The following is a 56043-nucleotide window of genomic DNA, read 5'->3' as shown; positions in this document are numbered from 1 at the left end:
AACTTGTTCTGGTTGAGCGTTATATAAAGTAGCACTACCATTAGCAAGGGTTTCAATTATTTCTAAATAATCTGCGTAACGCATTTCAATAGTTGCATTTGCGCGGAAATCTTCATGCAAATCTGCAATTGCTGACTTAATAGCTTTATATAAAGTTGCGCCTTTAACTGACTTAATGCCAACTTTATAGAATGACATAGATTCTTCTCCAGTTTTAGGCGTTGTAGCAAATGCTACTTTCTTCTCTTTTGCTGCTAAACCACTTTCTAACGCTTGATCTACAGTTTGTACTAAGTTTGTATCAGTTGCTGCTAAAACAGTTTCTGAAATAGGTACAAACACCTTAAATTTATTACGTCCGAAGGTTACAACATCACCTTCTGCTTTCAATTCTTTTGCTGTTTCTGTATCAGCAATAAAATCATCATCATCTAATGTAAAAGTAACCTTAGGAATTTCAAGGTTAGTCACACTTGTAAATGTAGATACGTCTCTTAATGGGTTTTTAACAAATGGCTCATGTAATAATTCATTCGTCATTGTGGTTGGAAGAATCTTTTCTCCACCTGTTGAATTTTTATCCCCAAGAGCTGCTCTTGCTTCTTGTGATAAGGTACCTCCACGAATTGTAGCTCGAACTAATTCTGCTTTCGCTGCAACTACCTTTTGTTTTGGATCTTCAATAGATTGCAAACCAGTTTGATTTTGAAATTGTGCCTTTTGTTCAGCTTCCATCGTGTCATGTTGTTCTTTAATTACATTGAAACGCATTTGAAGGTCTTTCTTGGATTGCTGTAACACTTGAAGACTTTCCATTGTTGCGGATGGATCAATCGCCTTCTGAGAAAGCTCACTCTCTACTTTTTGTAGTTGTTGACCAATAGTAGATAAATTTTGTTTTAGTTCAAACAATGTATTTTTTGAGAAGTATTGAAAGTTACCAATAGATACTCGAAATTTGTTTTTCATTAATGAATTCCCCCTAAAATTGTGTTTATATAGTCCGCGTTAGCTTTCGCTTCTTCGGCAATTTTTTGTCGTTCTAACATTTCGTTTGGTGATATATTTGCTTGTGCATTTACTAATTGTTGTGGAATATTTTTGTATTCCTTCATCCACTTTTCATCTAGACATGCTGCGGCATTATTTGCTGAGATAATTTCATCGCAAAGTCCATACTCCATCGCTTCATCAGCCGATAACCATGTCTCTGCATCTAGTAATTGTTTTAATATATCTTCATCTAATTTATCACCAGCACGAGTTAAATAGTGTTGCACCATCGATTGGTTAATACGTTCAATATCATCCGCTGCTTTACGTAGCTGATCAGCATTTCCTGATGCATATGTCCACGCATTGTGTACCATCAACATTGAATTAGCATACATAATGATTTTGTCTGAAATCATAGGTAATACTGATGCGCAAGAAGCACCTATGCCATCAATATAGGAAATAACCTTCGCTGGATGTCTCTGTAACATTGCAATAATAGCCATTGTTTCAAAAACAGATCCACCTGGACTATTGATGTAAAGGTTAATCGTTTCAATGCCATCACCTAATTCATCCAGTTCATTTTTAAAAGTAATAGACGATACCTCGCCATACTCTTCCCATGCATACTTTGTAATTTCTCCATAAATAAAAACATCAGCCGTTTTACCATTGGCAGATGCTTTCATTTGAAAAAACTTATTCTGTTTGTTCTTTGCCACTACTTTTCACCCCCTTTCGTTGAGTTGGGTCCATATCGATTGGATAAAGGTCGCCAGAAATCCATAATTGAGAAGCTGAACCTCCCTTTGGTGGTTTATCTTCTAATTCACGCACTTCATCAGGTGTTAGCCCACCACTTCGAAGCATCATTTGATAAAACTGTGTTCTCGCTGCTGTATCGCCTCGTAGTAAGCCACTCATATTAAATTTAAAGTAATATCCAGCTTGCCTTTCAGCCTTATTTAACAATTTTCGATTCATTTCCTGTTCGTACTGTCGGGCAATAGGCGTTAAAGTCATTTGGACAAATTGAATCATTAATTGTTCATTGCTACTATAACTCTGTCCTTCCGTATCATTTAAAAAAGAAACAGGAACATTAAAAACGTTAGCAACTCGGGAACGTGTAATTCGTTCTGATGCTAACGTGTCTGAAGCGAAGTATTTCCGCTCCATTTCATCTATAGTTACACCTGGTTCTCTAAATAAAATGCCACCATTTTCTTTGTAAAAACGCCGAAAATCATCAATGATCCGTTGTCTCTTCTCGCTATCTACGTTTGCTCCATACTCCAAAATGAAACTGTCTTTCTTCTGCATTTCTGACAAACTAAATTCTTGTACTGCCTTATCATATTCAAGAGTATTTCGTAAAACATCAATTGGACAAATACCATTCCATCTTGAAATACCTGTGATGTGTTTGACATGAAACATATTCATATTGTGGATATAATACGTACCTTCAATCCCACGTACCTCATACCACAAATTATTATCATCCGTATTTAAAAACGGTGTTACATAAGCGGATTCAATAGGGATTAAAGATTCTACTTGAAATCGAATATCACGAATGATAGCTGCATATCCATTTCCAGTTTCATTTCTTGAAACTTCAATTTTATTTATCCATTCAAATCCGGTCATGTTTGGATTAGGTTCATTCATCACAACATCGGACACTTGATTAACAACAGTGTCATAATCCTTATAGAGCTTTAGTGGTAAAGAAGCTACCGTATTCGACAATCTACTAATTACACTGAAAATCGTCTCGTTTGTAGCTAATTTTGCATTATCAATACCCCAAAATTTTCTTCCAAACCATGAAGAGAAGTCAAATCCCGCGCCTTTCCACCCGGCGGCCGCACCTTTTAGTGCTCCCTTCACACGATCTAACATTTTCAATTTCTCACCGCCTTTCTATTTAAAAAGATCGCTAACTGATACAAATTCAATATTTCCATCACCTTGTAATTGAGTTAACATCGGGATTACTTCTGTATGAGCATTTAGAAATGCTGCAAAACCATCAATCTTCCGGTATTTACTCTGTTTAGACGGTAAAAAGTTTCCATTACGATCTTCCACAAGTTTTACATTGTTCATGTACCAACGGAAAAGACGGTTTTTATTACTGATTATTTTTCCATCCAATAATAATTCTTTTACATCCTTTAATGCTGGACTTAAAGTTAAATGTCCTTGTCGAACTGATTCTGTATTAAATCCATATGCTTTCAAATCTTCATTTAAACGATAAGCATTTGCTGGATCATAAGTAATTTTCTTTATGAAATACTTTTCAGATTGTTCAACAAACCAATCATAAACATACTCATATTTCACATATTCACCAGGAATAATAGTTAACCAACCTTTATCTTTAAACTCTTTATATTCGATGTCCTCATTATCACGATCAACTTTAGCTTGCGGAACCCAACTATGAGATAGTACAAAAACCTTCCCATCTTCTAAAGGAAATTCTAGACAAGCGCTTGTAAAATCTTCTGATGAAGACAAATCATAACCTGCAACACATTCTTTACCATCTAATCCCTTTATATCAATAACTTCTTCATTTCTTTTTAATATCTCAATACCAACAAAGGACATTTCATCATTATCAACAAAGATGTTAAATTGTTTTGTAATCCAGTCGTATTTTTCAGCATCTGTATGTTTGTCTGTATTCCAATCATCAATAAGCGATGGAAGGTCTAGTGAAACCCCCATATTAGGGTTTGCTTTAATCCATAATTCAGGATTCTCAATTTCATCCACACTATCCATTTCAGCCATGAAATAAAACTTTCTATCTTGGTCGATAACCCTTTCCAACACATCAGTTGCAATTTCATAGTATTGAACAAGTGGTCCTTCAAGTTGATATCCTGCCGTAGTGATGTAAACAATCATTGGCTGTTTACGTGCCCCACGTGATTTTTTAATAACATTGATTAACTTAAAGTTTTTAAATTCATGTATTTCATCAAAAATACCAAGGTGTGTGTTTAATCCGTCTAGTTTTTTACTATCCGATGCACGAGGTTCAATTTTAGAATGCGTTTTATCGTGGAAAATCCCTTTCTGATTTTCGCGTAAATGCTTCCGAAGAAGGGGGGATTTTTGGACCATTGCACGACTTTCATCAAATAATTCTCCCGCTTGTTGTTTTGTATTTGCCAAAACATAAACACGAGCACCTGGCTCATTATCTTTAGCAACAGCATAATTAGATAAACCGGAAATCATTGTAGTTTTTCCGTTTTTACGTCCAATAAAAATAAGGCCCTCACGAAAGCGCCTATAACCTGTATCTTTATGAACCCATCCATACAAAGAACCTATAACAAAGTGCTGCCACGGTTGAAGAACTAATCTTTTATAGTCACCTTTTGATGGGCGACAAAACTTTTCGATATATCTTATCGGTCTATGAGCTTTTTCTTCCTCAAAAACCCAAGGGAACTCCTCAGTCCCCTGTCTCTTCAAATCATTTAGATGACGTTGACAAGACAAGATGTTTTTCTTACTAGCTATTATGTTTCCTTTCACGACTTGTTCTGCATACCAAGTTGTTCTTAGTTCAGGAGATGGATCTACCAAAATATTAAAATGCTGTATCTGTTCATTTCGCCAATTTTTATACCACTTAGCTATTTCAGATGGCTTAGAAGTTGTCGTAATCATCATCAGAATCTCCAGTTAACTCTTCTTGAAGCTTTTTACGGCTTGCCCCAGTCAACCCTAGCTCCCCTAAATATTGACGAATCTGCTGTAAATACTTAGGTATCTCTGGTATCAAAGTATGCTTAGTCAGATTTGTAGCACCTGCTTTATTTGTATACTCCATTGTCAGCCCTTCTTTTTTAACATTGGCCGCCATCTCCCTAAACATTTGATAACTGAAAGCAATCGCTTCAACTACAATGGGGTCATTTTTATCTGCCTTACCTTCCCCTTCTAGAACAGACCAAATACGAATCCAAGTGTCTTTTCCTACTTTTTTTAAATGAGTAGGTGGTTTTCTCTCATTCAATCCTTTATCCACGATATCACCTCACTTACATTTTATGGATAAAAAGTATTGGTTCAAAAATAAAAAGCCCCTGTTTTCAGGGTTTACCCCCCTTTAGAAAAACCACTTGCGCTACGCACGAAGGTGGCATCCGGTCTGGGCGGAAACCGCTCTGAACAATAAAAGGAGGGGGGCTATATCAATTCTGTATTTGCTTTTGCTTTTACAACTGATATCTTTCTTTTTTTCTTCTTTTTCCCTCCACCCTTTTCAGGATGCTCTTTATTATGACATGCATTACATAAACTAATTAAGTTATCTAATGTTAATGCAAGTTCAGGATATTCACTTCTTTCTTTGATATGATGGACCATATCAGCAGGTACTGGTATCAATGGTTCATACTTCATACACTCTTGGCAACGGTAGTTGTCTCGTATCAGTGCCAGCTCTCTACATCTTCGCCAAGCTGTGCTGTCATAGAACTTCTTCGCTTCTTTATCACGATTGTATTTATCATAGTACTTTCGTTGTTGTTTGATTTTGTTTTCAGTCATTACTTTGAACTATCGTTTTAGCTATGACTTCTCCATCACAATAAAATTCAACAGTCTCAGCTTCTCCTGTATATTTGTTCATAAGCTTTTCTAACTTCTCGAATGCACTCACACATTCATTGATAGCTAATGTAAGTTCTTCAATATTCGCTTTTGCTTCTGTCGTATCAATATCAATGTGGGCTGAAACAGTATTTTGTTTTTCCATTATTCAACACTCCTTAATAAATTCAATGTTTAAATGTTGCTAATTTGACGGCACTGTCTTGCTAAAGGGATAAAGCTTTTCAAGAGATTCACAGCATTTTTATTTTGCCACCATCTATCCAACAAGATTATTCGTGCATTCATTGGATTAAGTCCATCAAGAGAGAATGAACTATTAGATATAAAACGAGGTATTACATGAGTTGTTCCAAAATGATTCTTTATTCTTTTCCAAGTTTCTTCCGAGTACTTTAAATTGTTACCAACAATCCATAACTCTTGTTTTTTATCTTCTTTTAAATCCTTTAGTATTCCATCTAAACATAATAGATCGTAATTATCTTGAACCATATCTTCACCCCTAACAAGTAGTCCTAGCTCTAATAAGCATCGGCTTACGATTCAATACCTGCGATTTCATAGCTTTGTATTTGAAGATGAGTTTATATGAGAGTTTAAAGCACTCTTCGTATTTAGGAATATATTCTATGCACATTGGCGTTTCTTCATATGAATTTACCGGTTCTATTTGATAATCCTCAATAAACCAACACGAAGATAATATGTGTCCACATATAACGATGATGTCTACTGCCATTCTCTTCACCCCTTATCTTTCCTTAACAACAAACAAGGCGCTACCCCGATCACGGCAGCGCCTACGATAATTGCTATTGGTTTAATCATTCTTCTCAAGTAACCCTAACTTATGTTCAATATTTAAAAATGAATATCCATGTGCAAATCCTACAATTCTGATACCTGCAGCATATCTATGTTCTAATTCCTCATTATAAGTTTTCTTATAATACGCTGATTTAGAAGTAATATTATCGTTGTCATTAATAATTACTTCATCACTTGGAAATCCATCCATTTCAATTTTGACCGCTACATACTCTGCGCCTTCACTTGCAGCTTCATTAAAACACTGTTCTAATCCATCTAATGTTAATTCCATCATTCATCCTCCTCCAAAATAAAAAGCACCAGAATGGATGCTTTTCTCTCAATTATTCATTTATGTTTTAATTATGGTACGTGAAGTTTTATTCTTTTTCCAATCACCTAATGTTGTTACATTCATCTGCGCCAACATTATTAAGTAACTGGAAGAAGAGCAAAAGCCCCTCCTCGTTTACACAACAGATTTCGACTTCGGAATTGAAAACAAGAAACAACATTTCATTCAATCCTCAACCATCACCCATAGCCTAACGATCCATTTGAGTTATAAAGGAATGTGAAAAATGTTTTCCGCCACTTCTCACAATACAAATATATCATGTTAAAAACCAAAACGTGTCCGTAAATAGTTCGCAAATAGTTCACGAATAGTTCGCGTTTTTCATTCTCTCTTTAGTTAACAATCTTGGGTTTCTTACTATGACTGACCAATCTTTACCAGAACTCCAATCAATACCTCCTATTAATTGAATGTCATCTCCTGCCCCATTAATAATTGGAGTGAAATATTCTCGTCTTGCTTCAGCATTAGTCCACAATGTTTCTCGTAAATTCTGCTCCACTTCATCATAAATGACTACACCGCAATTTAGCCCATCATTACTTCGTGTACTTTTTCCCATCGTTTTTCAGCCTCTTTTCGCATAGTTTTGATTAAATATGATCTTTAATCCTTAGAAATGAATTAGCTATAAACTAGATTGTGTTAAATTCACCTATTCGGTTTAACCTTAGATATAGCAATATCTTTCGCATTTTATAAAAATGAATTTGACACTTTCAGTTTAAAGCTAATTCAATAAGTGATAAAAAAATAAAGGAATTAGATTCTAAACTTCCTTTGGTAATCATTTAATGTATCTTGCTCCATTCCGATATATCTCAATGTTTCTTTCTGATCAGTATGATTTAACATCTTTTGCAAAGCGACTACATCTTTAAATTGTTTGTAATGATGATACCCATATGTTTTTCTAAGTGAATGAGTACCTATGCGTTCTAATCCAAACTCTTCTGCAGCTTGATTTAATATTACATAAGCCATTGCACGAGTAATTGGTTTATTCTTTCCATTCCTACTCTTGATCAGATATTCAGTCTTCGATTTTCCTTCTGTATAATTCCTGATAGCTCTCTTCAGCTCTGAAGGCATCTTTACATCTTTGATCTTCCTTGTCTTCTTTTCACGTATTACAATATTCCATCCCTCAACATCCCTAACGCGTAAACGCAATATATCTGATATTCTGAATCCTGTATTAATACCAAGAAGAAACAGAATGTAGTTCCTCTCATTCTGCTTCTTATAGAATTCTTTTATTTCTTGTATGATTTCTTTATCTCGAATCGGCTGTACAATGTTCATACACTTTGCCCCTCTTTTTGTCTACGTGTTTTTTGAAATACCTCTTTCTTTAGATTGAAAGCTAAACGCAATATCGCACGACCTTTTAACTTGTAATACTTTGTTTTACCTATGCCTAAGTCCATCCAGATATCTGGGTCATATCCAATGTCATCTTCCATATAAAACTTCACGATTACCTCACGTTCATCATCTCTTAGGCGATTCACAGCATCATACAACCAACTCATAAATTTATTTCTTTCTTGTTCATACTCAATTCTTTCAATTGCAATATTTTCAGTTGAGCTATTAAATGCGTTTGTAGTTGATGGAGGAACAATAGAATATGATGGTGTCACTTTTGGCAGCATATCACATGGCATTGTCGCTAAGTATGTACGATACTCAATAAATACTTTTTCAATTTCTTGTTTTGTTCTTTTTCCATCCACGATTGGCATTTTAAATGATAGTTGTTTATTCATATTAAATTCCTCCATTATTATTATTATTATTTTTGTCTTAATGCTCCACGTCTGCGTTCATAACGTGGTCCATGAACTCCCATTAACTCTTCAATTTCACGAGTGCTAAATTTTTCTTTTCGATTTTTCTTACCTTTCTTCTTTGCTTGTTTTGATTGCTTTTTCCACTCACGTAGCTGATCCTTTAACACCTTCATTTCCCCATCTCCCTTTTCAAAATAAAAAGGACACCTATTCCTAAAACAGCTTTGATTGCCGCTTTAATGAATTGGTGTCCTCTAGTTTTCTAGCCGGACTGTATTTGGTTTTCATTTATTTAATAATACCTGCTTGTACAAAGAGATTTCTCCAAGCTTTATTAACTTGGTGTTTCTCAACGGCTTTCGCACGACGAGCAATAGCTTTTCTTGTTTTCCGTTTCTTTAAATTAGCCATTCTCCTAACCTCACTTTCTATTATTCGTTACCTTTTCTATCCCTACGACAAATCCATCTACAAGTGCTTGTCCTAATTCTCTACCTTCTTTTGCTGTCATTGGATAAATCGGTGTCCCATCATCAAGAAACATGATTGGCTTTCTAGATTTGCTATATTTACGCTCTTTATGATTTCTTCCAACAGTAAGACGGAATATATCTTTTACTTCTGGCATACTCCTAACCTCGCTTTCTAAAAATTATTTATTCAATAATTCATTTACACCTTTCTCCAAAAGCCATTTTTCACTTTCTTCAGGTAAAACAATGTCATCAATACGAGGGATTTTGTCTTCCTTAATAACACTCGTTAGAAAATCTATTACGAAGTTTTCTTTGTCCGAATCATCTACTGCTGCCATGCACATAATTTCATATTTCTTCTCGCGAATTAATTCAGCGGCATTTCTAAGTTCAATGAATAATTCCTTCTTTTTATTTTTAATAATCATTTCTTCAATTACACTTAAATTTTTTACATCCATTTTTTCTACCTCTTTCTAAAAGGATTATTTTGTTAAGTCTTTATTTGACTGTTCTACGAATGCATTCCAATCTTTTATACCTGTTTCCATTTCAGTACAAGCTATCGCTAATACATCATCAAAATCGTACCAATGTTGCAATGCTATATATTGTTCCTTATCGACATCGTCTGTAAAATCGCACTCTTCGCATTGAACCCAAGAAGTCGATGAGTATTCACAATCACTATGTTCTATTATTAAAGATTGTTGTTTGCATTCGGGACAAACACGTGCCTTCTCAGCTTCATCATTTAGTTTTAAAAAGTGATCACATCTTACTTTGGCTTGTGCTGATGTAATTCCGCATTCTTTCGCGTATTTTGTTACGTCTGAATAAATCGTCATTTCCCTCTTCCTCCCCTAAATAAAACTCAATATTCCGTCAATACTATAGACACATGGTTATCTTTCTCCGTTTTCCTTACATGAGCAGTTAGCTTTTGCTAGCTGCTTTTATTTATTGTTTGGTTTAAACCATCCTTTTTCATGTGATTCTCTTATTAATGATTCAGTAGTTATATCTGTTTTCCCTAATAAATTTTCCAGAGTTTTATTAACTGTCCATATCTGTGATTCACTTAATCCGCGTAATGGCGCATCAATCATAGACATTGATAAACCCAAAATGTTCTTTTTAAGTTGTTCGAATTGTTCTTTTTCTTCCATATCCATTCCCCTTTTCTACAAAATGAAATTTTTGTTTAGTTTTCTTTTTCCTCATAATCTACAAATTCATTTTTAAAGAAATACTCTAGTGGTATATCAGGATGACGACCATTATCTTTATACTTTGGCGAATAAGTAAGCACACAATTTTCAATTGTAAAAGCAAGTGACGTTGGGGCGCCTTTACGTTGTATCCAGTGTGTTTTCATTCGTTCAATAGCTTCAAATCCTGTAAAATTCTTCATTTCCTACTCACCTTTCTACCAAATAGCGTTTTGGTTTAATTTTTAATTAGTTCTGGATTCTCATAGATATTACCAATGACCGTTGCTAATTTTTTGAATGAACCATCTAATCTATATTTTGGGACGTATATTTCCCCTTCTTTCAATTTAAAGGCTCCTAATTCGTAAATTACATACCCCACAAAACCAGCAGCGAATCCAACCTCTTCCCAGTCATTATCTATCTTAATGATGTCACCTACATAAATTTCTTTACCGCTCTTATCCTTTATGCCTGTGTATTGCAGTAAAGAAGAATAATAATTATCTTCTTTACCGCAATTTTTCAAAGTGTCTTTTAAGCTATCAAAATTCAATATTTCTTCCCAGCTATACATAATTCGATTTTCTTTACCATATATCCGATACTTAACTTCATTCATATATCTTCCGCCCTTTCTCTCAAATAACGATTTTGTATTATTTGTCTGCTAAAAAACTTTTCGCATCATTAAACAATTGACCCTTTGGAACAAAGTTAAATCCGTACTGATTAAAGAACTCATCATTTGACATTTGAAACCATTCTTTTGCTAAATCCCATTTATTATGTCCTTTGAATGTTCCGTACCACTTACGTTGATGCGTTTCATTAATAGTGTTACTTGATTGAACTGTACTACTCATTTGTATAGGAGATTGCATTCCCATCATTAAACCTGTAGCAAATCTTCTCCCAGCTTCATCTACATTTCGAGGTAATTCTCTTTCTATTCCTTTCAAACTTTCAAGCACTTGATCTAGTACCTTTGTATCGCCTATAATTCCACGGTTATTTTCGATATGCCACACAATGTTTCCAAGCTGTTTCTTCAGTCTCATACTTACTACTCCTTCCTCTCAAATAAGGATTTTGTTTTAAGCTTGCACATACACTCAAAACATACATAAAATATATTGCTGTCACACTTTTACATCTCACTATGATATGAGTCTTGGTCAAAGAGCGCTTTCCCGGGCGCTCTTTTTCCGTTCAAATAAGGATTAATCATATTTAGTTAAAGCAATCATATACTCTAATAGGTGTTGTTATTAGCGTCATGGAGTGCTCTGGTCACGCACTCCTATTTTCCGTTTACAAATTAACTATTTTGTTTAGTTTTCTAACAAACTTATACGCTGCAAATACTTAACTGAGAAGTAACCACTAAATCCTTCTAAAAACACCACTTGTGAACCACTACTTGCTTTAAATTGATCTGTTCTACAAGTCCAAACTTTTCCCTCATAACGCTTCGCTTCTAAGCAAGTGTGCATCACTACCTTGTCACCTACTTTTAATTCATCCATAGCACCGAATACTGTTTGATAAGCTTCTTTATATTTACGTTTTATAAAATCCACTTGCTTCAACGTTCTAACGTTTGCAAAGCGACCTTTCATGTAGTCCAAGCAAACATGATCTATATCTTCTGGAGGGCCAGGGAAGTAAGTTGAAGATTGCTTACCTCCACTCGTTGTATAAGTCATTTCAACCCCACCGTATTCATTCTTTATCATTTCAAATGCAGGTTTCATTTCTCATTCCCCTTTTCGATTAAAATAACGCTTTTGTTCGAAAATCTTTAATATTTAATTTCTGACCAGTCACCGTATAACTTCCGCTCACACCATTTATTGTGTCGTTCTAGAAGCGCTTTCCTCTTTTCTTCATCAGACAAACCATCTAGCTCTTCATCAGGAATTTCAATTACTTCTGTATCAACTTTCGCCCAAAACTCAAATTTAGCCATTATCTACACTCCTTCGGTCACCTTTTTAACTTCTTCGTGGTAGGATTTCAAACGCTCAATCGCTTCATTATCCCAACTAAACTTTTCTTGCAAACCATTCAAACTTGCATCGTCCCATCCACAAATAATTCCATATATCCAAGCTAACCTATGATGACTCGACCAATCGTGAGGACTAAATGAAATTGCTCTGTCGAGAGAATTCATAATTTCTTTCAACTTTTCTTCTTCCATAAAAGCACCTACTTTTCTACAAAATTCAAATTTGGTCTTACTTTACATCTACACGTGCTTGACTTGCTTCTCTACTAAAACCATCCGGATATCTTTTAGCTAATTTTGCAATATTCATTTGAGCGATATCTTCTAAGGTATATCCCATTTCGTGAGACATAATCGAAATGTAGTACAAGATGTCTCCCAGCTCTAAAGCGATTTTATGCGTATTCCCTTCTTCTTCTCCTGGACAATGAGCCGGATCAAATCCATGACCGTGGAAAATAGCTTTTTTTACAATATCAGCGACCTCACCAGCTTCTCCCGAAAGTCCTAATGCTGCATTTAAAACACGTCCACCAAAATCCTGATTTGTATTCCATGTACGTAATGCCGCTTCTTGATATTGATCTAATTCGCAAATTTGATTGTCGTTCATTACAGCTTGTCCTTCCTTTGATTTACTAATTAATTTAGTCCCTTCCAAAACATTGTTTTTCATTGATTTCATTTTGATTTCCCCTTCCTATTTAGCAAATACCTAATCCTATCGGACGATTTTCTATTAAATACTTATCAGCCTGATCTATTACAAGAAGCACAACTTCCGCTTGGTGTCTCCTTAACGCTTTTGCCATCTTTGGCAAGCTCATACCTTGACTCCACATTTCACGAAAACGTACTACATCTCTTTCATCCCAAATGAAGTTAGCTTCTTCTAAAGCGATGTATATTTTTAAACGTGATTCCTTCATCGCTTCATGATTTCTTGCTACACTCATAAGCGAACCTACTTTCTAAAAATGATTATTTTATCTTTTCAGTAAACTTAGTATCCACACGATCAACTTTACCGTTTACCCAAACCGCAACTTGCTCACCAAATCCGCTCATTGGTGGATTTACTGCTGTTACATTTCCGTCCTTTACTATTAAAAGCTTGTTGCTGCTAACATCAATTTCTATTTTTTTCATATGTCCCTCTCCCTTTTACTACCGCATGTACTCGACAACATCAGGTTTAAAGCCACTTCCCAAATAAATTCTTACTGGGATAATTTCTTTCTTATCCCTTGCTGCCTTACATAACTCTTCCGCTGTATCCCAATTAAAAAACCTATCTACAGCTCGTTGAAATCTCCAAATTGCCATTACATATTGTTCAAAGATGTCATAGCGATCATCTTGTTTAGTTGTACGCGGTAATTCATCGGTACCCTTTGCATTTCTTGGGACTTGGACACGTACATCTGTATATGTAACGCGTCCATTTCCTTTTTTTACATTAGCTTTCATTACATCAAACTCACAAATTGCTGGCTCTACATCGAAAATGTTTAGTTGCTTAGGCATGTACCTTCACACTCTTTTCAAGTGCATCAAGTAACTCATTTGCTCCCGTCTTACTCAAAAACATTCGACCGCCCAATAATTCCATGTTTGATTCGGAAACTTCACCTGTTACAAAGCATGACTTTTCTTGTTTTCTTAAAACAATGTTTTCACCCTCAACATGAAATCCCAGTGCCGTTCCTTCAGCAATCCCCAAAGTTCTGCGTAACTCAACTGGAATTACCACACGTCCTAGCTCGTCCACTTTTCTTGCTATACCTGTAGTTTTCATACCTTACTCCCCTTTAGTATTTTTATATTTGTTTAAAATATCATCGAAACGCTTTTGGTTATCCTCAGTACCCTCACTTTGAGATTGCTGTGGTTGTTGCACTGACTCAGGTTCTTCTTGTTGATGTAACCATTCTGGTACAGCTTCAGTTCGATTAGCATAACCTTTTCCAGTACGCTTTTTGTTTTGTTGTTGTCTTCGAAAACCCGCTTGTGCTGCTTCTACATCATGAATTGTTTTAAAACCCTGTTGATGCCAATCTTTTAGAATTCCTTTTGTATAAGACCAATTACGTGTATTGTTTTGAAGTGTAATTTTCATAGCTTCTACTACTAAATCTTGATTGAGATCATCTACCCATTGATTTATTTCTTCTCCCATGAAAGGAGATATAAAACCAAAATTTTTCATATAGAAATCAATTGCGCGATTTTCTACTACTGGAGGTGTTTCTTCTTGTTGCAGTTTTTCTTTTTCTTTTTCTTTTTCTTTTTCTTTTTCTTTTTCTTTTTCTTTTTGTCCCCGTATCGTGGACGTATCGTGATACGTATCGTCAAATCCAGCCATACTGCTTATTTTTTCAACTAAAGAATCATTTGTAGTTCTATCCAATACAAGTTTCACTAAAGATAAATCTTTAATTGTTTTTATTTCCTTTTGAATACAATCTTCGATAGGTTTTCCGCCTTTTATCAGGTTATATTTGCCCCAATTTAGTATGCAAAGCTCTCTAGTTTCTTCGTTATAAATTATTAATTCATGGTGTTTCGTAAAGCGGTCTAGTAAAGCTTTAGCGCTTTCTATGGAGTAACCTAATTCAAAGGCCATTTGTTTCCTTGTGATTGTATATACACCAATTTGTGTTGTATGTTCATTTGTCATTAGATACAAATAGAAATATCTATCCTCCGGTGTCATTTCTTCTGTAACCTTTGGATCTGACCAAAAAGTAGTTCTGACATGTCTGTATTTAGCCATTATTTCTCCTCCTCGTACAAACCACCACATGTGCTTGTCTACTTTTGATAATTCGTTGAATCGCATAATAAGGATAACCAACACTGAAGTATTGCTTAATCATCCGTTGTAATTCTTCTTTGCTTTTTGCTAAGTCCCAGAACTTATTAGGTAATAGCACTTGATATTCAATTAAATCCATGTACTATTTCCCTACTTCCCGTGGTATACTTATAGAAACTTGTTTTTTCTAACGGACCCACTGTCATGGGTCTTTTTATTTTGTTCTACACCACTCCAAGCCCATTTTCTTATCGGCTCATAAGTAATATAAAGCAGCCATAAACCACCTGTGGTTGAAAATCCGAATATAGCTAATGCTGTTAAATCTTCCATTATGCTGACACTCCCCTTTCTAACCAATTAAAGAATGCATCTCTTGGAACTACTTTTTTTCTCCCTAATTTCACTAAAGGGAAACCTTTTTGATCCATAATATCGTAAGCTGTTCTTTTCGCTACTCCTAATATTTCTTCTAAGTGTGTCACGTTTAACATAATCGGATAATCCTTTGTGCTATCATTAGTGACTGGAATGCTATCTAGCTTTTCTACTGTTGTTTGCCTTTCATCTTCTTTATTAAAGCGAAGTAACTCAATAGCTTCCCAAAACTCTTCATCCCTCCAACCTTTTTGAGCTGAAAACTTTGTAATTGCCAACGCTATTTGAACTGTTGAATTTTTCATTTTTTATATCTCCCTTTCTTTTTATAAAATTTTAATTTTATCTATTAAGAAACATAATCATCTAACGAACTAGGTCTTTCTGGCGGATACCATCCTGCAATAAATCGCATAGCATTTTGATAAAATTTTCTTGGGATTTTATCGTATTTAGCTACACCAAAATGTCTTTTTAGTGCACCATAAATGCCTTGATACGATGCATTATCATAGCCTTCGTTTTTAAGTTCAAAAACACGTTGTTTGACTTTACGCTGTACTGCTCCTTTGTTTTGTTCGGTAAGCCATAGCTCGTTATCTACTAGAAGTTTCATTTTGTTCATTTCTTCTTCCGTATGATCTTGGCGTGATTTGATTTGTTTTAGTTCATTCATGCTGTAAATAATCGAATCTTCGACTGATAGTTGCTGCTGTTTTTGAATGTATCCTTTCATTCGTTTGAATTCATTTAAAAACTTAATTTTCATCTTCATCGCTTCAGGCGTTATGTAGCTCATTGCGACAATTGCAAAAGCATCTTCTGTTAAGTTATATTTTTCATACCATTGTTTGTTTTGTGGGTGTTGATACTGGGTCTCCCCAAAGTTGGTGATACCCCACTGTTGTTCTCCTGCTTCTATTAGCTTTTCGATTTGAATTTCAATGTCTCTCATCACATGATCGTGACGTTTATCGAACATTTGAGAAATCGTTATACTATCCGTAACCACTTTACGCCCTTCCATAAAAACAAACTCACTTACTGGATGTTGCGCAACTTGCAATCGATTCATTTTCGTTTACCTCTCTTCCTCTTTTTACTCTCGAAACGCGAGTTGGATTATAAAAAAAATTATCTACTGATACACCAAAGAACTCCGCAATTCGCATAGCTATATTCCATCTAGGATTCTTCTTTCCATTTTCAATTTCACAATAATAGTTAGAAGAAATATCTAGTTTCTTAGCTACTTCAAATTGCTTCAGACCTTTATTTTCACGCAATTTGATTAACCATTCTCTTTTCATGTTTACCTCCGATGTCATATGTTTGACTTTAGTATACTCGCGATTCGCGAATATGTAAATATCTTTTCTGAAATTTTTTCGAAATAAAATAAATTCGCGTAGCGCGAAAAAAATATTGATTTTGTTCTGCGAAATGTTATCTTTATTTATAGGGAGGTTTTAAACATGAACATAGGGGAACGCTTAAAATATTTAAGGAATAAACAAAAATGGACTATGAAAGAAATTTCTTCCAAGTTAGGGATAGGCGACTCAACTTATAGTGGGTATGAAACTAATTATAGAAAACCAGATGCGGAAATGATTTGTAAATTAGCTGACTTGCATAATACAACAACCGACTATATTTTGTGTAAAACTGACGATCCAACGCTAGAGAAAGCAACATCTTCTAATATTAAAGATTTCTTTGATAATCAAAAATTACATTGGGACGGAAAAGAATTATCTGAGGATGATGTGGAAAGTCTTAAAGATTTGTTAGAAGTTGCAGTTAAAAGAATGCTTAAATAACAAAAAAAGGATTAGCAAGAAGCTATTCCTTTTTTTGTTGTCCGTATATGTTGAAATTTTCTTAATTCAATATCCGTCAGTAGCCCTTGCTTATGTAATTCGTCTAATACATAAACTACATCACCTGTCACATTGTCACTTCCTAATAACACTTGTACCATTTGCTTCACTTGTACTTCTACCCCTTTATTCATCAAAATAACTTCCTCCCTTAATTGTTGGTAAATATTAGGTGTCGATTTTTTGTTCCTCATCCAAAAACCAACATTCCCCAAAAATTACGAAAGAGGCTGCGAAATCGCAACCTCTAACTCTTTATTAACTATTTAATTTTTATTATTAAAGTCCGCCAGGCTCAGACATCATATATTGTACTTGTTGTTTAACTGGTTGTTCTTTACTGTCCTTAGTCGCTGCCCCTACATTCAATGATAGAGTAAAAGCACTCATAATACATAAAACTGCTACACTAATTTTTTTCATCCTCATCCCACTTTCTTTTCTAATGATGCTAACACACGTTTCACGGCATTAGCATAGTGATAGTTTCCAACCCGTTCAAAGCGTTTCAAAGCTTCTCTTAATCCTAGTATATCATTGTTAATTCTGGAAATATAGTACATTGTGAACGGTGAATCTAATTTTCTTTCCTTAGTTAATTCTTCAAACATTTTTAATGCCTTTTCTTTGTTCCCATATAGTCCTTCATAATAAGCTACTTCAGATAAGTCGATAGATGTAAAATCTATTTTATCGAGATTAAAACCATTATCTATATACAAGAATGCTAATGTGGACTGAAAAGATTTATACTTCCTACTCTCTTTCGAAATCCCGTTTTCGTCTAAATACTTTAGGCTTTGTAATAAATATTTTTCCGCTTTCAAAACATCAGTGAAAAGATAACTCTCTCCGAGCCCACATAATGCCGTCGCCTTTACAATGGGTGCTTCTAATTCAGATTTTAATATTGCACCACATTTAATTCTGCATGCCTCTAAATCTTCGTTAAATAAATTAATGTAAGCACTTCGAACATTGTAATGTATCTCATGACAAGATTGTATAAATGCATTCTTTATAGTTATTAAATTTTTCTCTACTTTATCTGAATAAGGAAGCATAGCCCTATAATTAAAAATATCGTACATCGAAAAACTGTATAACATATTTACTAGAACTTGAACTTCTGGATCATTTGCAAACATAACTTTGTCCATATCATCAATTAAGGCTTGTCCTCGTTTAACATTTTGACTTCTATAATTAAATAACTTGTAGATTTTAAAGTATTTCTTTAAATGACTATTTCCCTGATGTTTCTCTATCAGCTTATCTATAACTTCATACTCGCCAATTCCTTGGCAATAACATAACGCTTTGCGAATGTTCAAATCTCCCGAACATAGCATGATAAATTCACTAAGAATTCCTTTTCGTTCCTCCATATCTTCAAAAAGAATTGAAGCTACAGGTAAAAACTTATCGAATTTCATTTCTGAGGTTTTACCACTTACTGCATCTGTTATAACAACTCGATCTACACCCGTTTTTCGTTCAATATCCGGGAATGTTAATCCCCTTCTATCAGCTTGTTTTTTAATACGCTTCATCAACTTCTTCATTTTTGCTCCCCCTATTTGGAACAAAGACGCTTCGCTTTTTCTCAAATTAAACAATAGGAAAATCATACCATAGTAATGATTTAGTATTATCGGCATGTTATAATGTAAGTGTTACTCGTGTAGTGACCGAAAAGAGACTTATGGCAGATGTTCCCCTTGTGAGTCGGGCGAACGGTGTAAGAGTGGGGCAAATCACTCTTACACACGCTGTGAGTCTTTTTTTCGTTCCGTTTATTATATTTGTTTTCATAATATCACATTTTTGGCAAATTTCAGTCATGCAGTTATCTGATAAATATTGAGAAAGTTGGAAAACAGCTTTATATCAACGTTTATCAGCTGACAAGAAAATGAAATATGTAAATATGCATAGAACGCATGAAGGCTTCACATGCATATTTTACCACAAAACCGAACTTTTGTTCTATTTTATTTTTTAATTACAATATATTTTCTATCAATATACTATAAATGACAGTAAATCTATCATTTATAGTATATCAATATGTATATAATTATACTTGTACTATGAAAACATTCAGTGAAACTTTAAAAGCGTTAAGAAAAAGTCGTTCGTTAAGGCAAGAAGATTTAGCTCATGAACTAAACCTTAGTAGAAGCCAAATAAATAATTACGAAAATGGTTTTTCTGAGCCTGATCTCACTACATTATTTCGCCTCGCTTTCTATTTCAATGTAACACTAGATGTACTTACAGGATACATTGATAATTCGGATGATGAAATGTTACATAATACTTTGCTTGGCGTTCAGAAAACATATGGGGTGTTATCTGAACATCAAAGAAAAAACTTCTGCAAACAACTAGATTATTATGTGCGTTTCCTTGGTGAGAATAATGAAATATTATGATTTGATTTCATCATAAAAGAAATCATTTCCAATTTCAAATTGTAAAATATTCTTATTTTTACAATTTGAGTAAGAGAGCTATATGCTCTCTTTTTTTATTTGTCACTTCGACAAAATGCGACAATTTATTAATTTTATGTTTGTTATGCTAATTTCAGAAATCTTACATTTTATATCGTTGGAGGATTAGGAATGAAAATATCTAATAAAATGTTTATTTTAGTTAGTATAGGAATACTAACCATATTATTCGCTAGAGGAATATATAATAGTATTAAGTTTGGAGACTCCGAATATGGGGTAGGATATGTCCTAGGGCAAGCTGTGGGAGGAACATTATCCTGGTTCAGTATCATTGCACTAATAGCTGCATTAATTTTTCTAATTATGGGATTCATTAATAAGAAGAAAAACAGCGAAACAAAACCACTGTTCTTAAAATCTGCTATCTCTTTTGGAACAGCAATTACTTCATTCGTACTGTTATTTGTGATTATTTTTATCACGATGGGTATTGAAAATGATCACAAAGCCCTTGCTGAGGAAAAGAAAAAAGAAAGTGAGTATTTAATGGCGGCTGCTAATTTCTATAACGACATTGAATCATTTGAAATGTATTCCACATTAGTCTTATTTGGTTATTCTGATACATGGTCTAATGCGATAAAAACTCAAAAAGATTTTAATACAGAACTAATTTCGAAGAAGACAGAATCTGATCCAATGATTAAACGCGCGGACTTGATTTATAATGAGATGGGTCAACAATTAAAATTAGTATCAGAGGCTACAAAAAAGCATCCTAATTTATACAAAGATGTATATGAGGAATATAAAAACATCTACAGTATTGTAACAGCACTTAATGAACAGGTTAATTCTCCAACTGGAAGTCTAATTTCATTCAATCATAATGTTAACTCATTACAACAAGAGTACAAAAAAGCTAAGGGTAACATAGATATTTCAATTACAGATGAGATAAAAAACCAATCAGAAAAAATAAAAGAAGCTAATGATACAAAAACAAAAAATAATGAAGTAACAAAATACTGATTTTGTTTCACTAAAAAAAGCCTTTCTCAAAATAGAAAAAGACTTTTTTTGGAAAAAGGTAACATAACAATTACATTTTTCTTTACTTTTTTGGTATTAATGTTTTAGACTATACATATAATAATATCGTATGTGGCGCTCGCCACAACATTGAGGCTCTGATCGGCTTTGCCGAGGGGCCTTTTTACTTTGTCTTAAACTCCTCTTACACCTAATCCATTATAAAGGCCCTTGTGAGTTAAAAACTTTTGAGAATAATCTATTTGAGAGCTACCATTTCTGTATTTGAATATTACCGAACTTCCACTCTTTCTGGTATTATCAAACAAATGTCCAATGTATCCAGCTTCAAATAACAATAGTAACATGTATTTAACATCAGATTGGCTAATCTCGCTCTTCATGACTTGTTCTTCCATCATTCTGTTAAATTCATTAAATGAGAAAGAACGTTCTCCGATTTTTTGCAAAACAGATGGTAGGGCATTTATATAATCATCATTAATGAACCCTGTTATTTCATTTTTCATTTCTTCTATAAAGTATTCCCTAGAATATGCTTTGAGAACATTTCTAACTTCCGAAAAGGACAATTTAAAGTTATTAGGATAAAGCTCCTGGCAACATTTTAAAAATTGTAAAATATCCCTTGGTTTATATAATGTATGATCAAGGATATATATCCACGACTGTTTATCTTTTATAAGTCTCGGGAATAACTTTTCCCAATATTGTTCAGTCTCCTGCTTTGGTATTCCTGAATATTCAAACCTTAGATTAACAATTGACTTTAAATCATCTAATCTATTGTTCCAGTTTAAAACAATGGCCCCATCTCGTTTTATCTTATTTAAATCTGGATCTGTGACATTGTTAACGATATCTTCCCTAATAAATAAGACAATTTTTATAGGTACACCTGCTGCTAAAAATTTATCATTTAAATTGTCTACACTTCTTATTAAACTCGACAGCATTTCAAGTTGGTTTTTCTTAAATCGCAAAATGTCGTCTACTCCATCAATCAATATGATGACTTTTTTATCACTGTAAAAAACTTCAGACAAGGTGGAAAGCATTTTTTCATTTAAAGTTGCAATTCTCTCCAAATACGTTGCGGGTTTTGTACCAAATTCTTTTTCGAACTCCAAATCAAAACTAGCGATATTATTACCAATTTTTAACTTGGATAGCCTTGTTACGTCTTTTTTATAACCGATGTCTAAAGGGAATCCTAATACATTTAATAATTTAATCATACTATTCAATTCCTCTGACTCAGTAAATTTCAAGTCGTTATAAACAATTTTGTAACTCATTAATAGCAGAATAAAATCCCATGATTCTTTATACTTTTGCGTACCTATAAGTTCCTTATCTATACTTGTTTTTGCAAATGTAGAGAATTCAAAATCATTTAATTGCAAAGGAAGCGCAAATAAATTTTCATCTTTATCAGCAAGTGATTGTATTTTTGCTCTTACTGCTGATTTTCCGACGCCTTTTCTCCCAATTAGTAAAAAGTAGTGGTCACTTATTAATTTGCGCACAGTGTTTCTTGAATCATAAAATGCATTCTCGAATATCTTTGGAACCCTTGTATACTCTTTTTCAGCATCTGCAAATCCAAACTCATAATCTTCAAAAGTTAATACATCCAATTAAGCCCATCCCTTCCAAAAAACATTACCATATAATATATTTCCTATACCCACGAAAAAAGCCCACAAATCATGTGGACTCTGAAGTATGGATATCTATATTTTACCACAGAGACGCCCAAATGAGTGTCTTTTCCTTTTTCTGATACTGGAATTATTTATGCTATTCGAATACTATTAGTTCAAGGAGGTATGGATAATGAAAGGATACTTTAGAAAACGTGGTGAAAAGTGGTCATTTACTATTGATATTGGAAAAGACCCTATCACTGGAAAAAGAAAACAAAAAACAACATCAGGCTTTAAAACAAAGAAAGAAGCCGAACGTGCATGTAATGAACTTATTCATCAATTTAATACTGGAAGTCTAGTTGATGATAAGAATTTTACTCTTAGTGAGTATTTGCAAGAATGGCTAGAAAATACAGCAAAGCAAAGAGTGAGGGAAACTACATTCACCAATTATAAAAGAGCTGTAAATAGTCGAATTATACCTGTGCTTGGTTCGCACAAATTAAAGGACTTAAAACCCTTAAACGGACAACGATTTGTTAAATCCTTAATTGATGAAGGGTTGTCACCTGCATATATTGAATATATTTTCATTGTTTTAAAAGGAGCATTAGAAGACGCTGTTAGATGGGAACTTCTGTTTAAAAACCCATTTCAGCATGTGGAAATACCTCGACCACGAAAAGTGGTCAATTCTACGTGGTCAATTGAGGAAACCAAAAAATTCTTAAATCGTACTAAATTTGAAAATATAATCTATTATCATCTTTTCTTATTAGCATTAAATACGGGTATGAGACGTGGTGAAATACTTGGTCTGAAGTGGAAGAATTTCGATTTAAATGAAGGTAAAATAAGCGTTACAGAAACACTTATTTATGATGAGAATGGATTTAGATTCACGGAACCAAAAACGCATGGATCAAAACGCTTAATTTCCATCGATCAAAACTTATGTAAAGAATTTAAATCTTATAAAGCTAAACAAAATGAATTCAAATTATTGTTCGGGCAGTCATACGAGGATAATGATCTAGTTTTTGCTAAAGAAACTGGACAGCCTATATTACCACGAACTATGACAACTACTTTTAATCAATTTATAAAAAAAGCCGATGTACCTCAAATTAGGTTTCACGACTTACGACATACACATGCAACAATTTTATTGAAGCTGGGTATTAATCCTAAAATCGTAAGCGAGCGTTTAGGACATAGTTCAATTAAGACCACATTAGACACTTACAGTCATGTCACTATAGATATGCAAGAAAGTGCTGTTTTAAAGCTAAGTGAGGCATTAAAATCATAAAAAAATTGTTGATGTGGTCAGAATGTGGTCAAACCCATCAACAATCTCATTAAAACCCCTTTATTTCAACGTTAATTTAACTACGTTCTCAACATGAGCTGTATGCGGGAACATATCAACTGGTTGCACATACTCCACTTCATAACTCTTCATTAATGCTTGTACATCACGTGCTAATGAAGAAGGATTACAAGATACATAAACAACTTGTTTCGGCTTCACTTTTAAAATTGTTTCCAGTAATTTATCATCGCAACCTGTACGTGGTGGATCGACAACAATTACATCTGGACGCCATCCTTCTTTTACCCATTTCGGTAACCACTGTTCAGCTTTACCTGCTTCATATTTCGTATTTGTAAATCCGTGACGCTTCGCATTTTTTCTTGCATCTTCAATCGCTTCTGGAATTACATCCATACCACGTACTTCCGCTGCATCATTTGCAAGCCAAAGACCGATTGTACCAACACCACAATACGCATCTACAATTTTCTCATCGCCTGTTAAAGCAGCTGCTTTTTTTGCTTCATCGTATAAAACAACTGTTTGTTCTGGATTTAACTGGAAGAATGCACGTGCTGATAATTCAAATGATAAATCACCTAGTGTTTCTTGAATTACTTCTTTTCCAGCTAATTTAAATGTTTTATCACCAAAAATAACAGATGTTTTACGCCAGTTTACGTTTTGCATAATTGATTTCACACTTGGCATTTGTTTTTGTACTTCTGCGATAAATTGATCTTTATTTGGTAATTCTTCTTTTGTTGTAATAAGTGTAACTTGTACTTCCCCTGTTTGAACTGCAGTACGTGTCACAATTGTGCGTACTAAACCTTTTTGTTTTTTCTCATTATAAATAGAAACATTTAACTTTTCTAATATACGTCTTACAACTTTTGTCGCTTCATTCGTTGCTTTATGTTGAATCATACAATGAGCAATATCAATTAACTGATGTGAGTTTTGCTTATACAGCCCTGTAATAACCTTTTCGTCTTTACGTCCCACTTGTAATTGACTCTTATTACGGTAATGCCATGGATTTTCCATACCAAGCGTTGGACGGATTTTCTCTTCCAAGCTGTTATTCATATACTTTTCAAATGCTTGTACAACGATATCACGCTTTTGATTTAATTGTTCTTTATAATCTAAATGTTGCAGCTGACAACCGCCACACTCTTCATATACCGGACACGGTGCTTTCACACGATGTGGTGAAGCTTTACGAACTTTTTTCACTTTCGCTTCAGCGAAGCCACGCTGAATTTTCGTTGTTTCTGCAACAACTTCTTCTCCTGGTAATGCCCCTGGAATGAAAACGACTTGTCTCTTAAAATAACCAACGCCTTCTCCGTTAATCCCAAGACGTTTAATTGTCACAGGAAATGTTTGACCAACTTCCAACTTACTCTCATGTTGCTTTTGTATCATTATTACACCTCTACTCTATACTTTTCCATAAATATAACGCTGCATAACTGCAGTATGGTTCACACTCTTGTTTCACTTTTTCTAAAAATACATCATCAGGTTTATCATCTAATTGAAATACACCTTGCACCGCACGCTGAATTCCAATGTCCGTTTTCGGAAACATATTTTTCCGTCCAAGCCCAAACATTAAAAAGTTTTGCACTGTCCATGCACCAATCCCCCTAATCGGTAACAATTGTGCCGAAACCTCTTCTTCCGCCCTGGTTTCTATACTCGCTAAGTCTAATGTACCGCTGACAATACTTTGACCTAATCCTACTATATATTCGGCCTTTCGTTGACTAAACTTCTGCTCTCTCAATTCTTCTATTGAAATATTTGCTACTATTTCCGGAGTGGGGAAAAAGAATACACCATTCTTCTCTGTTCCATATCGTTTCACAAACTGTTCTGTTAGCACAGTAGCAAATTTCAAATTTATTTGTTGATGAATGATACAGCGAAGAAGACAAGCGAAATAATCAAATTCTAAAATAATTGGAGTATAAGCATATGTTTCAAATAGTGGACGTAATGATGTGTTTAAAAAATGATTTTGTATATCTTGAAACGGTTCATTCCAATGAAAAATGGCTCTCATTCGTTTCATGACTTTCTCCGGATCTCCTGTTTGACTAGAAATCCAAAACTGTGGATTTTGCACAGTACCAATCCCTTGCAAGCGAACAACAACCTGTTCCTCATCTATACAAAGCGGGACATAGATAACTTTCTCATCGAATTGAATGACGTTAAGAGGATCAAAAGATAACCGTTTTAATACCTCTTCAAAATGATACGGATACTCTAACGTAACATGTTCGCTCCACATACGTTTCCCCATCCTTTTTACACATCATTATAGCATGAGAAAACCGCAAGCATACATGCTTACGGTTGATTGCTTTTTACTAAGTCATCTAGACTTTTAAAATGATACCCTTTCTCGCGCAAATCATCAATGATTTTCGCAAGTGCTTCTGCATTATCTTTCGAGATTGCATGAAGTAATAAAACAGATCCTGGATGAATCATCGTCATGACATTATTATGCGCATATTGCCATCCTCTTTGTTCATCCACTTTCCAATCCAAAAATGCAAGTGACCAAAATACATTATAATAACCCATTTCTTTCGTAAGAGCTAACGTTCTTTCACTAAACACGCCTCGCGGTGGGCGTACATATTTTACTTCTTTTTGCCCAGTTACTTTTTTAATTTCCTCTGTTACACTCGTTAATTCTTCACGAAGTTTCGCATCATTTACCGTTGTAAAATCAGGATGACTCCACGAATGGTTTCCAATAATATGTCCTTCATCCTTCATTCTTAATAACAAATCTTTTTGTGTTTTAATATAATGACCCGTTACAAAGAAAGTTGCCGGTACTTTTTTCTCTTTTAATACATCTAAGATTTTCCCTGTGTATCCATTCTCGTACCCATTATCGAATGTTAAATAAATATCTTTTTTCTTTGTATCCCCTAAATAAAACCCACCATTTTTTTGTAGTAAATCTGTATATAACTTTCCTGCATCTGGTACTGTTTCATTTTTAGGGCGCGGGATTCCCCAGTTATGTGGAGTATTTGTATAAGCTAATGCCGAAACTGGAACAAGTGCCATCATAATTGAAAAAATGAGACCGATATATAACCATTTATATTTCATAAATAGTCTCCTTTCCATATATAATCGTACTTGTAGTTTCTGTTGCTACGCATTCTTTCATGCTGAGCATGTTTTTCTATATATACCAAAAAAATGCATCTCGAATAATTCGAGATGCATTTTTGTTTACTTAAATACTGGCTCTTTAAAGCTAGCTAATTTTTCAAGTGATGTTTTATCAACATCTGCGTGTAAGCTATTACCATGAGAATCCATCGTTACAACTGCTTTAAATCCTTCGATACGTAAATGCCACATTGCCTCTGGAATACCAAATTGTAAGAAATCAACATCTTTTACTTCTTTAATACATTCAGCATAATATTGTGCTGCACCGCCAATTGCATTTAAATATACACCGCCGTGCTCTTCTAAAGCTGCTAATGTTTTCGCACCCATACCGCCTTTTCCAATGACAGCGCGAATACCGAATTTCTTCATAATATCGCCTTGGTACGGTTCTTCACGAATACTTGTCGTTGGACCTGCCGCTTTAATTTGCCAGTTTTCATTTTCATCTTTCACGACAACTGGACCACAGTGATAAATAACTTGTCCATTTAAATCTACCGGACAATCGTTATCCATTAAATGCTTATGGATTGCATCACGACCTGTATACATCATGCCATTAATTGTTACAACATCACCAACGCGAAGTACACGAATTTGCTCTTCTGTAATTGGAGCTTGTAATACAATCTCACGTTGCTCTGTTTTTTCTTGTGCTTCTTGCTGAAGTGTATCGTCACCTTCTTGGTATAGCCAATCCATAATTTCACCTGTTTCAGGATGGATTGTTACGCCAAGGCGGCGATATGCCCAGCAATTATATGCAACAGATACGTAGAAGCTAGCTGGCAGACGGTTATACACGCCAATTTTACAGCCAAGTAAAGTTGTTTCTCCACCAAATCCCATCGTACCAATGCCAAGCTTATTCGCATTTTCTAATACGTACTCTTCAAGTTTTTGTAACTCTGGTACTGGATTGACATCATCTAATGTACGGAATAATTGATTTTTTGCTAATTCGTAACCTGATGTGCGGTCTCCCCCGATACCAACACCAATTACACCTGCACTACATCCTTGACCTTGTGCTTGATATACTGCATGAAGAAGGCATTTACGAATCCCTTCTAAATCACGGCCAGCTCGTCCAAGTCCTTCTAATTCACATGGTAAGCTATACTGAATATTTTTATTCTCACAGCCGCCACCCTTTAGAATTAAACGTGCATCAATATAATCTTTTTCCCATTGTTCAAACTTAATAACCGGTGTACCTGGTCCTAAATTATTTCCACTATTGTCTCCAAAAAGAGAATCAACAGAATTGGGACGAAGTTTACCATCTTTTGTCGCCCGCTCAAGCGCATGATAGATAGCTTCCTTCAACTTTAGTTGATTCGCACCAACTGGTGTATAAATTTTAAACGTTGGCATCCCTGTATCTTGGCAAATTGGTGAGATGTTATCATCAGCCATTTTAATATTATTCGTAATTGTGCCAAGTGCCATCGCAGAACGAGTCCCTGCATTTTCTCGTTCTTTTGCTTGTTGAATCGCACGACGAACATCTTTCGGTAAGTTCGTTGACGTTTCAATAATTAGTTGATACATGCTTTCTTGAAGCTTTTCCATTGTTACTTCCCCCTCAATTGTGAACGCTACCAAAACGTTATGAGATGAAAATCCCATTGCTATACTCTTCAGCTTTTTATTTGTTTCACGCTATTCAAGCATAAATGAAATTTTTCACAACTTGATTATACCTCTTTTTCTATCGTCCTTCTATTATCCGCACAGAAAAAGGCTACCAAATTGGAATTGGCAGCCTTTTTAATATATTATTCGTCTTTTTTAAATTGCTCACATTTTAATTCTAATTCATCTAACATCGCAAGAAGACGATCCACATCTTCTAATTCTACTTCTTCAGGTTCAATTGTATCAATTACTTCAATGAACATATTTAAACGTTCTTTTAAATATACTAATTGTGTATCTTTATCTTGAATTGCTTTTCCCATGAAGGCACTCTCCTTTTAATTCGAGTTGCTTTTATTATACCGCAAAAATGATTGCTATGGGCATGAAATTTCATCAATTTTGTCACAGTAATTCATTCAAATGTAAGCCCTATCTCTTTTTTCACAAAAAAGTTTCACTTTATAAAAAGCACATATTCTTCTATTATAGAGAATGGACAAATTGTTATTTCAATAGTCAAAGGAGTATTTCATATGACGATATCACAAAAAATGAAGCCGATTACTCCTTCTTACGATCCATGGGAAGCGTATATGGACCTTGAAGAGTACGGCAAACTACTATTAACAAATGTTGAATTTACAACGACGACGTTATGCAATATGCGCTGTGAGCATTGCGCTGTTGGTTACACGTTACAGCCGAAAGACCCGAATCCGCTTCCGATGGATCTTTTATTAAAACGATTAGATGAGATTCCTCATTTACGTTCTTTAAGTATTACTGGCGGAGAACCTATGCTTTCAAAAAAATCCGTCGACAACTATGTAACACCACTCTTAAAATACGCCCATGAACGAGGCGTTCGCACTCAAATCAACTCAAACTTAACTATAGATTTAGCACGTTACGAACAAATTATTCCTTATTTAGACGTATTGCATATATCTCATAACTGGGGAACAATTGATGACTTCGTTGAAGGTGGATTTGCAATGATGGAGCGTAAACCTACGTATGAACAACGTGCAAAATTATTCGAAAGAATGATTACAAATAGTAAAGCTCTATCAGATGCAGGTGTACTCGTATCAGCCGAAACAATGCTGAATAAACGAACTCTACCACACATGGAACATATTCATCGTCAAATCGTTGACGAAATGGGATGTAAACGTCATGAAGTTCACCCGATGTATCCAAGTGACTTCGCGAGTAATTTAGAGATTTTAACAAAAGCTGAAATTCGTGATGCAATTGAGCATTTACTAGAAATTCGCGATGAAAATGTATGGATGTTATTTGGAACTTTACCTTTCTACGCTTGTAGCGATGACGAGCGAGACATCGCCACATTTAAGAAATTACAAGAAAGCAAAAATGTAACAGTTCGTAACGATCCAGATGGCCGTTCTCGTTTAAACGTCAACATTTTTGATGGAAATATTATTGTAACTGATTTCGGTGACGTTCCCCTTCTAGGTAACGTACAAACAAACACACTACAAGAAGCATATGACAAATGGAGTGCCTCAAAAACAGCACAATCATTAAGCTGCCACTGTCCTGCAGTAAAATGTTTAGGACCAAATGTTCTTGTAAAAAATAGCTACTATCCGACAGAAGATTTCTTATCAAAAACAGCAAATATTACATTATAAAAAAACGTCAGCTTATAAGCTGACGTTTTTTTATATTATTGCGAGTGAGAAGAAGAAATGAATTTAAAATACAAATGATCATGAATTGGAATAGCAGCTCCGATTCCTTGTGAGGTAATGTTTTTTACAACAAGTCTTTTTTGATTTCCTTTTAGCACAAGATACACTTCTCCAAACGTTACTTTTCCTTTTTCATTTACTGCTGGTGTATAAGCGTATAAATATCCAAGTTGACTCGGACTAATATTATACACGCGCTCATGCCCTGTACCATACCCAATGGTCGTCTTAAATGAAAGTGGCAATTGTACTTTTTCAAGCGCTTTGAGGAGCATCATTTTTTTCACATCCGCAGTATCTTTCATATCTGCTGTTAAATCGCCTTCAACCGTCTTTTGCGTTTCTTGTTTATAGCGTAGCGGATATAAGCGATCTCCTCCGCGATTATCGTACACATTGCGATTTACTTGTTTATATTCCCAATTAATCGATGTATCAACCGATTCATAATTCAAAGCCCATTGACCTAAATAAATCTTCGCTCGGTACCCTACCGCAAGCGGCGCATTCGATATTGTCGTTTCATTAAACATTCGAATTAAGTCCGGATTTTCAATTTTAATATTTGCTGTTTTCAATAGTTCTTGAGCAAACTTACTCGGCTGTAAGCGCGGCAAATCTTGCGCATCATTTGGAAACGTATTGTCTTTGGAAATATTTAAAACAGATGAAGGCATTTTTGTTCCTACCGTTGTCTTTGCAAAACTCATATTAGGAAATAATAGAATAAACGAGACCATAGTTGAAAGACATATGCTGTATACTCGTTTCACCTGTCTGGCTCCTTCCTACGTAAAGGTATATATACTACTTTGTTTATTGTTTTCTCTCAATACAATTGTTATGCCTATTTTTCATAATAAATAAAAACCAATTCCCATAATGACATACGCTGCTAGTAAAGTACCGCCTTCAAACCAGTTTGTATCTCCATCATTTGAAATTGCAATCGTTAAGAAAACAGCTGTAATCATAGAAACAAGTTCTGGTATTGTAAATACTAAAGGCATCCTTTGCGTGAAGAACATAGAAAGCAGTACTAATACAGGCGCAACAAACATGGCAATTTGTAACGTAGAACCTATTGCAATCTCAACTGCAATATTCACCTTATTTTTATACGCCATAATAATTGCAGATGCATGTTCCGCTGCATTCCCAACAATCGCAACGATAATAACCCCTATAAATAATTCTGACCAACCAAATGATTTGGCAACCGTCTCAAATGTATGCACAAGCGCCTCTGACACATAAGCTACTGCAATTGTCGCTATTGCTAAAACGAGTAGCGCTTTACCTTTCGACCACTCTGGTTCTTCCTCATGAGCTACTTCATCCGTTTTATGTTGATATACACCACGATGGGTAACGAGCTTAAATAACAGCGCAGCAAGGTACATAATAATCATAATGATAGAAACACCGATACTTAATTGATACGTCTTTCCAGCGTCCATCTTCATTGAAAAAATCTCTGGAATAACAAAAGCTACTACAACAGCAAATATTAATAAAGCTGAATTATGCCTTGCATCATACACATTAAAACTTTGTCTTTTGTATTTAAGCCCTCCTACAAAGAAGGATAGCCCTCCTACTAATAATAAATTTCCAAGTACAGAACCCGTTAAAGAGGCTAACACAACCTCAATTAACCCTGCCTGAAGTGCAAAAATTGAAATGATAAGTTCGACTGCATTACCGAAAGTAGCATTTAATAATCCGCCTATTCTAGGTCCAGAGACAATTGCCAAACTTTCTGTCGCTCTGCCCATAAAACCCGCTAATGCGATAATCGTAATACAATACACAGCGAACATAATTGTTTGAGGCCAATGAAGTGTTTTCCCAAGTACAGAAAGTGGTACACCTATAAGCGCTACGATAAGAAATATTTTGTTAAACATGCTTTTCATCCTTCCATCGTATGTATTTCTCCTCGATATTAATATTATTCTTCTCCTAACTTGTCCGATTTCATCACAATTACGTTTAAAAAATCATGTTGATGAAAAGAGTATGAAAGATACTTCATTTTTATTTAGACGAAGAAAACTACAAAGTATGAAAAGAGGCTAAAAGCATGCATTTAAAAGAAAAAATTGAAACAATTATTTGCGGTCAACGAACCGGTGTATTATCTACTGTACGTGAAAATAAACCTCACAGCGCCTTTATGATGTTTTTCCATGAAGATTTTGTACTATATGTTGCAACAGATCGAAAATCAAAAAAGATAACAGATATCAAAAAAAATCCAAATGTATATGTACTACTTGGGCGTGAAGGAAAAAAATTAGATGAAGATTATATTGAAGTTGAGGGCTTAGCCTCCATCGAGGAAGACTCCACATTAAAAAACAAGTTTTGGAATAATAGCTTAAAACGCTGGTTACTCGGTCCTGAAGATCCTAATTATGTACTAATTAAAATCAATCCTGACACAATTTATTACATCGATGGTGCTGGTACGACGGAGCCCGAGTTTTTACGACTATAAAATAAAACAAGCCCCCTTTAGGTGGGCTTGTTTTGTCGAAAAGTTCTTCTGAAAAAAACAATAAAATAGGTGGAACTTTCTAAAGATTCTGTTATATAATAGCAGTAACTTAAATAAACTGTATTAAAACAGATTGAGAGGAGAAATAAAATTGATGAAAAGAGAAGAACGCAAAAACATGATTGAGTTTATTGAAAAGAAAAAAGGGATTGAGCGTGACGAATTATTGTTTATGACAGACGATGAAGTAGAACATATTTATAATGTAACGTACTTTTTATATGAGGAAATTGCAGAGTAGTATAATAATCCCACCTTATTAAAAATATAAGGTGGGATTATTTCGTTATCTATCCAGCTATTTGCAAGGCGGTAAAATCCCACTGATTAAAGTTCCGCTTTATACATGAGAATGATTTTCATGTATAATAATGTAAGATTGGAGGAATTTTACTATGAGTTCATGGCTCTTATTCGCACTATTATCAGCAATTGCTGCTGCCCTTGTATCTATTTTCGGAAAGATTGGTTTAGATGGAATCGATGCCAATGTTGCAACAACGGTTCGTTCTATTATTATGGCATTATTTATGGTGGGCGTTATTATTATACAAGGTAAATTTCAAAATATTGGCGACGTACTGCTAAATAAAAAAGCACTGCTCTTTATCACATTAAGTGGGGTTGCAGGTGCTTCGTCATGGCTATTTTATTTTCTTGCCCTCAAAACAGGAAAAGTTTCACAAGTGGCTCCTGTCGATAAATTAAGCGTCGTATTTTCTATCATCCTCGCTATGATTATACTCGGTGAAAAGTTAAACTTTATGACTGGCGTTGGTGTAGTCTTTATTACAGCTGGTGTACTATTTATTGCTTTCAGCTAAAAAAACCGCTATTAGCGGTTTTTCTTTTTCTTTATGTAAAACCATACAAAACCTGTAACAACTACTGAAATGAATAAAATCCATATTCCATAATGATGTAAACTATACTCAACGAAACGCCACTTCTCTCCTAACTTCCAGCCAAGCCCAATAAAAACACTTATCCAAATAAGTGCACCACCGTAAGCGTACAAACAAAAACGCCAAAGTGTTAAATTCGACACCCCAGCAAAATATGCTGTTAAATGACGTACTCCCGGGATAAAGTAACCAATCATTAAAAGAAATGGTCCATATTTTTCAAATAAAATGTGCGTTTTTTCAATATGATGTTCCTTAATTCTAATTTTCGGCCCATATTTTTTTAAAACAGGAAGTCCCAGTTTTAAACCTAATATGTAGCTTAATGTAATACCTAACATCGCACCAGCCATCCCACTTAAAAAAGCAGCCGTTCCTGACATAACTCCTTTTGAAACGTTATAACCAACAAAGGTCAATAAAAACTCGTCTGGTATCGGTAATCCGACAATCCCACCTGCCAACGCTATAATAATTCCAAAATACCCATAATGCGCGATTAACTCGCCAATATGTTGTTCCATTCGGAAGACACATCCTATGCACGATCGTTATTCCACATTGTGCCCTTTCTATCTTTCAGACAAACATGGTATACATATTCACTATACATTGTTTTTATAATGAACTCTACTTCTATCCATTCCTTTAGCAGGAAGAAAGTGAGTCATTAATCGTGCACCCAACTCCCGCCTACTTCCCCTGTATTCGCCGCTTTTTGAAGTGCTAGTCTTATTATCCGTAAATAGCCGGATTAAAAAATAAAAATTCATATGCTTGTTTTTTTGTTACAATAAAGGAAAGTTACTTTTCGCAACGGTTTAACTCTCAGGAAAAATGATATATCTAGCAAAAACGTAGTTTGGTCGATATAATGCAACTTCTACCTATAAAAAGAACATGCACCCTTTACATACAACATCATTTTTCTAAATTATACAGGGGGAACGAACATGACCATTGAAAATCAATTTATCCAAAAGGTTTACTATAAAACATTTTTAACAGAAGAAACTTCTACTCCAGTATCGGAAGTACTCGGTGAAGCATATATAAATGAATCTACAAACGAATTCTCCAACATTTCTAATATCCGCTTTGCTCAAGGTGAATTTTATTACCAAAATAAAGACTTTGAAGCCGCGATATTTAAATGGGAGAAAGTAAATAACGAACTTGCACTTTGGGCAACCAAAAATATTGCAGATTCTTATTTTGAACTAGGATTCTTGCCAAAAGCAGAAGAAATTTATCAATCTATCGAAACGGAAGATACAACTCTTACAATGGAAGTTTCCTTACAACTTCTTTCTCTTTACATCGAACAAGATCGTTTAGGTCTAGCATTTAAGACAATTAGTGAGGCTGTTGCATTTCAACCTGACTATCCAAATATTACTGCAATTGCTCGCTCATTCTATGAAAAACAAGAAGATTGGAATAACGCTATCGAACTTGCCGTTCAAGAAGGAATTCGAACACAATCATTACACTGGTTCGATACTTTAATCCATTATGTGAATCAAGGATTTACGAAACAAATCAAACCAGAATATTTCTATGAATCTTTAAAAGCTTTATATGCAATTGATCAAGTCCAATTTAAAGAACTTGTTATTGCTCTTTGGAACAGCTATCAAAATGAAAACTTGCATCTACCTTGGATTCAAACAATAAATCATTTATTCTTACATATCGAAACAGACAACAATGACGATTGGCATGAAATTATTGAACGCTACCAAGATACGTACTTTGAATTAATTACTGGTGAACATTTCATGCATGAAATGCAGGGACTTGTACCAGATTTATTAACAAATTGGTTTAGTTTAACGAAAGCAAAAGATGCCCTATTTGTCTCTGCTGCAGTGTTAGCATGGAATGAAGTTTCACCTACAACTTTAGAGTCATTGCTCGTAAAAAGTGCGGGAGCCCTACTCTCTAATTCAACAGCTGAAACAAATGTAAATATGGAAACCGTTTCTCATTTATTCGAAACAATTGCTGTATGGGCTGAAAAAAATGATGTGGATTTAAGTCATCAATTTACGTTACTCGTTCATGAACTATGTGATTTAAATGTTACACAATTACTAATAGCGGGAACTAGTGACCATGATAAATCATCATTCATCAATTCAATATTAGGAGAGAACATCTTAACTGAGACTGTAACAACTCCTATTCTATTTAAAGATGATAGCCAAACTGAAATAACAGAATTCACTGCGTTAGATGTACACAATATACCGAACTTTGATGAATTCCATCAAATAATGGCTACACCTTCCGATTCCGAGTCAGAACTTGAGAAGAAGTGTATAGAAATTAAGTTACCAAGTAGATTTTTAAGGAAGAATAAATTTGCATTTCTTGTTACGCCATCTGTTCAAGGGCAAGTGGATAAAAACAGCTCATACTTTGAATACTTACAAGCAGCAGATAACCTTATTTACGTATTAAATTCTGCTTCACCATTGCATGGTGAAGAGCTTGATACATTACTTTATTTACGTGAACAAGTGCCAAACTTACAAATTCATTTCGTATTACACACAAATAATGCGGCCAATAATGAAAAACTAATGAGTAAGATTAAAGTCCATTTCCCGAATGCAAAGTTCTTCCCATACTCTCCTTCACAAGAGAGTAGCCAGCAACTTGGAGACGTGACAGAGTCTATTCTTTCTAATCTAGCAGAACGCGACATAGAACAAGAACGTATAAAAAAACTAATATGGTTCACTCAAAAAACAATCGCATACCTTGTAAATGAACGTGTGGAATTAGAAAATACATTAGTGAAATCCGTACGCTGGAATAAACATATCTCAGTAAAACTAAACGGATTTATTAACAATCTTACTGCTCTTGAAAAAGATAAAATTCGTTCTATTACAGAATCTTATCTTTTAACGAAAGAAGAAATCACACGAGATATCCATTCTCAAATTCCTGAATTATTACAGAGCTGTTCTGACCTTGTTCAAGAAGATAGTGACTTCAAATTAGTTCATGAAGAATTAAATGCTGCGATGAACGAACGCATTCAAAAACATGTACAGCAAGTGCTTCTTCCTAAATTTACTGGATTTATTCAAGAGTGGATTGAAACAGCGCATAATGAATTTATTCAAGCTCAATCTTATTTAGATGAAATGAGTGAAACGTTTAATAAATTATATAAAGAAGAACGCATGAAACTTCCTTGCGATTTTAAATTACTAGATGACTGGCATCGAGATGTTGTACGTATGACAAATCGAATTACAGTATCGAACATCAATATTTTATTACGCTTTACACCAACACAATTTTTCTTAAAGAGTGCGGGAAAACTATTTGGTAACATGCAAAAAAATCAATCTATGCTCGCAAACAAATATAAACAATACATTGAAACGGAAGATTATACGGAAATTGCTCAAACAATCTCAAAACAATTCTTCCTTCAATTTGAAGTATTTGAAGGCGCATTAGAACGAGATATCATGATGTTCTTTAAAGATCCACTTAGCATACTGAAACAAAATGTAGAATCAGCTCAACTTGAAATACAGGAAGACGAGCAAACATTAGCAACGTTAAGAAGCAACCCAGAAACTTATCACGATCCGTTAGCATTCTTTAAACTGCAACTATTGCAGCACAAATTCGTTTTAAGTACGAACAAAAACAATGAAGACGTCTATGAATTTAATGAGTCTCCTACGATTTAACATAAAAAACCAAGCAAACGAAATTTGCTTGGTTTTTTACTTTAATTCATTATTTTCATATGTTCAAATGGATAATAAATTGCCGCTAATTCTCCTAATACATCCGCTTTATCAATAAGTCCTAAACCATTTCTACTATCTCTGCTTATTAAGCGATTATCTCCCATAACAAAAATCTTATTTTTAGGAATTGTAATCGGTCCAAAGTCCTCTGTTAAATTCATAAGTTTTTTTTCAGCTTGTTTTTTATTACTATACAAATACGCTTCCTGCATCACTTCATGATTCACATATAATTGATCATTTCTCACCTCAATGACATCACCAGGCAAACCAATAACCCTTTTCACATAAAAATTATCTGTCTTCACAACAATAATATCTTCTCGCCCATAACTTTCAAATTGCTTTGCCAACTTATTAACGATCACCTTATCTCCATCTTGTAACGTTGGCTTCATGGACGCTCCTTTTACAGTCGTAGGAAAAAACAAAAAGATTTTTGCCAAAAACACCAACAAACATGCAATTGCAATTGTTCCAAAGAATTCACGCCAACGTTTTTTCTTTTGCATCATTCCACCATCTCATCATCTTTTTACTTTTATTATAAGGACTTCAACTACTCAATTTCCACAAAATTCTGAATTGAAAATTAGAATATTGTAAACTTGGAATAATCACCATAAACTTCTTATTTTATATAATTTATATTCATCTCACTATGTGTCGGCAGTAAAACTCCATCTCAAAAATCGGCTGAAGTAAAATAGTAAAAAAGATAACCTCAAAATAGTCTATCTACTATTTTGAGAGTATCTTTTTATATTCCCACATATACAATACACATTTGAGCCGCTACATATGTAAACCAAATCCAAAGTGGTTCATACTTTAATTTGCGCCCTCCAATATCTGTCACGCCTATAATAAAATCAGAAATCACAAATAGTAAACCACCAAAAGCCGGTATCCACCATATTCCTGTATTCTCATAGTATAAGGCGAATGCAAAGCAAGCCATTCCTCCAACCCACAGTCCGTAAATTAGAGCTCCTATCGTAAACAATTTATCTTGTTTCTCATTTCGGATAAAGAAGAACCATCCTATAATGAGAAAAAGTCCGTATACGAGTAAACCAATCCAAAAACCATTCCATGAGATGCCTGTTTGCAAAAATGCTTTTACATAAAAACAATGTGCAAGCGCGAAAGTAATCATCCCTCCAATTAACCTGTGACCAATTGGAATCAAACCTGCCATAAATAAATCTCCTACAGTTGATAACGTCATACCTAGTGCAACCCACGTACTATACTCTACTGATGGATCTTGTAACCATATCCAAATTGCACTTGCTGTTAAAGAAAAACTAAGAATAAGACGCACCGCTAAAGGTAGCGGCCTATTATTTCTTGTCTTTTTTGTCTGTCCTATTGCGTACATTGCACCAATTAAAAAAAGAATTATTTGTCCAATTAACACCATGTAAAGTAGATTCATAACATGTTCTCCTCAATAAATGCTTTTTGTATCTGTTTTCGTTATACCTAGTCTATTATCCTTTTTCTATAAAAAAAAGAAGAACAGTACTGTTCTTCCATTGTAATCGTTTTCCTGTTATTTATGCTACTTGTTTTTCTTGCTCCATTTTCTGCTTAGCTGGCGTACGATTCACCACGATAATTCCCGCAGCTACACACGCTAAACCAAATAATACAAATGAATGAATTGCTTCTCCTAAGATCATGCTCGATAATAACACACCAAATACGGGTATAAAGAACATGTACATTGATACTTTTCCAACTTTGTTGTACTTCATAATCGTATTCCAAATACAAAAACCTGCTGCGGATAAGAAAGATAAGTAGATAAGCATAAGTATTGCATGTACACTAAATGTAAATGGCATGACTCCAACTTGCAAAGCCCCTATACATAATAGCCCGATAGAACCAAAAATCATTTGGTATGCTGTCATATATCCAACATCTAATGTTTTGCTACCTTCTTTCGCCAATATGTTTCCATATGAATACAACATTGCTGCACTAAGAAGTAATAAGCTACCGATTCCGAAATGGAATGACAAACTACCATCACTCGGTACATTTACTAAAATGACACCACAAAAGCCGATAGAGACCCCAATTATTTTTCTCATATTGAGAGCGTCATCTTTATATAAAAAGTGAGCAAGTAAAATTTGAAAGAATGATGATGTTCCTGAAATAATAGCTCCTTCAATGCCCGAACTATAACTCATTCCAATATAAAAACATATATATTGAAGAAATGTTTGAAATAAACCAATTTGTACTAACTGCTTCCCCGTTCCTTTTTTGAAGCCCATATCTTTTCCTAACACTTTAAAGAATAATAAGAGCATGACTCCAGATAAAAAGAAACGATAACCAGCAAATAATATTTGCTCACCAACTTCTTGTGGCTGAATTCCAAGTTCAGCATAACTTAATTTAATAAAAGGGAATGCGCTCCCCCATAAAAAAGTCGCTACTATTGCAGCAATCAATACGCCAATCGGATGGGTAAAAAATTTCTCTGTCTTCACTTGTTGTCTTCCTTTCCGATCTTTTTATGAACAATATTCATATATACCAAAGGTATTGCGAAAACACAAGTTTTCCGTTTATACTTGAAACAAAACTGTGCCATCTTATAAAAAGATATGATATACTATAGAATAATTACAACATAATAACTGTTAAAAACAGATTCAACAGAAATGCTGCTATCCATTATGGATGGCAGCTTTCGTCGTTTTATAGGGGTTTCGATTTTGATTATTTTTCTCAATAAGAATTTGGAAGGAGCGAGTAGTAATGAACTCAGAAGTAAAAACATTACAAGTACAAAAGTCTATTTCTCATCCCTCTTTATGGGATACATTAAAGAAACATTATGAACTTATCTTTGCAATCGCATCTGGTATTTTCATTTTAGCTGGTTGGTTATTCACAAAGAACGATGCAATGAATGTAGGCATTACCTGCTATATCCTTGCTTATATAATTGGTGGATATGCAAAAGCGAAAGAAGGTATTGAAGATACAATTGAAGAGAAAGAGCTAAATGTCGAAATGCTCATGCTCTTTGCTGCTATCGGTGCTGCAATCATTGGCTACTGGGCAGAAGGCGCGATTTTAATCTTTATCTTTGCACTGAGCGGTGCGATGGAATCTTATACATTAAGTAAAAGTCAAAAAGAAATTTCAGCGCTTCTTGATTTACAACCTGAAGAAGCACTACGTATTTCTAATGGAACCGAAGAACGTGTTCCTGTAGGACGATTACAAATTAACGACATTATTTTAATTAAGCCAGGTGAGCGCGTTCCTGCTGACGGTACAATTCATAACGGTGAAACAAATATCGATGAAGCTGCTATTACAGGAGAACCTATTCCGAATGAGAAAAAATTCGGTGATGAAGTATTTGCCGGTACTGTAAATTTACGCGGTGCTATCGAAGTTAAAATTACGAAGACGAGCGATCAAACATTATTCCAAAAGATTATCCGTCTTGTCCAAAGTGCACAAAGCGAAAAATCACCATCACAACTATTCATCGAAAAGTTTGAAGGAACATACGTAAAAGGTGTACTACTCGTTGTTGCGCTTATGATGTTCGTTCCTCATTTCTTACTGGACTGGAGCTGGAATGAAACGTTTTATCGCGCTATGATCTTACTTGTAGTCGCATCTCCTTGTGCACTCGTTGCTGCCATTACGCCAGCAACGTTATCTGCCATTTCTAACGGAGCAAGAAATGGAATTCTCTTTAAAGGCGGCATACATTTAGAACGCCTCGCTTCAGTAAAAGCAATCGCTTTTGATAAAACAGGTACATTAACACAAGGAAAACCTACCGTAACAGATGTATATGTCCGAGAAAATCTGACAGAAAAAGAAGTACTTTCTATTACAGCGGCAATTGAAAGTCACTCTACACACCCTTTAGCTGAATCTATTGTTAAATATGCACAACATGCGCATGACATTACATTACAAAAACCAGAAAATGTTGAAGATGTAACTGGTTTTGGGCTAAAAGGAATACTCGAAAACAAAGCTTATAAAATAGGTAAAGCTGATTTTATCGGTGAAGAAACAAAGACATTTCATAATGGTATTTCTGCCTCACTTGAAAAAGAAGGTAAAACTGTCGTTTATATTCGTGATGAGGATGGCATCCTTGGACTTATCGCTTTAAAAGATACACTTCGCCAAGAAACAATAGCTGCTATTCGCGAATTACAAAGCATTGGTGTCGAAGCAATTATGATTACTGGTGATAATGAAGAAACGGCAAAAGCAATTGCCTCTGAAAGTAATATAAAGGAATATTACGCATCATGCTTACCAGAAACAAAAGTTGAAACGATTAAGAAGCTAAAAGAAAAATACGGGACAGTAGCAATGGTCGGAGATGGTATTAATGATGCCCCTGCACTCGCTACCGCTAGCATTGGTGTAGCGATGGGTGAAGGAACAGACGTAGCTTTAGAAACTGCAGACGTTGTACTGATGAAAAACGAATTATCTCGACTTTCCCAAGCAATCCGCTTATCAAAACGAATGAACCGTATTGTAAAGCAAAACGTAATCTTTTCACTAGCTGTAATTGCAATGCTAATTTGTTCAAACTTCTTGCAATTTTTAGCTCTTCCGTTCGGTGTTATTGGACATGAAGGAAGTACGATTCTTGTCATTTTGAATGGCTTACGATTATTAAAAGGAAACTAATAAAAACGGGTCCTCTATGAGGGACCCGTTTTTTTCTAATGATAGCTATTATGCCCGTTCGCACTACTACTCGTTTTATGCTTTGGATGCGAACTGCTCTTTTGTTTATTGTTATTTTTATTGTTGTGGTTCTTTTTATTATTACTCATGAAATATCCCCCCTGTTCCCTTTTATTATGGAACAAGAGATCACTTTTCATTACGGGAATTATTGTCACCCGTTCTATAATGATGGAGTAAGCCATTAATTTCACCGCCAAGTAAAATTACCCATCCAGTTAAGTAAAACCATAACATTAGAATAATAATACCACCGAGACCACCGTATGTATTGGCGTAATTCGCAAACTTATCTACATAATAAGCAAATGAGTACGATACCACAATCCATCCTACAGTAGCAAATGTTGCTCCTGAAATGACTTCTCTTCTTTTTAACTTTCGATCTGGTGCAAATGTATATAAAAAACTAAACAATGCGAATAAAACGAAGAAACTTGCTACTAACCGCGTAATGCTCCACACGTAAGAAAAACTATCTGATAAACCAATTGCTTTAAATACAGCTGCCCCAATGACTTGTCCGAACACTGGAACAATTAGCGCAAACACAATCATAAAAATAATAGCTAACGTAAACAAAATGGATAAAGCTCTCGTTTTAATAAAAGAACGTGTTTCTGTTACATCATACGCACGGTTAAAAGCATTCATAACTGCATTTACCCCGTTTGAAGCAAACCATAGCATCGATAATAAACCAAATGATAATAAACCACCATTTTGTTCATTTACAACTTTATCAACGTTTACTTCAATTAAGGACATCGCATCTTCCGGTACGTACGGTTCTAATAATTTGAGCACACTTTCTGTTTGAAGGTCAATGAATCCAAGAAGCGTAATTAAGAAAACAAGCCCAGGAAAAATCGCAAGCAAGAAGAAATAAGCGAGCTGTGCTGCCAAGCCCGCTACATCATCGCGCATCGTCCGGTCATACAAATCCTTACCAAACGAATAAGTACGATTTCTTCTCACCTTTTCTAAAATTTTTCTCATATATGTTTAAACGCTTTTCTTCTCTTCTTTATCTTGCTTCAACTCAATGTACGCTTCAGTTTTTTTTTCCTCTGCATTTGAGTCTTTCATAAATAGTTCACGCGCTTCCTTCATACCGCCATCTTCAGCAACTATTGGCTCTTCCTCTGCTTTCAGCTCATCTACCTTTGTAGATACAGCTTGAATTTCAATTGTTTCTGGCTTCTCTGCTGGCTCAACCTTTTTCTTACTAAAAATTTCTTTCGTTTCTTTTAACGTCTCTACAACAGACGGCGTCAATTTTTTAATTTCTGCTACTTTCGCTTTTACTACATTGAAGTCAGCGAGTTCGCGCCCTTTATCTGTAACAGTTTGCACTTTTTCTTTGATTTTTGCATTTTCACCGATTTCAATCATCTTTGTTTTTGCTTTTTCCGCAGTATTTTTTACTTTTTCACGGTTTTCCTTCTTCAACATAGATACAGCTACACCTGCAGCTACACCAATCGCAATATTTCGAGCAATATTATTTTTCTTTGCCATATTCCTTCACCCTTTCATTTCTTATGTTAGAAAGTATTTCTTTCTAAGCTTCCTCATATTCCTTGTTCATTTCGAATGAAAGCTAATAGCTTTGCACACCCTTCTGTTACAAGGTCATATACTTCTTGGAAATTCCCTGTATAGTAAGGGTCGGGAACGTCTGTCCAGCCACCGTCTGGAACAAAATCGGACAGTCTACCAATATAGCCTCCAGTTTTACCTAAACTTTTTAAATCTGCTATATTCTTGTTGTCCATGGCAATAATATAATCAAACTTTGTTAAGTCTTCTTTTTCTACTTGCCTTGCTTTAATTCCTTCAAAAGTGACTGCATTTTCTTTTAAAATTTTTTGTGTTCCTTTATGTGGCGGATGGCCAACATGCCAATCTCCAGTTCCTGCAGAATCAATGACAATTTTCTCTTCGAGTCCCTCTTTTACGACAAGATCTCGAAAAATCGCTTCTGCCATCGGAGAACGGCAAATGTTCCCAAGACAAACAAACAATACTTGAACCATATTTTTGTTTCTTCCCTTCTTGGTGCATTTCTTAATATATACTTATAGTATAAACAACCAATTATTAAATATAAAGGAAATCCCTACTAATTTAATAGGATTGAAAAGATTCATTAACGAAAATGATAAAAAATGTTAAGATAGCCTTATGTTATTTTAAAGGGGGACACTTCGGTGGATTTATCCGTAAAGTCAGAAGAAAACGTTGAATATATGGTCGAAGCTATTAAAGAAAAACTACGTATGGTTAATGCTGGAGCGATGAGAGCTGCTAGCTTTAATGAAGAAATGTACGAAGACTTACGTGACATTTATGAGCATGTTATGAAACGTGAAACATTCAGCATTAGTGAAATGCAAGCTATTACAGAAGAATTAGGTACATTAATTAAAAAGTAAAAAGCCTCACTTATGAGGCTCTTTTTTATTTCCAACAAATTCATGACAACTCTTCTCTTTCCCTCAACCAACTGTAAAATATTGTACAATAGAAGTAGAACCTCACCTTAGATTTTTTCTCCATACATACTACTCACAAATAATAGCAACACTACCATTGCTAACTGTTTTTACTGGAGGTGCTTACTTATGAGCAATTGGTACAGTAAGACGAAAGATCAAACGCTAATTGATCTAGAAACAAACGAACAACACGGTTTAACAGATGAAATCGTAAATGAACGTTTAAAGCAATACGGCTCTAATGAATTAGCTACAAAACAAAAACGCACGTTATGGCAGCGGATTTTCGCCCAAATTAATGATGTCCTCGTATATGTCCTTATTATTGCTGCTCTTATTTCAGCCTTTGTAGGTGAATGGGCTGATGCAAGTATTATCGCGCTCGTTGTAGTTTTAAACGCTGTTATTGGTGTCGTCCAAGAATCAAAAGCAGAACAAGCTTTAGAGGCATTGAAAAAGATGGCGACCCCTAAAGCAATCGTCAAGCGAAATGGTGAACTAAAAGAAATTCCATCTGAGCACGTCGTTCCCGGTGATATCGTTATGCTCGACGCTGGTCGATATATCCCATGCGATTTACGACTTATCGAGACCGCAAATTTAAAAGTTGAAGAATCTGCTCTAACTGGTGAATCCGTCCCCGTTGATAAAGATGCAATCTACCACCCTTCCATGCAAAGTGATGAGCAAGTACCATTAGGCGATCAAAAAAACATGGCCTTTATGTCTACTCTTGTAACATATGGCCGAGGCGTCGGTGTTGCTGTTGAAACTGGCATGAACTCACAAATTGGCAAGATTGCTACCCTTTTACATGAAGCAGACGATGATATGACACCACTCCAAAAAAGCTTGGCACAAGTCGGAAAGTATTTAGGCTTTGTCGCTGTAGCTATTTGTATCGTTATGTTTTTCATCGGCTTTTTACAAGGCCGGGATACGTTAGAAATGTTTATGACTGCTATTAGTTTAGCCGTTGCAGCTATTCCAGAAGGCTTGCCAGCTATCGTTTCCATCGTTCTTGCAATTGGCGTCCAGCGCATGATTAAACAAAACGTTATCATTCGGAAACTACCAGCTGTTGAAGCACTCGGTTCTGTCACAATTATTTGCTCAGATAAAACAGGTACGTTAACACAAAATAAAATGACCGTTACTCACTTTTATAGCGATAACACATACGATCACTTAGAAAATTTAAATGTAAATAACGATGTGCAACGTCTATTGTTAGAGAATATGGTGCTATGTAACGATGCGTCTTACAATAACGAATCACAAACCGGAGACCCGACTGAAATCGCTCTTCTCGTTGCTGGAAGCACTTTTAATATGCAAAAAGATCATTTAGAAAAGATACATGAGCGTGTTAACGAGTTGCCTTTCGATTCAGATCGTAAAATGATGTCAACCGTGCATACATACGATAAAAGCTACTATAGCATGACGAAAGGTGCTATCGATAAGCTCTTACCTAGATGTACCCACATATTTAAAAACGGTAAAATAGAGGGTCTAACAGAGCCTGCTAAAAATCAAATATTAGAAGCTGCCGAGGCAATGTCTCGAGAAGCTTTAAGAGTACTTTCATTCGCATTTAAACAATACAATTTAAACGCTGTGGATATAAATCATCTCGAGGAAAACCTCATCTTTATCGGTCTTGTCGGTATGATTGATCCACCGCGAACTGAAGTAAAAGATTCAATTACGGAATGTAAAAAAGCCGGTATTCGCACAGTTATGATTACTGGTGACCATAAAGATACCGCTTTTGCAATCGCCAAAGAACTTGGCATTGCTACAGAAATATCTGAAATTATGATTGGAACTGAATTAGATAACATTTCAGATACAGAACTAGCAAGCAAAATTGATCACTTACATGTATTCGCTAGGGTCTCTCCAGAACATAAAGTAAAGATCGTAAAAGCATTACGTGCAAAAGGAAATATCGTTTCTATGACTGGTGATGGCGTCAATGACGCTCCATCTTTAAAACAAGCAGATGTTGGTGTGGCGATGGGCATTACAGGAACAGACGTTGCAAAAGGGGCAGCGGATGTCGTGTTAACAGATGATAATTTCTCATCTATCGTGAAAGCTGTTGAGGAAGGTAGAAATATTTATCGTAACATAAAAAAATCAATCCTCTTCTTACTCTCTTGTAACTTCGGAGAAATTATCGCTCTATTTCTAGCCATTTTACTCGGCTGGGCAACACCACTACGACCTATTCACATTTTGTGGGTGAATTTAATTACAGATACACTGCCTGCATTGTCACTTGGGGGTGATCCTGAAGATCCAGATGTGATGAAGGAAAAACCACGACATGCGAAAGAAAGTTTATTTAGTGGTAGCGTTCCTTTTCTTATTTTCAATGGGATTGTCATTGGACTGTTAACGCTAATAGCCTTTATCGCCGGAGCAAAATTCTATACCGGAGATACAAATTTATTCCCTCTTTTCCCAGAGCGAATTGATGAGGATGCTCTATTACATGCTCAAACGATGGCATTTGTCGTTCTTAGTTTTTCTCAGCTCGTTCATTCATTTAACTTGCGTTCAAGAACGAAATCCATTTTTTCAATTGGGATTTTTACAAATAAATGTTTAGTATTCTCCCTTCTTATCGGTGCTCTTATGCAAGTTTGTATCATCTCCATCCCACCTCTTGCAAATATATTCGGTGTGCATGCATTAACGATGCGAGATTGGGGATTTGTTCTCTTATTAAGTATCATCCCGCTTGTTGTGAATGAGATCATTAAATTAGTGAAGAGAAGCTAAAAGGCAATGAGGACTGCTCCTCATTGCCTTTTCATTTATCCTTGTAATTCTTTTTTTATGTTCTCTGTTAATGTAGCCATACGTTTGCGGCTTTCTTCTCGCTCACGTTTATTTTGTTCTTCAATTTGTTGTGTTTCTTGCATACCTCTTGAAATAATGTTCCAAGTTTCCTCAAGTGTTTCCATCTTAATACTAGAAGAACCCGATAATCTCGCTACTTCCACACTTTGCGTTGCGATATTTTGTGCATTCTTCTTAAGTAATTCATTTGTACGGCGGTCCAGTTCAGCCATAGAATCTGCAACAAGCTTTTGACGCTTCGCATTTACCGCCTGAATGATACCATTTTTAAAGATAGGAATCGTTGTAATAAATGCTGTATTAATTTTACCGATTAATTTATTGTTACCACGTTGAACCATACGAATTTGTGGTGCTGTAAGTAGCGCAACCATACGTGCTTTCTCTAAATCATCAATACGCTGCTCTAAAATTTCAACAGAGTTTTTAAGCGACTCTAATTCAATACCTGCTAATTGGTCATTGTTACGTACACGCTCTTCATACATCGGAACTAGCTCTGTATTTAAACGCTCTAATAACATTTCTCCTGCTACTACGTATTTTTCTAAGTCTAAATAATATTTTAAGTTTTGCTCATATAAACCGTCTAACGTACCAATTGATTTTTTCATTTCATCTTGATACTTTGTAATTTCTACGTATACTTTATCCATTTCGCGGCCCATCGTTTGGTACTTGCTAAAGATTTGTTCAATCATTTTATCCGCTTTTTTGAACATACGTGAGAAGAAACCGCTTTTCTCTTCCGCAAAGTCTTTGCTATCGAATCTGTCCATAATTTTACCAAGCTGTTTTAATAATTCTCCAGAGTCTTCTATTTTTGATAAAGACATTGTATGTAAGATTTGATCAGCAAAACGTGAAATTTCCATAGAGGGTTCTTTTCCAAGCTCGATTAATTCTAACTGATCCTTAATATCTACCGCATTATAAATACGTTGCACATCTGCATCTTGTCTAAGTTGCAAGCGAACATCTTGTGCTGTTTGCTCATTTAATTCTGTTTTCGAATCTAGTACGACTGGGTTATTCATATGGTATTCTCCCTTTCCTTATAAAAATGGACGAAATAGTCCTTTTATTGTTTGTGATAAATTTTTATAGGCTGATGAACCATGAAACTCAAGATCGAAATTAACTTCTTCAAGCCAATGTGAATCAAATGCTGCTGCATCAATATACGGTTCAATATCATTTCGTCCCGTTGGATTGAAGTGGAATACATCTACTCCTATTTGATTTAAAAATAGTAATAAAACAGCATCAGAACGAGTTAATTCTCCACTCTTCTCATTATTAAATATAACAATTTTCGGTACGTCTTGTGAATAATCAAATTTCTCAAGCTGTTCTAAAATGTTCGGTGGTATTTGAGAAAGTTGTGCGAAAACATATAGCGCTACATCTTGTTTCGTCTCTTTTGCAATTGGTTTACACATTTCACTTTCGCACGCATGAATGATCGCCTCTGCAATACCATGTTGTAATCCTTCTGGCAATCGTTTATGTGGCCACCAATGACTGTTCATAATTAAATCTGGATGTAATTTCCCCCCGCGGTCTAAAGCATCTCGGTAATGATATTGGAAATTTGCTTTTTGTTCTTTTGTAAACGGGAATGTATTAATTAATAAACTGTTATCAAATGATGTAACAGCCTTTAATCGCTGAAAATACTCTTTATCATTTTTTGAAACACCTGATATTTTCGCAAATAAAGAAGGGATATAAATGTGTTTATTCTCAACAAAGAATGTCGGGCGTACAAATGCCTTTTCTTTCGTAATTAAAAAGAGTTCATCATACGTTGTTTTGAGCGTACGAGCTACAGGCGTATACGAACGGAATTGCCACGGCTTGTACAGCAGTGAATTATCGTGGTGAAGTACTTGCTCAATTTCTTTTGAAGCTTGATACGCTACTGTTGCAACACGTTCGCGGCGGCGATCTGGAAATGGCTCAAGAGAAATGCGACCTGAATGAGACACAACAAAACTTCTTCCTTCCTCATCAACATTCTCAAATCCATCTTTTCCTTCTGGATGATAATAAAGTACATCACAGCCGAGCATAATAAGGAAGTATAAGAAATATATACGGCTTTCCGTCGCATCACCGTACCAAACGATACGCGGCATTTGTTTCTTATAATTAACCGTAGAAAACCACTTCGCTACGTAATTTTCACTTAATTTAATTATATCAATTAAGAAACGACGGAATCCCTCTGTTTTTAACGATTGGTTATGTTGTTTCTCATACAATTTCAATACAGAAATAAACGTCGTATGTATATAATGCTGCAAGTCAGGATTGTCTACTTTCGGTAAAAGTTGTTTCCCAGATAAGTGTGCCACTAGCCTATTTACTGTCAGACCGTTTGGTGCTTCTTGATGTAATCCGAACACTTCTTGAATATGACGAAGCTTTTCCGAATCAATCACTTTGTTTAAATTTTGTTCGTGTAAAACTTCGATTCCTTTTGCTTCACTATAATCAAATAGCTCATTAAAATATTCATCTACATCATTAGGAACGCCAAGGATTCGACATGCTATATAACTAAATTTCATCTCATTCTCTGTCAGTTCATACTGTGGGCGTTTTTCTAAAAGTGTTTCAAATTGCTTTAAATCTGATTCATCTTTTAATCCATATGGTTGAAGTGTAAAACGTGAAAACATAACAGTTCACCTCCAAAAACATTTACGTTTTTTCTAAGTCTTTCTTCTATTATAAACTATTTTTGGTTATAAAAAATGGGCGCTCGTAAAACGAGCAAACCCATTTCAATTATTTATTGTCTTCTTTAGTAGCTGCAACTTCTTCTTTAGCTTGTCCAGAATTCTTCATGTAGTGAAGTATAAATGTTGCTCCAAATGCTACAACTAAAATGATAAAGAATAGCATATGACTTATTTCAATATGAATAACAGACAGTAACATTTTTACTGCAATAATTAAGATTAAAATATATGCTGTCGTTTCAAGTTCTGGAATACGCTCTAACAATTTTAAGAATACACCAGCGATACCACGCATCATTAAAATACCGAGCATTCCACCTAATAATAGAATCCAAACTTCATTTGATACACCAAATGCAGCAAGTACGCTATCTACAGAGAACGCGATATCCATTAATTCAACCATCGCAACTGTTCCCCAGAAGACACCAAATATTCTGAAGAGAATACTGTTTTGGTTCATACCATGAGCTTCCTCTTCTTCTGCATTACCTTTTCTTTTATCAATGAAGTATTTAACTGAAAGCCAAGCTAAGTAAAGTGCACCTAACACTTTTACCCACGCTAATTTAATTAAGAACATTCCAATTCCAATCGCAATAAATCGGAATACATAAGCTCCAATAAGTCCATAGAATAATGCCTTTTTACGTTTTTCTTCCGGAAGGTGTTTTACCATTACCGCTAATACAAGTGCATTATCAGCAGATAACAAACCTTCAAGTACAACAAGTGTACCTATTAATCCCCAAGATACTGGATCTTGCAACACTTTAATCCACATGTCCAAGTCGAAAAACTGAGCATACGTATCAAGGATTCCTTGCAAAATACTCATCTTACCTTTATCCCCTATTCTTTGCTAGATTTATAGAAAGGTCAAAAAAAGGAAACGAATATCGTTTCCTTTCTATGCATCCAAGCCATACGCTCTTACAAGCGCACCTAGGCCACCTTGGAAACCGCTTCCTACTGCATTAAACTTCCACTGTCCATTATGACGGTATAATTCACAAAATACAACCGCTGTTTCGATGGAGAAGTCTTCCCCTAAATCAAAACGAAGAACTTCTTCATTCGTCTCTTCATTTGCTAGACGAACGAACGCATTTCCTACTTGTCCAAAGTTTTGACTACGGCCTTCTGCATCATAAATCGTAACTGTAATAGCAATTTTGTGCACATCTGCTGGAACTTTCTTTAAGTCCACAACAAGTTGCTCATCGTCGCCTTCTCCTTCACCTGTACGGTTATCTCCTGTATGTAGAACAGATCCACAAGGAGACTGTAAATTGTTATAGAAGATAAAATCAGTTTCTTTCGTACATTTTCCGTTCTCATCTAATAAAAAGGCAGATGCATCTAAATCGAAATCTGATCCACCGTCGTAAGATTTAATATCCCAGCCAAGACCAATTACCGCTTTTGTTAAACCAGGACTTGTCTTACCTAAATCAATCTTCTGTCCTTTTTGTAATTGAATAACCATTTATATTCACCTCTATATTTTAATCTTAAAAAATATATCCATCAGTAAATATCTGTTTCACCGATAGATATACGAAGCTATTACTCTACATCTAAACCGAAATTGTTACATAGAGATGCTAATCCACCTTGGAATCCACTTCCGATTGCATTAAACTTCCAGTCACCTGCATGACGGTATAATTCCCCTACTACAACAGCTGTTTCAATAGAGAAATCTTCTCCTAAATCGTAACGAATTAGCTCTGCATTCTTTTCTTCATCTAAAATACGTACGAAAGAGTTAGAAACTTGTCCGAAGTTTTGGCTACGTCCTTCTCCATCGTAAATTGTAATTGTGAAGCAAATACGTTCAATATGTGCAGGTACATTTTTTAAATCTATTTTAATTGATTCGTCATCGCCTTCTCCTTCACCAGTTCGGTTATCTCCTAAATGCTCAACAGCACCATTCGCACCTTTTGGGTTATTATAGAAGACAAAATCCTCTGCACCTGAAACTTTACCGTTAGCACCTACTAAGAAAATACTAACATCTAAATCGAAATCGTTTTGTCCGTCATAACGATTCGTATCCCAACCAAGTCCTACAAGAACTTTTGAAAGACCTGGATTCGTTTTTGTTAAGTCTACCTTTTGTCCTTTTTTCAATGAAATTGATGCCATATTCAATTCCTCCTCGGTTTATTTTATTGATAACGTGATACAATCTCACTTAAGTTTTTATCTTGTGTGCCTTCTCCAACAGCTGAAAACTTCCATTCACTTTCGTGACGATACATTTCACCTGCAATTAGAGTCGTTTTGCCAGCATAATTATCCGATAAATTATAGCGTGCTAATTCTTCACCAGTTTGCGGGTTTTGAATTCGAATATATGCATTACGAATCATCCCGAAATCTTGACGACGATTTACACAGTCATAAATATTTACAACGAATACTAAACGATTAATACGGCTCGGAACTTTATGTAATTCTACGAAAATTGTTTCGTCATCACCAGCGCCTTCACCTGTTAAATTATCTCCTGAATGAATAATACTACCACAAGTAGAAAGCTTGTTTCCGAAGTAAACTAAATCGTTTTTGTTTAAAAAGCGATCCCCTTCTAACATAACAACAGATGCATCACAATCTACATTTGGTTTACTTCCAAATAATGAAGACAGAAACCCACCTGATTGCCCAATTGGATCCCAGCCTAAGCCAACCTGTAGTTTCGCTACTTTCGGTTGTCCTTTCGTTAAATCGATCTTTTGACCTTTTTCTAAAATAATAGGCATGCAGTTTCTTCCTTTCTACAAAGCATTTTCCAAGGCGGAAAATATTGTATTCTTCCCTTATATTGTAGCATTATTTATCTATTGAGAAAAAGAATAAATTCTCAATTATATGAAAACACCTATATCATTTATTTATATTGATGTAAGAAGTGGTAAATCGAACCAATCATTCCTGCGTGATTACGATTTTGTGCGATTTTAATCTCGCAATTACTATAAATCTTAGGATTTAAATATTTTCGTACCTCTTCCTTTACTTCTTCTAAAAATCGATTACCTCTATTAGTAATCCCTCCACCAATAATAATTACTTTTGGATTGAAGATATAAGCAAGATTACTAATTCCAATGGCTAAATGTTTAAAGAATATTCGAACGGCATGTATAACTTCTTTATCCTTCTGATTATATAATTCAAAAATTTTTTCACCGTTCCAATTCCCGCTACCTTTATACTTCCGCACAAGAGAAATTAACCCTGAAATCGAGGCAACCTCTTCAAATTGTTTCCCTTCGATCAACATATTGCCCCATTCACCAGCACTAAATGAATGACCTCTGTACAGTTTTTTATTAATAACAATAGCTCCCCCTATTCCCGTTCCAAGGGTAAGCATAATACAATTATTTTCATCTCTTCCAACACCTTGCCACATCTCTCCAAACAAAGCACAATTGACATCATTTTCAATGGATATAGGAACTTTTAATACAGCTTGTAATCTATCAATAATAGGAATACCAGCATAGCGTGGAATATGATCCACGCCGCCAGTTATGATTCCTCTATGAATATCTACAATTCCAGCTGTACTAATACCGATTCCAGAAACAACATGTTCATTCATTAATTGCACCGCCAAGCTAATAATCTTTTGAACGATTTGTTCCCCACCTAAATGGGCCTCTGTTAATGTAGTTTCGTGATTTAGTAATATCCCAGATTTTGAAATAATCCCATATTTAATCTGTGTGCCACCAATATCAAATGCGATATATTTTTTCACACTGTCACTTCCTCTAACATTATGAACTTCACTTTTCTGCATTGAAATGATGATGTTTTCCTTTAATAAGAGTTCACAAGATTTACAGATCCAGCTTTTACGTAGACACTGTTGTATTCTTTATTATCCGAGACAATTTCATAATACGATCCTTGTGGTGTATTAACTGTTTTCTTAATGGCTACCATAATGTTGCGAGATGTCATTCCAGTCTGACCTTCAGCCATACTTTTGAATATCGGAGAACCTGCCGTTAACGTTCCAAGTCGATATTTATTTAAATCTTTACTTCCATTCATTGCATCAATTCTATACATAAGCGAGGCAATTTGCTGTCCCCAATTTTCATCACTTGCATACATGACGTTCATTCCTTGTGCCTTATCTCCTAAGTTTCCACCATTATATGTATTTCCACTTGGATTTAAGTAATGCTTATCTATATATGCCGCACAAAAATCAATACCTTCTTCCCATGTTTTGAATCCAGTTGCACCATTGTATGGATCTGAATCTACCGCTCTAAAGCCAAATAAATTTTTCTTATCTTGCGCGATACGACTTGTTCCCCATCCTGATTCTAAAATTGCATGTGACACTAAGTAACCAGCATTCATCTTATATTTCTCTGCTGCACTTACAAAATATTTTCCTAATCCAATAAGTGGACTCTTTGCATTCGATTTACGTAAGAAATTATCAATTTCATCTCCTGTATAAGTAGATGTTGCACGAAGTGGCATATACTCAAAGTATTGATAACTATCTTGTCCTCCAATTTGCTTCTTATCAAAAGCCTCGTAACGCTCTCCTTCTTTTAAATGTTTCGGAGCATTACCAATTTGATACGTTGCATGTTTACCATTTTCCGGATTGTATACATAATGATATAACTTGCCATTTTTAGTCGCATAATACGACGTTTTCTCACCAGTCATTGTCGGATGTAATGTAACATCATTTATATTCACATAACCTGTCATACCATCAATTTGGACATGAATACGATCATCAACAGCTTTTACAAATTTCAGGTCAGCTCCACCCTTTACATATGTGAGCTTTTTACCCGTCGTAATATCATAAATATTAATAACACCATTTGCACGAACGAAACCTTGCTTCATATTTACAACTTTACCGTCACTTTTAATGTAAGCATCTTCTTTCATATTCTGCATAATTTGTGTTGCTTCCGCTTCATTTGGTTTTTGAACCTTTTGTGATGAGGTAACAATTTCATAAGAAGACGAACCTTGTTTAACTTTTAAGAACTGTAACGAAACATAACCCTCTCCGCCATTAAAACGGATTTTTGCCCAGCCATTTTCTTTTCCTATGATCGTAACAGTCTCTCCATTTTTCAAATGACCGACAGCTGCCGCACCTGTTGATGGACCTTTACGTACATTTAATAAAGACGCATTTACAACGGCTCGTTCTTCTATTACCTGTCCAGGGGTTGTTGGATCTATGGAATCTTTACCAATCGTTATAAACTCTAACGACACATACCCTTCTTTTCCTTGATAGCTTATTTTCGCCCAGCCGTTTGCTTTTCCTAGTACTGTTACTTTTTCTCCATTTTTTAAGTTTCCTAGAACCGAGCTACTTGTATTCGCCGCACTTCTTACTCGTAAGCTTGT

Annotated in this window: 73 protein-coding genes (1 of these 73 only partly in view); 12 read left to right on the top strand and 61 right to left on the bottom strand. The window is 35.1% G+C overall.

Annotated features, from left to right (window positions below; all coding sequences use genetic code 11):
* The 35 genes from MR115_RS21525 to MR115_RS21355 all read right to left on the bottom strand — a co-directional run.
* Positions 1-969, bottom strand: partial view of a phage major capsid protein gene (locus MR115_RS21525; RefSeq protein WP_242242713.1) — the 5' portion only. Its footprint begins 213 nt before the window's first position; the window shows 969 of its 1182 coding nt (coding positions 1-969); its start codon is at positions 967-969; its stop codon lies off the left edge, out of view.
* Positions 969-1721, bottom strand: a complete 753-nt coding sequence (locus MR115_RS21520; RefSeq protein WP_242242712.1) for a head maturation protease, ClpP-related — start codon at positions 1719-1721, stop codon at positions 969-971. The genes MR115_RS21525 and MR115_RS21520 overlap by 1 nt, the downstream gene beginning before the upstream one ends.
* Positions 1699-2907, bottom strand: a complete 1209-nt coding sequence (locus MR115_RS21515) for a phage portal protein (protein WP_375337820.1) — start codon at positions 2905-2907, stop codon at positions 1699-1701. Before MR115_RS21515 ends, MR115_RS21520 begins: the two co-directional genes overlap by 23 nt.
* Positions 2908-2928: 21 nt before the next feature.
* On the bottom strand, positions 2929-4701 hold the full coding sequence (locus tag MR115_RS21510; protein ID WP_242242757.1) for a terminase large subunit: 1773 nt from the start codon (positions 4699-4701) through the stop codon (positions 2929-2931).
* On the bottom strand, positions 4682-5062 hold the full coding sequence (locus MR115_RS21505; protein ID WP_088122858.1) for a phage terminase small subunit P27 family: 381 nt from the start codon (positions 5060-5062) through the stop codon (positions 4682-4684). Before MR115_RS21505 ends, MR115_RS21510 begins: the two co-directional genes overlap by 20 nt.
* 161 nt (positions 5063-5223) lie before the next feature.
* The gene (locus MR115_RS21500) at positions 5224-5586 is read right to left on the bottom strand and encodes an HNH endonuclease (protein ID WP_242242711.1); all 363 of its coding nucleotides are present in this window, start codon (positions 5584-5586) and stop codon (positions 5224-5226) included.
* A complete protein-coding gene (locus MR115_RS21495; RefSeq protein ID WP_242242710.1) occupies positions 5579-5794 on the bottom strand; it encodes a hypothetical protein in 216 nt (71 codons plus the stop codon). Before MR115_RS21495 ends, MR115_RS21500 begins: the two co-directional genes overlap by 8 nt.
* A 29-nt stretch (positions 5795-5823) precedes the next feature.
* Positions 5824-6144: a hypothetical protein gene (locus tag MR115_RS21490; protein ID WP_242242709.1), complete on the bottom strand. Its 321-nt coding sequence runs from the start codon at positions 6142-6144 to the stop codon at positions 5824-5826.
* A gap of 328 nt (positions 6145-6472) precedes the next feature.
* On the bottom strand, positions 6473-6754 hold the full coding sequence (locus MR115_RS21485) for a hypothetical protein (protein WP_242242708.1): 282 nt from the start codon (positions 6752-6754) through the stop codon (positions 6473-6475).
* Between the two features lie 367 nt (positions 6755-7121).
* Positions 7122-7382: a carbohydrate kinase family protein gene (locus MR115_RS21480; protein WP_242242707.1), complete on the bottom strand. Its 261-nt coding sequence runs from the start codon at positions 7380-7382 to the stop codon at positions 7122-7124.
* Positions 7383-7582: 200 nt separating this feature from the next.
* Positions 7583-8125: a tyrosine-type recombinase/integrase gene (locus MR115_RS21475; protein WP_098831933.1), complete on the bottom strand. Its 543-nt coding sequence runs from the start codon at positions 8123-8125 to the stop codon at positions 7583-7585.
* On the bottom strand, positions 8122-8592 hold the full coding sequence (locus tag MR115_RS21470) for an ArpU family phage packaging/lysis transcriptional regulator (protein WP_242242706.1): 471 nt from the start codon (positions 8590-8592) through the stop codon (positions 8122-8124). The genes MR115_RS21475 and MR115_RS21470 overlap by 4 nt, the downstream gene beginning before the upstream one ends.
* A gap of 26 nt (positions 8593-8618) precedes the next feature.
* Entirely contained in the window at positions 8619-8789 is a 171-nt protein-coding gene (locus MR115_RS21465) for a hypothetical protein (RefSeq protein ID WP_098060230.1), read from the bottom strand.
* A 115-nt stretch (positions 8790-8904) separates the two neighbouring features.
* Positions 8905-9027: a DUF3983 domain-containing protein gene (locus MR115_RS21460; protein WP_242242705.1), complete on the bottom strand. Its 123-nt coding sequence runs from the start codon at positions 9025-9027 to the stop codon at positions 8905-8907.
* Between the two features lie 10 nt (positions 9028-9037).
* Complete coding sequence (locus MR115_RS21455; RefSeq protein ID WP_242242704.1) at positions 9038-9244, bottom strand: hypothetical protein; 207 nt, start codon at positions 9242-9244, stop codon at positions 9038-9040.
* 24 nt (positions 9245-9268) lie between these two features.
* Entirely contained in the window at positions 9269-9553 is a 285-nt protein-coding gene (locus MR115_RS21450) for a hypothetical protein (protein WP_242242703.1), read from the bottom strand.
* A gap of 24 nt (positions 9554-9577) precedes the next feature.
* Positions 9578-9940 carry a hypothetical protein gene (locus MR115_RS21445; RefSeq protein WP_242242702.1) on the bottom strand — a complete coding sequence of 121 codons (363 nt, stop codon included), beginning with the start codon at positions 9938-9940 and terminating at the stop codon, positions 9578-9580.
* Positions 9941-10048: 108 nt separating this feature from the next.
* Complete coding sequence (locus MR115_RS21440; RefSeq protein WP_242242701.1) at positions 10049-10261, bottom strand: hypothetical protein; 213 nt, start codon at positions 10259-10261, stop codon at positions 10049-10051.
* A 35-nt stretch (positions 10262-10296) separates the two neighbouring features.
* Positions 10297-10506 carry a hypothetical protein gene (locus tag MR115_RS21435; RefSeq protein ID WP_242242700.1) on the bottom strand — a complete coding sequence of 70 codons (210 nt, stop codon included), beginning with the start codon at positions 10504-10506 and terminating at the stop codon, positions 10297-10299.
* 35 nt (positions 10507-10541) lie between these two features.
* Complete coding sequence (locus MR115_RS21430; RefSeq protein ID WP_242242699.1) at positions 10542-10928, bottom strand: YopX family protein; 387 nt, start codon at positions 10926-10928, stop codon at positions 10542-10544.
* 37 nt (positions 10929-10965) lie between these two features.
* On the bottom strand, positions 10966-11367 hold the full coding sequence (locus tag MR115_RS21425) for a hypothetical protein (protein ID WP_242242698.1): 402 nt from the start codon (positions 11365-11367) through the stop codon (positions 10966-10968).
* A 273-nt stretch (positions 11368-11640) separates the two neighbouring features.
* Entirely contained in the window at positions 11641-12063 is a 423-nt protein-coding gene (locus tag MR115_RS21420) for a hypothetical protein (protein ID WP_242242697.1), read from the bottom strand.
* Between the two features lie 47 nt (positions 12064-12110).
* A complete protein-coding gene (locus MR115_RS21415) occupies positions 12111-12278 on the bottom strand; it encodes a DUF7167 family protein (RefSeq protein ID WP_242242696.1) in 168 nt (55 codons plus the stop codon).
* Between the two features lie 3 nt (positions 12279-12281).
* Positions 12282-12512 carry a hypothetical protein gene (locus MR115_RS21410; protein WP_242242695.1) on the bottom strand — a complete coding sequence of 77 codons (231 nt, stop codon included), beginning with the start codon at positions 12510-12512 and terminating at the stop codon, positions 12282-12284.
* Between the two features lie 37 nt (positions 12513-12549).
* Entirely contained in the window at positions 12550-13005 is a 456-nt protein-coding gene (locus MR115_RS21405; protein ID WP_242242694.1) for a nucleoside triphosphate pyrophosphohydrolase family protein, read from the bottom strand.
* Between the two features lie 19 nt (positions 13006-13024).
* The gene (locus MR115_RS21400; RefSeq protein ID WP_242242693.1) at positions 13025-13276 is read right to left on the bottom strand and encodes a helix-turn-helix domain containing protein; all 252 of its coding nucleotides are present in this window, start codon (positions 13274-13276) and stop codon (positions 13025-13027) included.
* A gap of 25 nt (positions 13277-13301) precedes the next feature.
* Positions 13302-13469 (bottom strand): DUF3954 domain-containing protein, encoded by a 168-nt coding sequence (locus MR115_RS21395; protein WP_000717826.1) that lies wholly within the window; start codon positions 13467-13469, stop codon positions 13302-13304.
* A gap of 18 nt (positions 13470-13487) precedes the next feature.
* Positions 13488-13847 (bottom strand): cell division protein SepF, encoded by a 360-nt coding sequence (locus MR115_RS21390; protein ID WP_242242692.1) that lies wholly within the window; start codon positions 13845-13847, stop codon positions 13488-13490.
* The gene (locus tag MR115_RS21385; protein ID WP_242242691.1) at positions 13840-14118 is read right to left on the bottom strand and encodes an AbrB/MazE/SpoVT family DNA-binding domain-containing protein; all 279 of its coding nucleotides are present in this window, start codon (positions 14116-14118) and stop codon (positions 13840-13842) included. Before MR115_RS21385 ends, MR115_RS21390 begins: the two co-directional genes overlap by 8 nt.
* Before the next feature lie 3 nt (positions 14119-14121).
* Positions 14122-15096: a DnaD domain-containing protein gene (locus tag MR115_RS21380; protein WP_242242690.1), complete on the bottom strand. Its 975-nt coding sequence runs from the start codon at positions 15094-15096 to the stop codon at positions 14122-14124.
* Positions 15089-15277, bottom strand: coding sequence for a hypothetical protein (locus MR115_RS21375; RefSeq protein ID WP_242242689.1), 189 nt, complete (start codon positions 15275-15277; stop codon positions 15089-15091). The genes MR115_RS21380 and MR115_RS21375 overlap by 8 nt, the downstream gene beginning before the upstream one ends.
* Before the next feature lie 29 nt (positions 15278-15306).
* The gene (locus tag MR115_RS21370) at positions 15307-15471 is read right to left on the bottom strand and encodes a hypothetical protein (protein WP_242242688.1); all 165 of its coding nucleotides are present in this window, start codon (positions 15469-15471) and stop codon (positions 15307-15309) included.
* Positions 15471-15821: a helix-turn-helix domain-containing protein gene (locus MR115_RS21365; protein WP_242242687.1), complete on the bottom strand. Its 351-nt coding sequence runs from the start codon at positions 15819-15821 to the stop codon at positions 15471-15473. The genes MR115_RS21370 and MR115_RS21365 overlap by 1 nt, the downstream gene beginning before the upstream one ends.
* Positions 15822-15865: 44 nt before the next feature.
* A complete protein-coding gene (locus tag MR115_RS21360; RefSeq protein WP_242242686.1) occupies positions 15866-16591 on the bottom strand; it encodes an ORF6C domain-containing protein in 726 nt (241 codons plus the stop codon).
* Positions 16554-16826, bottom strand: coding sequence for a helix-turn-helix transcriptional regulator (locus tag MR115_RS21355; protein ID WP_242242685.1), 273 nt, complete (start codon positions 16824-16826; stop codon positions 16554-16556). The genes MR115_RS21360 and MR115_RS21355 overlap by 38 nt, the downstream gene beginning before the upstream one ends.
* Positions 16827-16991: 165 nt before the next feature.
* Here MR115_RS21355 and MR115_RS21350 point away from each other — a divergent pair, with 165 nt between their 5' ends.
* A complete protein-coding gene (locus MR115_RS21350) occupies positions 16992-17339 on the top strand; it encodes a helix-turn-helix domain-containing protein (RefSeq protein ID WP_242242684.1) in 348 nt (115 codons plus the stop codon).
* Between the two features lie 11 nt (positions 17340-17350).
* Here the strand turns inward: MR115_RS21350 and MR115_RS21345 are convergent, their stop codons facing one another.
* The 3 genes from MR115_RS21345 to MR115_RS21335 all read right to left on the bottom strand — a co-directional run bounded on the left by MR115_RS21345 (position 17351) and on the right by MR115_RS21335 (position 18964).
* Positions 17351-17533 (bottom strand): hypothetical protein, encoded by a 183-nt coding sequence (locus MR115_RS21345; RefSeq protein WP_242242756.1) that lies wholly within the window; start codon positions 17531-17533, stop codon positions 17351-17353.
* A gap of 145 nt (positions 17534-17678) precedes the next feature.
* Positions 17679-17822 carry a hypothetical protein gene (locus MR115_RS21340; RefSeq protein ID WP_003276351.1) on the bottom strand — a complete coding sequence of 48 codons (144 nt, stop codon included), beginning with the start codon at positions 17820-17822 and terminating at the stop codon, positions 17679-17681.
* A gap of 2 nt (positions 17823-17824) precedes the next feature.
* Positions 17825-18964, bottom strand: coding sequence for an AimR family lysis-lysogeny pheromone receptor (locus MR115_RS21335; RefSeq protein WP_242242683.1), 1140 nt, complete (start codon positions 18962-18964; stop codon positions 17825-17827).
* A 528-nt stretch (positions 18965-19492) separates the two neighbouring features.
* Between MR115_RS21335 and MR115_RS21330 the strand changes: the two genes are divergently transcribed.
* Together MR115_RS21330 and MR115_RS21325 are read left to right on the top strand one after the other, a co-directional pair.
* Entirely contained in the window at positions 19493-19837 is a 345-nt protein-coding gene (locus tag MR115_RS21330; protein WP_242242682.1) for a helix-turn-helix domain-containing protein, read from the top strand.
* Positions 19838-20029: 192 nt separating this feature from the next.
* Positions 20030-20893 carry an MFS transporter gene (locus tag MR115_RS21325; protein ID WP_242242681.1) on the top strand — a complete coding sequence of 288 codons (864 nt, stop codon included), beginning with the start codon at positions 20030-20032 and terminating at the stop codon, positions 20891-20893.
* Positions 20894-21087: 194 nt separating this feature from the next.
* Here MR115_RS21325 and MR115_RS21320 read toward each other — a convergent pair whose 3' ends face one another.
* Entirely contained in the window at positions 21088-22554 is a 1467-nt protein-coding gene (locus MR115_RS21320; RefSeq protein ID WP_242242680.1) for a P-loop ATPase, Sll1717 family, read from the bottom strand.
* A gap of 199 nt (positions 22555-22753) precedes the next feature.
* On the opposite strand from MR115_RS21320, the gene MR115_RS21315 reads away from it, so the two are divergent.
* The gene (locus MR115_RS21315; RefSeq protein WP_242242679.1) at positions 22754-23878 is read left to right on the top strand and encodes a site-specific integrase; all 1125 of its coding nucleotides are present in this window, start codon (positions 22754-22756) and stop codon (positions 23876-23878) included.
* Positions 23879-23938: 60 nt separating this feature from the next.
* Here the strand turns inward: MR115_RS21315 and rlmD are convergent, their stop codons facing one another.
* From rlmD to MR115_RS21290, 5 genes are all read right to left on the bottom strand, one after another.
* On the bottom strand, positions 23939-25318 hold the full coding sequence (rlmD, locus tag MR115_RS21310) for a 23S rRNA (uracil(1939)-C(5))-methyltransferase RlmD (protein ID WP_242242678.1): 1380 nt from the start codon (positions 25316-25318) through the stop codon (positions 23939-23941).
* A gap of 10 nt (positions 25319-25328) precedes the next feature.
* Positions 25329-26192 (bottom strand): DNA-3-methyladenine glycosylase family protein, encoded by an 864-nt coding sequence (locus tag MR115_RS21305; RefSeq protein ID WP_242242677.1) that lies wholly within the window; start codon positions 26190-26192, stop codon positions 25329-25331.
* A 59-nt stretch (positions 26193-26251) separates the two neighbouring features.
* Complete coding sequence (gene pdaA, locus MR115_RS21300; protein WP_000875958.1) at positions 26252-27034, bottom strand: delta-lactam-biosynthetic de-N-acetylase; 783 nt, start codon at positions 27032-27034, stop codon at positions 26252-26254.
* A 126-nt stretch (positions 27035-27160) separates the two neighbouring features.
* Complete coding sequence (fumA, locus tag MR115_RS21295; RefSeq protein WP_242242676.1) at positions 27161-28681, bottom strand: class I fumarate hydratase; 1521 nt, start codon at positions 28679-28681, stop codon at positions 27161-27163.
* Between the two features lie 206 nt (positions 28682-28887).
* Complete coding sequence (locus tag MR115_RS21290) at positions 28888-29070, bottom strand: SE1561 family protein (protein WP_000513558.1); 183 nt, start codon at positions 29068-29070, stop codon at positions 28888-28890.
* A 213-nt stretch (positions 29071-29283) separates the two neighbouring features.
* On the opposite strand from MR115_RS21290, the gene yfkAB reads away from it, so the two are divergent.
* Positions 29284-30411 carry a radical SAM/CxCxxxxC motif protein YfkAB gene (yfkAB, locus tag MR115_RS21285; RefSeq protein ID WP_242242675.1) on the top strand — a complete coding sequence of 376 codons (1128 nt, stop codon included), beginning with the start codon at positions 29284-29286 and terminating at the stop codon, positions 30409-30411.
* 35 nt (positions 30412-30446) lie between these two features.
* Here the strand turns inward: yfkAB and MR115_RS21280 are convergent, their stop codons facing one another.
* Both MR115_RS21280 and cax read right to left on the bottom strand, forming a co-directional pair.
* A complete protein-coding gene (locus MR115_RS21280) occupies positions 30447-31244 on the bottom strand; it encodes a YfkD famly protein (RefSeq protein ID WP_242242674.1) in 798 nt (265 codons plus the stop codon).
* Positions 31245-31325: 81 nt separating this feature from the next.
* Entirely contained in the window at positions 31326-32381 is a 1056-nt protein-coding gene (gene cax / locus MR115_RS21275; protein WP_061676716.1) for a calcium/proton exchanger, read from the bottom strand.
* A 176-nt stretch (positions 32382-32557) separates the two neighbouring features.
* Here cax and MR115_RS21270 point away from each other — a divergent pair, with 176 nt between their 5' ends.
* The 3 genes from MR115_RS21270 (at position 32558) to MR115_RS21260 (ending at position 33858) form a co-directional block, all read left to right on the top strand.
* Positions 32558-32974, top strand: coding sequence for a pyridoxamine 5'-phosphate oxidase family protein (locus tag MR115_RS21270; RefSeq protein ID WP_242242673.1), 417 nt, complete (start codon positions 32558-32560; stop codon positions 32972-32974).
* Between the two features lie 154 nt (positions 32975-33128).
* Positions 33129-33275: a BH0509 family protein gene (locus MR115_RS21265; protein WP_000817786.1), complete on the top strand. Its 147-nt coding sequence runs from the start codon at positions 33129-33131 to the stop codon at positions 33273-33275.
* A 154-nt stretch (positions 33276-33429) separates the two neighbouring features.
* Positions 33430-33858: an EamA family transporter gene (locus tag MR115_RS21260; RefSeq protein WP_000100307.1), complete on the top strand. Its 429-nt coding sequence runs from the start codon at positions 33430-33432 to the stop codon at positions 33856-33858.
* An 11-nt stretch (positions 33859-33869) separates the two neighbouring features.
* Here the strand turns inward: MR115_RS21260 and MR115_RS21255 are convergent, their stop codons facing one another.
* Positions 33870-34463: a DedA family protein gene (locus MR115_RS21255; RefSeq protein ID WP_242242672.1), complete on the bottom strand. Its 594-nt coding sequence runs from the start codon at positions 34461-34463 to the stop codon at positions 33870-33872.
* A 429-nt stretch (positions 34464-34892) separates the two neighbouring features.
* On the opposite strand from MR115_RS21255, the gene MR115_RS21250 reads away from it, so the two are divergent.
* Positions 34893-37661, top strand: a complete 2769-nt coding sequence (locus MR115_RS21250) for a tetratricopeptide repeat protein (RefSeq protein WP_242242671.1) — start codon at positions 34893-34895, stop codon at positions 37659-37661.
* 41 nt (positions 37662-37702) lie between these two features.
* On the opposite strand, the gene lepB is transcribed toward MR115_RS21250, so the two are convergent.
* The 3 genes from lepB to MR115_RS21235 all read right to left on the bottom strand — a co-directional run bounded on the left by lepB (position 37703) and on the right by MR115_RS21235 (position 40237).
* The gene (gene lepB, locus MR115_RS21245) at positions 37703-38239 is read right to left on the bottom strand and encodes a signal peptidase I (RefSeq protein ID WP_242242670.1); all 537 of its coding nucleotides are present in this window, start codon (positions 38237-38239) and stop codon (positions 37703-37705) included.
* Between the two features lie 245 nt (positions 38240-38484).
* Complete coding sequence (locus MR115_RS21240) at positions 38485-39165, bottom strand: lysoplasmalogenase (protein ID WP_242242669.1); 681 nt, start codon at positions 39163-39165, stop codon at positions 38485-38487.
* A 121-nt stretch (positions 39166-39286) separates the two neighbouring features.
* Positions 39287-40237: a DMT family transporter gene (locus tag MR115_RS21235; protein WP_242242668.1), complete on the bottom strand. Its 951-nt coding sequence runs from the start codon at positions 40235-40237 to the stop codon at positions 39287-39289.
* 271 nt (positions 40238-40508) lie between these two features.
* Here MR115_RS21235 and MR115_RS21230 point away from each other — a divergent pair, with 271 nt between their 5' ends.
* Positions 40509-42431 (top strand): heavy metal translocating P-type ATPase, encoded by a 1923-nt coding sequence (locus MR115_RS21230; protein WP_242242667.1) that lies wholly within the window; start codon positions 40509-40511, stop codon positions 42429-42431.
* A gap of 189 nt (positions 42432-42620) precedes the next feature.
* Here the strand turns inward: MR115_RS21230 and MR115_RS21225 are convergent, their stop codons facing one another.
* The 3 genes from MR115_RS21225 to MR115_RS21215 are packed head-to-tail and all read right to left on the bottom strand — an operon-like array spanning position 42621 to position 44530.
* Positions 42621-43490 carry a YihY/virulence factor BrkB family protein gene (locus MR115_RS21225; RefSeq protein ID WP_229133965.1) on the bottom strand — a complete coding sequence of 290 codons (870 nt, stop codon included), beginning with the start codon at positions 43488-43490 and terminating at the stop codon, positions 42621-42623.
* A 6-nt stretch (positions 43491-43496) separates the two neighbouring features.
* Positions 43497-44012, bottom strand: a complete 516-nt coding sequence (locus MR115_RS21220; protein ID WP_242242666.1) for a DUF4075 domain-containing protein — start codon at positions 44010-44012, stop codon at positions 43497-43499.
* 53 nt (positions 44013-44065) lie between these two features.
* Positions 44066-44530, bottom strand: a complete 465-nt coding sequence (locus MR115_RS21215) for a low molecular weight protein-tyrosine-phosphatase (protein ID WP_000250910.1) — start codon at positions 44528-44530, stop codon at positions 44066-44068.
* Between the two features lie 174 nt (positions 44531-44704).
* Here MR115_RS21215 and MR115_RS21210 point away from each other — a divergent pair, with 174 nt between their 5' ends.
* Together MR115_RS21210 and MR115_RS21205 are read left to right on the top strand one after the other, a co-directional pair.
* On the top strand, positions 44705-44929 hold the full coding sequence (locus tag MR115_RS21210; protein ID WP_000366197.1) for a DUF1128 domain-containing protein: 225 nt from the start codon (positions 44705-44707) through the stop codon (positions 44927-44929).
* A 189-nt stretch (positions 44930-45118) separates the two neighbouring features.
* Positions 45119-47785, top strand: a complete 2667-nt coding sequence (locus MR115_RS21205) for a cation-translocating P-type ATPase (protein WP_242242665.1) — start codon at positions 45119-45121, stop codon at positions 47783-47785.
* A gap of 35 nt (positions 47786-47820) precedes the next feature.
* Here MR115_RS21205 and MR115_RS21200 read toward each other — a convergent pair whose 3' ends face one another.
* The 8 genes from MR115_RS21200 to MR115_RS21165 form a co-directional block, all read right to left on the bottom strand.
* Entirely contained in the window at positions 47821-48903 is a 1083-nt protein-coding gene (locus MR115_RS21200; RefSeq protein WP_061676707.1) for a toxic anion resistance protein, read from the bottom strand.
* Positions 48904-48921: 18 nt separating this feature from the next.
* Entirely contained in the window at positions 48922-50553 is a 1632-nt protein-coding gene (locus tag MR115_RS21195) for a YceG family protein (protein ID WP_061676706.1), read from the bottom strand.
* Positions 50554-50662: 109 nt separating this feature from the next.
* Complete coding sequence (locus tag MR115_RS21190; protein WP_242242664.1) at positions 50663-51454, bottom strand: TerC family protein; 792 nt, start codon at positions 51452-51454, stop codon at positions 50663-50665.
* Positions 51455-51526: 72 nt separating this feature from the next.
* Entirely contained in the window at positions 51527-52105 is a 579-nt protein-coding gene (locus tag MR115_RS21185) for a TerD family protein (RefSeq protein WP_242242663.1), read from the bottom strand.
* A gap of 80 nt (positions 52106-52185) precedes the next feature.
* Positions 52186-52770, bottom strand: a complete 585-nt coding sequence (locus tag MR115_RS21180; protein ID WP_061676703.1) for a TerD family protein — start codon at positions 52768-52770, stop codon at positions 52186-52188.
* A 23-nt stretch (positions 52771-52793) separates the two neighbouring features.
* Complete coding sequence (locus MR115_RS21175; protein ID WP_097819881.1) at positions 52794-53390, bottom strand: TerD family protein; 597 nt, start codon at positions 53388-53390, stop codon at positions 52794-52796.
* A gap of 128 nt (positions 53391-53518) precedes the next feature.
* Entirely contained in the window at positions 53519-54397 is an 879-nt protein-coding gene (locus MR115_RS21170) for an ROK family protein (RefSeq protein WP_242242662.1), read from the bottom strand.
* Between the two features lie 62 nt (positions 54398-54459).
* On the bottom strand, positions 54460-56043 hold a 1584-nt coding region (locus MR115_RS21165), incomplete at its 5' end, for an SH3 domain-containing protein (RefSeq protein ID WP_242242661.1).

Source organism: Bacillus cereus group sp. BfR-BA-01309 (genome assembly GCF_022664315.1).
In the GTDB taxonomy this organism is placed as follows: Bacteria; Bacillota; Bacilli; order Bacillales; family Bacillaceae_G; genus Bacillus_A; species Bacillus_A mobilis.
The sequence above is the reverse complement of the archived record's forward strand: the minus strand, read 5'-3'. Positions and strand labels throughout refer to the sequence as shown.

What these genes read in the sequence shown, in the direction of transcription:
- MR115_RS21515 (WP_375337820.1), bottom strand. Translation starts at nt 2,907, where the DNA reads ATGTTAGATCGTGTGAAGGGAGCACTAAAAGGTGCGGCCGCCGGGTGG.
- MR115_RS21510 (WP_242242757.1), bottom strand. Translation starts at nt 4,701, where the DNA reads ATGATTACGACAACTTCTAAGCCATCTGAAATAGCTAAGTGGTATAAA.
- MR115_RS21500 (WP_242242711.1), bottom strand. Translation starts at nt 5,586, where the DNA reads ATGACTGAAAACAAAATCAAACAACAACGAAAGTACTATGATAAATAC.
- MR115_RS21495 (WP_242242710.1), bottom strand. Translation starts at nt 5,794, where the DNA reads ATGGAAAAACAAAATACTGTTTCAGCCCACATTGATATTGATACGACA.
- MR115_RS21490 (WP_242242709.1), bottom strand. Translation starts at nt 6,144, where the DNA reads ATGGTTCAAGATAATTACGATCTATTATGTTTAGATGGAATACTAAAG.
- MR115_RS21485 (WP_242242708.1), bottom strand. Translation starts at nt 6,754, where the DNA reads ATGGAATTAACATTAGATGGATTAGAACAGTGTTTTAATGAAGCTGCA.
- MR115_RS21480 (WP_242242707.1), bottom strand. Translation starts at nt 7,382, where the DNA reads ATGGGAAAAAGTACACGAAGTAATGATGGGCTAAATTGCGGTGTAGTC.
- MR115_RS21475 (WP_098831933.1), bottom strand. Translation starts at nt 8,125, where the DNA reads ATGAACATTGTACAGCCGATTCGAGATAAAGAAATCATACAAGAAATA.
- MR115_RS21470 (WP_242242706.1), bottom strand. Translation starts at nt 8,592, where the DNA reads ATGAATAAACAACTATCATTTAAAATGCCAATCGTGGATGGAAAAAGA.
- MR115_RS21465 (WP_098060230.1), bottom strand. Translation starts at nt 8,789, where the DNA reads ATGAAGGTGTTAAAGGATCAGCTACGTGAGTGGAAAAAGCAATCAAAA.
- MR115_RS21460 (WP_242242705.1), bottom strand. Translation starts at nt 9,027, where the DNA reads ATGGCTAATTTAAAGAAACGGAAAACAAGAAAAGCTATTGCTCGTCGT.
- MR115_RS21455 (WP_242242704.1), bottom strand. Translation starts at nt 9,244, where the DNA reads ATGCCAGAAGTAAAAGATATATTCCGTCTTACTGTTGGAAGAAATCAT.
- MR115_RS21450 (WP_242242703.1), bottom strand. Translation starts at nt 9,553, where the DNA reads ATGGATGTAAAAAATTTAAGTGTAATTGAAGAAATGATTATTAAAAAT.
- MR115_RS21445 (WP_242242702.1), bottom strand. Translation starts at nt 9,940, where the DNA reads ATGACGATTTATTCAGACGTAACAAAATACGCGAAAGAATGCGGAATT.
- MR115_RS21440 (WP_242242701.1), bottom strand. Translation starts at nt 10,261, where the DNA reads ATGGAAGAAAAAGAACAATTCGAACAACTTAAAAAGAACATTTTGGGT.
- MR115_RS21435 (WP_242242700.1), bottom strand. Translation starts at nt 10,506, where the DNA reads ATGAAGAATTTTACAGGATTTGAAGCTATTGAACGAATGAAAACACAC.
- MR115_RS21430 (WP_242242699.1), bottom strand. Translation starts at nt 10,928, where the DNA reads ATGAATGAAGTTAAGTATCGGATATATGGTAAAGAAAATCGAATTATG.
- MR115_RS21425 (WP_242242698.1), bottom strand. Translation starts at nt 11,367, where the DNA reads ATGAGACTGAAGAAACAGCTTGGAAACATTGTGTGGCATATCGAAAAT.
- MR115_RS21420 (WP_242242697.1), bottom strand. Translation starts at nt 12,063, where the DNA reads ATGAAACCTGCATTTGAAATGATAAAGAATGAATACGGTGGGGTTGAA.
- MR115_RS21415 (WP_242242696.1), bottom strand. Translation starts at nt 12,278, where the DNA reads ATGGCTAAATTTGAGTTTTGGGCGAAAGTTGATACAGAAGTAATTGAA.
- MR115_RS21410 (WP_242242695.1), bottom strand. Translation starts at nt 12,512, where the DNA reads ATGGAAGAAGAAAAGTTGAAAGAAATTATGAATTCTCTCGACAGAGCA.
- MR115_RS21405 (WP_242242694.1), bottom strand. Translation starts at nt 13,005, where the DNA reads ATGAAATCAATGAAAAACAATGTTTTGGAAGGGACTAAATTAATTAGT.
- MR115_RS21400 (WP_242242693.1), bottom strand. Translation starts at nt 13,276, where the DNA reads ATGAGTGTAGCAAGAAATCATGAAGCGATGAAGGAATCACGTTTAAAA.
- MR115_RS21395 (WP_000717826.1), bottom strand. Translation starts at nt 13,469, where the DNA reads ATGAAAAAAATAGAAATTGATGTTAGCAGCAACAAGCTTTTAATAGTA.
- MR115_RS21390 (WP_242242692.1), bottom strand. Translation starts at nt 13,847, where the DNA reads ATGCCTAAGCAACTAAACATTTTCGATGTAGAGCCAGCAATTTGTGAG.
- MR115_RS21385 (WP_242242691.1), bottom strand. Translation starts at nt 14,118, where the DNA reads ATGAAAACTACAGGTATAGCAAGAAAAGTGGACGAGCTAGGACGTGTG.
- MR115_RS21380 (WP_242242690.1), bottom strand. Translation starts at nt 15,096, where the DNA reads ATGGCTAAATACAGACATGTCAGAACTACTTTTTGGTCAGATCCAAAG.
- MR115_RS21375 (WP_242242689.1), bottom strand. Translation starts at nt 15,277, where the DNA reads ATGGATTTAATTGAATATCAAGTGCTATTACCTAATAAGTTCTGGGAC.
- MR115_RS21370 (WP_242242688.1), bottom strand. Translation starts at nt 15,471, where the DNA reads ATGGAAGATTTAACAGCATTAGCTATATTCGGATTTTCAACCACAGGT.
- MR115_RS21365 (WP_242242687.1), bottom strand. Translation starts at nt 15,821, where the DNA reads ATGAAAAATTCAACAGTTCAAATAGCGTTGGCAATTACAAAGTTTTCA.
- MR115_RS21360 (WP_242242686.1), bottom strand. Translation starts at nt 16,591, where the DNA reads ATGAATCGATTGCAAGTTGCGCAACATCCAGTAAGTGAGTTTGTTTTT.
- MR115_RS21355 (WP_242242685.1), bottom strand. Translation starts at nt 16,826, where the DNA reads ATGAAAAGAGAATGGTTAATCAAATTGCGTGAAAATAAAGGTCTGAAG.
- MR115_RS21350 (WP_242242684.1), top strand. Translation starts at nt 16,992, where the DNA reads ATGAACATAGGGGAACGCTTAAAATATTTAAGGAATAAACAAAAATGG.
- MR115_RS21345 (WP_242242756.1), bottom strand. Translation starts at nt 17,533, where the DNA reads ATGAATAAAGGGGTAGAAGTACAAGTGAAGCAAATGGTACAAGTGTTA.
- MR115_RS21340 (WP_003276351.1), bottom strand. Translation starts at nt 17,822, where the DNA reads ATGAAAAAAATTAGTGTAGCAGTTTTATGTATTATGAGTGCTTTTACT.
- MR115_RS21335 (WP_242242683.1), bottom strand. Translation starts at nt 18,964, where the DNA reads ATGAAGAAGTTGATGAAGCGTATTAAAAAACAAGCTGATAGAAGGGGA.
- MR115_RS21330 (WP_242242682.1), top strand. Translation starts at nt 19,493, where the DNA reads ATGAAAACATTCAGTGAAACTTTAAAAGCGTTAAGAAAAAGTCGTTCG.
- MR115_RS21325 (WP_242242681.1), top strand. Translation starts at nt 20,030, where the DNA reads ATGAAAATATCTAATAAAATGTTTATTTTAGTTAGTATAGGAATACTA.
- MR115_RS21315 (WP_242242679.1), top strand. Translation starts at nt 22,754, where the DNA reads ATGAAAGGATACTTTAGAAAACGTGGTGAAAAGTGGTCATTTACTATT.
- rlmD (WP_242242678.1), bottom strand. Translation starts at nt 25,318, where the DNA reads ATGATACAAAAGCAACATGAGAGTAAGTTGGAAGTTGGTCAAACATTT.
- MR115_RS21305 (WP_242242677.1), bottom strand. Translation starts at nt 26,192, where the DNA reads ATGTGGAGCGAACATGTTACGTTAGAGTATCCGTATCATTTTGAAGAG.
- pdaA (WP_000875958.1), bottom strand. Translation starts at nt 27,034, where the DNA reads ATGAAATATAAATGGTTATATATCGGTCTCATTTTTTCAATTATGATG.
- fumA (WP_242242676.1), bottom strand. Translation starts at nt 28,681, where the DNA reads ATGGAAAAGCTTCAAGAAAGCATGTATCAACTAATTATTGAAACGTCA.
- MR115_RS21290 (WP_000513558.1), bottom strand. Translation starts at nt 29,070, where the DNA reads ATGGGAAAAGCAATTCAAGATAAAGATACACAATTAGTATATTTAAAA.
- yfkAB (WP_242242675.1), top strand. Translation starts at nt 29,284, where the DNA reads ATGACGATATCACAAAAAATGAAGCCGATTACTCCTTCTTACGATCCA.
- cax (WP_061676716.1), bottom strand. Translation starts at nt 32,381, where the DNA reads ATGTTTAACAAAATATTTCTTATCGTAGCGCTTATAGGTGTACCACTT.
- MR115_RS21270 (WP_242242673.1), top strand. Translation starts at nt 32,558, where the DNA reads ATGCATTTAAAAGAAAAAATTGAAACAATTATTTGCGGTCAACGAACC.
- MR115_RS21265 (WP_000817786.1), top strand. Translation starts at nt 33,129, where the DNA reads ATGAAAAGAGAAGAACGCAAAAACATGATTGAGTTTATTGAAAAGAAA.
- MR115_RS21260 (WP_000100307.1), top strand. Translation starts at nt 33,430, where the DNA reads ATGAGTTCATGGCTCTTATTCGCACTATTATCAGCAATTGCTGCTGCC.
- MR115_RS21255 (WP_242242672.1), bottom strand. Translation starts at nt 34,463, where the DNA reads ATGGAACAACATATTGGCGAGTTAATCGCGCATTATGGGTATTTTGGA.
- MR115_RS21250 (WP_242242671.1), top strand. Translation starts at nt 34,893, where the DNA reads ATGACCATTGAAAATCAATTTATCCAAAAGGTTTACTATAAAACATTT.
- lepB (WP_242242670.1), bottom strand. Translation starts at nt 38,239, where the DNA reads ATGATGCAAAAGAAAAAACGTTGGCGTGAATTCTTTGGAACAATTGCA.
- MR115_RS21240 (WP_242242669.1), bottom strand. Translation starts at nt 39,165, where the DNA reads ATGAATCTACTTTACATGGTGTTAATTGGACAAATAATTCTTTTTTTA.
- MR115_RS21230 (WP_242242667.1), top strand. Translation starts at nt 40,509, where the DNA reads ATGAACTCAGAAGTAAAAACATTACAAGTACAAAAGTCTATTTCTCAT.
- MR115_RS21225 (WP_229133965.1), bottom strand. Translation starts at nt 43,490, where the DNA reads ATGAGAAAAATTTTAGAAAAGGTGAGAAGAAATCGTACTTATTCGTTT.
- MR115_RS21220 (WP_242242666.1), bottom strand. Translation starts at nt 44,012, where the DNA reads ATGGCAAAGAAAAATAATATTGCTCGAAATATTGCGATTGGTGTAGCT.
- MR115_RS21215 (WP_000250910.1), bottom strand. Translation starts at nt 44,530, where the DNA reads ATGGTTCAAGTATTGTTTGTTTGTCTTGGGAACATTTGCCGTTCTCCG.
- MR115_RS21205 (WP_242242665.1), top strand. Translation starts at nt 45,119, where the DNA reads ATGAGCAATTGGTACAGTAAGACGAAAGATCAAACGCTAATTGATCTA.
- MR115_RS21200 (WP_061676707.1), bottom strand. Translation starts at nt 48,903, where the DNA reads ATGAATAACCCAGTCGTACTAGATTCGAAAACAGAATTAAATGAGCAA.
- MR115_RS21195 (WP_061676706.1), bottom strand. Translation starts at nt 50,553, where the DNA reads ATGTTTTCACGTTTTACACTTCAACCATATGGATTAAAAGATGAATCA.
- MR115_RS21190 (WP_242242664.1), bottom strand. Translation starts at nt 51,454, where the DNA reads ATGAGTATTTTGCAAGGAATCCTTGATACGTATGCTCAGTTTTTCGAC.
- MR115_RS21185 (WP_242242663.1), bottom strand. Translation starts at nt 52,105, where the DNA reads ATGGTTATTCAATTACAAAAAGGACAGAAGATTGATTTAGGTAAGACA.
- MR115_RS21180 (WP_061676703.1), bottom strand. Translation starts at nt 52,770, where the DNA reads ATGGCATCAATTTCATTGAAAAAAGGACAAAAGGTAGACTTAACAAAA.
- MR115_RS21175 (WP_097819881.1), bottom strand. Translation starts at nt 53,390, where the DNA reads ATGCCTATTATTTTAGAAAAAGGTCAAAAGATCGATTTAACGAAAGGA.